General features: G+C 69.1%; 62 protein-coding genes and 1 tRNA gene (1 of these 63 only partly in view). 20 read left to right on the forward strand and 43 right to left on the reverse strand.

Going from position 1 to position 55053, the window contains the following annotated elements; translation table 11 throughout:
• Positions 1 to 82 precede the first annotated feature (82 nt).
• Complete coding sequence (locus BLQ73_RS19950) at positions 83 to 304, forward strand: hypothetical protein (protein ID WP_093172097.1); 222 nt, start codon at positions 83 to 85, stop codon at positions 302 to 304.
• A gap of 107 nt (positions 305 to 411) precedes the next feature.
• Here the strand turns inward: BLQ73_RS19950 and BLQ73_RS19955 are convergent, their stop codons facing one another.
• Both BLQ73_RS19955 and BLQ73_RS19960 read right to left on the reverse strand, forming a co-directional pair.
• Positions 412 to 747 (reverse strand): hypothetical protein, encoded by a 336-nt coding sequence (locus BLQ73_RS19955; protein ID WP_093172099.1) that lies wholly within the window; start codon positions 745 to 747, stop codon positions 412 to 414.
• A gap of 2 nt (positions 748 to 749) precedes the next feature.
• Complete coding sequence (locus tag BLQ73_RS19960) at positions 750 to 1052, reverse strand: hypothetical protein (protein WP_093172101.1); 303 nt, start codon at positions 1050 to 1052, stop codon at positions 750 to 752.
• A 163-nt stretch (positions 1053 to 1215) separates the two neighbouring features.
• On the opposite strand from BLQ73_RS19960, the gene BLQ73_RS19965 reads away from it, so the two are divergent.
• Both BLQ73_RS19965 and BLQ73_RS19970 read left to right on the forward strand, forming a co-directional pair.
• Positions 1216 to 1860 carry a hypothetical protein gene (locus tag BLQ73_RS19965; protein WP_093172103.1) on the forward strand — a complete coding sequence of 215 codons (645 nt, stop codon included), beginning with the start codon at positions 1216 to 1218 and terminating at the stop codon, positions 1858 to 1860.
• Positions 1853 to 2884 carry a tyrosine-type recombinase/integrase gene (locus BLQ73_RS19970; protein WP_245691218.1) on the forward strand — a complete coding sequence of 344 codons (1032 nt, stop codon included), beginning with the start codon at positions 1853 to 1855 and terminating at the stop codon, positions 2882 to 2884. The genes BLQ73_RS19965 and BLQ73_RS19970 overlap by 8 nt, the downstream gene beginning before the upstream one ends.
• Positions 2885 to 3144: 260 nt before the next feature.
• Here BLQ73_RS19970 and BLQ73_RS32550 read toward each other — a convergent pair whose 3' ends face one another.
• Positions 3145 to 3297 (reverse strand): hypothetical protein, encoded by a 153-nt coding sequence (locus BLQ73_RS32550; RefSeq protein WP_176955560.1) that lies wholly within the window; start codon positions 3295 to 3297, stop codon positions 3145 to 3147.
• A gap of 223 nt (positions 3298 to 3520) precedes the next feature.
• Here BLQ73_RS32550 and BLQ73_RS19975 point away from each other — a divergent pair, with 223 nt between their 5' ends.
• The gene (locus BLQ73_RS19975; protein ID WP_143020339.1) at positions 3521 to 3943 is read left to right on the forward strand and encodes a hypothetical protein; all 423 of its coding nucleotides are present in this window, start codon (positions 3521 to 3523) and stop codon (positions 3941 to 3943) included.
• A 340-nt stretch (positions 3944 to 4283) separates the two neighbouring features.
• Here BLQ73_RS19975 and BLQ73_RS19980 read toward each other — a convergent pair whose 3' ends face one another.
• Positions 4284 to 4754, reverse strand: coding sequence for a hypothetical protein (locus tag BLQ73_RS19980; protein ID WP_093172109.1), 471 nt, complete (start codon positions 4752 to 4754; stop codon positions 4284 to 4286).
• A 514-nt stretch (positions 4755 to 5268) separates the two neighbouring features.
• Here BLQ73_RS19980 and BLQ73_RS19985 point away from each other — a divergent pair.
• From BLQ73_RS19985 to BLQ73_RS20020, 7 genes are all read left to right on the forward strand, one after another.
• Positions 5269 to 5835 carry a hypothetical protein gene (locus tag BLQ73_RS19985; protein WP_093172111.1) on the forward strand — a complete coding sequence of 189 codons (567 nt, stop codon included), beginning with the start codon at positions 5269 to 5271 and terminating at the stop codon, positions 5833 to 5835.
• Positions 5836 to 5968: 133 nt separating this feature from the next.
• Complete coding sequence (locus BLQ73_RS19990) at positions 5969 to 6685, forward strand: hypothetical protein (RefSeq protein WP_093172113.1); 717 nt, start codon at positions 5969 to 5971, stop codon at positions 6683 to 6685.
• Positions 6685 to 7164 carry a hypothetical protein gene (locus BLQ73_RS19995; RefSeq protein ID WP_093172115.1) on the forward strand — a complete coding sequence of 160 codons (480 nt, stop codon included), beginning with the start codon at positions 6685 to 6687 and terminating at the stop codon, positions 7162 to 7164. The genes BLQ73_RS19990 and BLQ73_RS19995 overlap by 1 nt, the downstream gene beginning before the upstream one ends.
• On the forward strand, positions 7161 to 8018 hold the full coding sequence (locus BLQ73_RS20000) for a hypothetical protein (RefSeq protein WP_093172116.1): 858 nt from the start codon (positions 7161 to 7163) through the stop codon (positions 8016 to 8018). The genes BLQ73_RS19995 and BLQ73_RS20000 overlap by 4 nt, the downstream gene beginning before the upstream one ends.
• A gap of 303 nt (positions 8019 to 8321) precedes the next feature.
• Positions 8322 to 8684, forward strand: a complete 363-nt coding sequence (locus tag BLQ73_RS20010) for a hypothetical protein (protein WP_093172121.1) — start codon at positions 8322 to 8324, stop codon at positions 8682 to 8684.
• Positions 8668 to 9123 (forward strand): hypothetical protein, encoded by a 456-nt coding sequence (locus BLQ73_RS32555; protein ID WP_176955561.1) that lies wholly within the window; start codon positions 8668 to 8670, stop codon positions 9121 to 9123. The genes BLQ73_RS20010 and BLQ73_RS32555 overlap by 17 nt, the downstream gene beginning before the upstream one ends.
• Positions 9123 to 9521, forward strand: a complete 399-nt coding sequence (locus tag BLQ73_RS20020) for a hypothetical protein (protein ID WP_143020340.1) — start codon at positions 9123 to 9125, stop codon at positions 9519 to 9521. Before BLQ73_RS32555 ends, BLQ73_RS20020 begins: the two co-directional genes overlap by 1 nt.
• On the opposite strand, the gene BLQ73_RS20025 is transcribed toward BLQ73_RS20020, so the two are convergent.
• Positions 9518 to 10555, reverse strand: coding sequence for a hypothetical protein (locus BLQ73_RS20025; protein WP_093172125.1), 1038 nt, complete (start codon positions 10553 to 10555; stop codon positions 9518 to 9520). The genes BLQ73_RS20020 and BLQ73_RS20025 overlap by 4 nt on opposite strands.
• On the reverse strand, positions 10552 to 10893 hold the full coding sequence (locus BLQ73_RS20030; RefSeq protein WP_093172127.1) for a hypothetical protein: 342 nt from the start codon (positions 10891 to 10893) through the stop codon (positions 10552 to 10554). The genes BLQ73_RS20025 and BLQ73_RS20030 overlap by 4 nt, the downstream gene beginning before the upstream one ends.
• A gap of 150 nt (positions 10894 to 11043) precedes the next feature.
• Here BLQ73_RS20030 and BLQ73_RS20035 point away from each other — a divergent pair, with 150 nt between their 5' ends.
• A complete protein-coding gene (locus BLQ73_RS20035; RefSeq protein ID WP_093172129.1) occupies positions 11044 to 11226 on the forward strand; it encodes a hypothetical protein in 183 nt (60 codons plus the stop codon).
• A 14-nt stretch (positions 11227 to 11240) separates the two neighbouring features.
• On the opposite strand, the gene BLQ73_RS20040 is transcribed toward BLQ73_RS20035, so the two are convergent.
• The 3 genes from BLQ73_RS20040 to BLQ73_RS20050 form a co-directional block, all read right to left on the reverse strand.
• The gene (locus tag BLQ73_RS20040) at positions 11241 to 11588 is read right to left on the reverse strand and encodes a hypothetical protein (RefSeq protein WP_143020341.1); all 348 of its coding nucleotides are present in this window, start codon (positions 11586 to 11588) and stop codon (positions 11241 to 11243) included.
• Entirely contained in the window at positions 11561 to 12175 is a 615-nt protein-coding gene (locus BLQ73_RS20045) for a hypothetical protein (RefSeq protein ID WP_093172133.1), read from the reverse strand. Before BLQ73_RS20045 ends, BLQ73_RS20040 begins: the two co-directional genes overlap by 28 nt.
• 120 nt (positions 12176 to 12295) lie before the next feature.
• Positions 12296 to 12790: a hypothetical protein gene (locus BLQ73_RS20050; protein WP_093172135.1), complete on the reverse strand. Its 495-nt coding sequence runs from the start codon at positions 12788 to 12790 to the stop codon at positions 12296 to 12298.
• 200 nt (positions 12791 to 12990) lie between these two features.
• Here BLQ73_RS20050 and BLQ73_RS20055 point away from each other — a divergent pair, with 200 nt between their 5' ends.
• The 5 genes from BLQ73_RS20055 (at position 12991) to BLQ73_RS20075 (ending at position 18195) form a co-directional block, all read left to right on the forward strand.
• Positions 12991 to 14457 (forward strand): ATP-binding domain-containing protein, encoded by a 1467-nt coding sequence (locus BLQ73_RS20055; RefSeq protein WP_093172137.1) that lies wholly within the window; start codon positions 12991 to 12993, stop codon positions 14455 to 14457.
• Between the two features lie 181 nt (positions 14458 to 14638).
• Complete coding sequence (locus tag BLQ73_RS20060) at positions 14639 to 15259, forward strand: hypothetical protein (RefSeq protein WP_093172139.1); 621 nt, start codon at positions 14639 to 14641, stop codon at positions 15257 to 15259.
• Between the two features lie 585 nt (positions 15260 to 15844).
• Positions 15845 to 15990, forward strand: a tRNA-OTHER gene (locus tag BLQ73_RS32560).
• 278 nt (positions 15991 to 16268) lie between these two features.
• Positions 16269 to 17933, forward strand: coding sequence for a TROVE domain-containing protein (locus BLQ73_RS20070; RefSeq protein ID WP_093172141.1), 1665 nt, complete (start codon positions 16269 to 16271; stop codon positions 17931 to 17933).
• Between the two features lie 10 nt (positions 17934 to 17943).
• Positions 17944 to 18195, forward strand: a complete 252-nt coding sequence (locus BLQ73_RS20075; protein ID WP_093172143.1) for a hypothetical protein — start codon at positions 17944 to 17946, stop codon at positions 18193 to 18195.
• On the opposite strand, the gene BLQ73_RS20080 is transcribed toward BLQ73_RS20075, so the two are convergent.
• The 3 genes from BLQ73_RS20080 to BLQ73_RS20090 all read right to left on the reverse strand — a co-directional run bounded on the left by BLQ73_RS20080 (position 18192) and on the right by BLQ73_RS20090 (position 20659).
• Positions 18192 to 18656, reverse strand: a complete 465-nt coding sequence (locus tag BLQ73_RS20080) for a helix-turn-helix domain-containing protein (protein WP_093172145.1) — start codon at positions 18654 to 18656, stop codon at positions 18192 to 18194. The two genes, BLQ73_RS20075 and BLQ73_RS20080, sit on opposite strands and share 4 nt — an antisense overlap.
• A complete protein-coding gene (locus BLQ73_RS20085; protein WP_093172147.1) occupies positions 18643 to 19242 on the reverse strand; it encodes a thermonuclease family protein in 600 nt (199 codons plus the stop codon). The genes BLQ73_RS20080 and BLQ73_RS20085 overlap by 14 nt, the downstream gene beginning before the upstream one ends.
• Positions 19243 to 19327: 85 nt before the next feature.
• Complete coding sequence (locus BLQ73_RS20090) at positions 19328 to 20659, reverse strand: phage major capsid protein (RefSeq protein ID WP_093172149.1); 1332 nt, start codon at positions 20657 to 20659, stop codon at positions 19328 to 19330.
• A 257-nt stretch (positions 20660 to 20916) separates the two neighbouring features.
• Here BLQ73_RS20090 and BLQ73_RS20095 point away from each other — a divergent pair, with 257 nt between their 5' ends.
• Positions 20917 to 21528, forward strand: a complete 612-nt coding sequence (locus tag BLQ73_RS20095; RefSeq protein WP_143020343.1) for a hypothetical protein — start codon at positions 20917 to 20919, stop codon at positions 21526 to 21528.
• Between the two features lie 13 nt (positions 21529 to 21541).
• On the opposite strand, the gene BLQ73_RS20100 is transcribed toward BLQ73_RS20095, so the two are convergent.
• From BLQ73_RS20100 to BLQ73_RS20240, 30 genes are all read right to left on the reverse strand, one after another.
• Entirely contained in the window at positions 21542 to 22174 is a 633-nt protein-coding gene (locus BLQ73_RS20100; RefSeq protein ID WP_093172153.1) for a hypothetical protein, read from the reverse strand.
• Between the two features lie 139 nt (positions 22175 to 22313).
• The gene (locus tag BLQ73_RS20105; protein ID WP_093172155.1) at positions 22314 to 22520 is read right to left on the reverse strand and encodes a VCBS domain-containing protein; all 207 of its coding nucleotides are present in this window, start codon (positions 22518 to 22520) and stop codon (positions 22314 to 22316) included.
• Positions 22517 to 25012, reverse strand: coding sequence for a 2'-5' RNA ligase family protein (locus tag BLQ73_RS20110; RefSeq protein WP_093172157.1), 2496 nt, complete (start codon positions 25010 to 25012; stop codon positions 22517 to 22519). The genes BLQ73_RS20105 and BLQ73_RS20110 overlap by 4 nt, the downstream gene beginning before the upstream one ends.
• Before the next feature lie 103 nt (positions 25013 to 25115).
• Positions 25116 to 25310: a hypothetical protein gene (locus BLQ73_RS20115; RefSeq protein WP_093172159.1), complete on the reverse strand. Its 195-nt coding sequence runs from the start codon at positions 25308 to 25310 to the stop codon at positions 25116 to 25118.
• Positions 25311 to 25314: 4 nt separating this feature from the next.
• Positions 25315 to 26535 (reverse strand): hypothetical protein, encoded by a 1221-nt coding sequence (locus BLQ73_RS20120; protein WP_093172161.1) that lies wholly within the window; start codon positions 26533 to 26535, stop codon positions 25315 to 25317.
• A gap of 108 nt (positions 26536 to 26643) precedes the next feature.
• Positions 26644 to 26769 (reverse strand): hypothetical protein, encoded by a 126-nt coding sequence (locus tag BLQ73_RS34655; RefSeq protein ID WP_275936302.1) that lies wholly within the window; start codon positions 26767 to 26769, stop codon positions 26644 to 26646.
• 137 nt (positions 26770 to 26906) lie between these two features.
• On the reverse strand, positions 26907 to 27377 hold the full coding sequence (locus BLQ73_RS20125; protein ID WP_093172163.1) for an IPT/TIG domain-containing protein: 471 nt from the start codon (positions 27375 to 27377) through the stop codon (positions 26907 to 26909).
• A gap of 203 nt (positions 27378 to 27580) precedes the next feature.
• A complete protein-coding gene (locus BLQ73_RS20130) occupies positions 27581 to 27832 on the reverse strand; it encodes a hypothetical protein (protein ID WP_093172165.1) in 252 nt (83 codons plus the stop codon).
• 2 nt (positions 27833 to 27834) lie between these two features.
• Positions 27835 to 28023, reverse strand: a complete 189-nt coding sequence (locus tag BLQ73_RS20135; protein ID WP_093172167.1) for a hypothetical protein — start codon at positions 28021 to 28023, stop codon at positions 27835 to 27837.
• Complete coding sequence (locus BLQ73_RS20140; RefSeq protein WP_093172169.1) at positions 28023 to 36278, reverse strand: ADP-ribosyltransferase; 8256 nt, start codon at positions 36276 to 36278, stop codon at positions 28023 to 28025. The genes BLQ73_RS20135 and BLQ73_RS20140 overlap by 1 nt, the downstream gene beginning before the upstream one ends.
• 104 nt (positions 36279 to 36382) lie before the next feature.
• Complete coding sequence (locus tag BLQ73_RS20145) at positions 36383 to 36817, reverse strand: hypothetical protein (protein ID WP_093172171.1); 435 nt, start codon at positions 36815 to 36817, stop codon at positions 36383 to 36385.
• A gap of 64 nt (positions 36818 to 36881) precedes the next feature.
• Positions 36882 to 38789 carry a phage portal protein gene (locus tag BLQ73_RS20150; RefSeq protein WP_093172173.1) on the reverse strand — a complete coding sequence of 636 codons (1908 nt, stop codon included), beginning with the start codon at positions 38787 to 38789 and terminating at the stop codon, positions 36882 to 36884.
• 7 nt (positions 38790 to 38796) lie between these two features.
• On the reverse strand, positions 38797 to 38967 hold the full coding sequence (locus tag BLQ73_RS32565; protein ID WP_176955562.1) for a hypothetical protein: 171 nt from the start codon (positions 38965 to 38967) through the stop codon (positions 38797 to 38799).
• A gap of 71 nt (positions 38968 to 39038) precedes the next feature.
• The gene (locus BLQ73_RS20155) at positions 39039 to 39377 is read right to left on the reverse strand and encodes a hypothetical protein (RefSeq protein ID WP_093172175.1); all 339 of its coding nucleotides are present in this window, start codon (positions 39375 to 39377) and stop codon (positions 39039 to 39041) included.
• A 240-nt stretch (positions 39378 to 39617) separates the two neighbouring features.
• Positions 39618 to 41372: a hypothetical protein gene (locus BLQ73_RS20160; protein ID WP_093172177.1), complete on the reverse strand. Its 1755-nt coding sequence runs from the start codon at positions 41370 to 41372 to the stop codon at positions 39618 to 39620.
• 224 nt (positions 41373 to 41596) lie between these two features.
• The gene (locus tag BLQ73_RS20165; RefSeq protein WP_093172179.1) at positions 41597 to 42883 is read right to left on the reverse strand and encodes a hypothetical protein; all 1287 of its coding nucleotides are present in this window, start codon (positions 42881 to 42883) and stop codon (positions 41597 to 41599) included.
• A gap of 122 nt (positions 42884 to 43005) precedes the next feature.
• Entirely contained in the window at positions 43006 to 43611 is a 606-nt protein-coding gene (locus tag BLQ73_RS20170; protein ID WP_093172181.1) for a VRR-NUC domain-containing protein, read from the reverse strand.
• Complete coding sequence (locus BLQ73_RS20175; protein ID WP_093172183.1) at positions 43608 to 44363, reverse strand: DUF4326 domain-containing protein; 756 nt, start codon at positions 44361 to 44363, stop codon at positions 43608 to 43610. Before BLQ73_RS20175 ends, BLQ73_RS20170 begins: the two co-directional genes overlap by 4 nt.
• Positions 44360 to 45403, reverse strand: coding sequence for a DUF5131 family protein (locus BLQ73_RS20180; RefSeq protein WP_093172185.1), 1044 nt, complete (start codon positions 45401 to 45403; stop codon positions 44360 to 44362). Before BLQ73_RS20180 ends, BLQ73_RS20175 begins: the two co-directional genes overlap by 4 nt.
• Entirely contained in the window at positions 45400 to 46164 is a 765-nt protein-coding gene (locus BLQ73_RS34660) for a hypothetical protein (protein ID WP_093172187.1), read from the reverse strand. The genes BLQ73_RS20180 and BLQ73_RS34660 overlap by 4 nt, the downstream gene beginning before the upstream one ends.
• Complete coding sequence (locus BLQ73_RS20190; RefSeq protein ID WP_093172189.1) at positions 46161 to 46658, reverse strand: hypothetical protein; 498 nt, start codon at positions 46656 to 46658, stop codon at positions 46161 to 46163. The genes BLQ73_RS34660 and BLQ73_RS20190 overlap by 4 nt, the downstream gene beginning before the upstream one ends.
• Positions 46655 to 47014, reverse strand: a complete 360-nt coding sequence (locus BLQ73_RS20195; RefSeq protein WP_093172191.1) for a hypothetical protein — start codon at positions 47012 to 47014, stop codon at positions 46655 to 46657. Before BLQ73_RS20195 ends, BLQ73_RS20190 begins: the two co-directional genes overlap by 4 nt.
• Before the next feature lie 21 nt (positions 47015 to 47035).
• Entirely contained in the window at positions 47036 to 48175 is a 1140-nt protein-coding gene (locus BLQ73_RS20200) for a glutathionylspermidine synthase family protein (protein WP_093172193.1), read from the reverse strand.
• A complete protein-coding gene (locus BLQ73_RS20205; protein WP_093172195.1) occupies positions 48175 to 48522 on the reverse strand; it encodes a hypothetical protein in 348 nt (115 codons plus the stop codon). The genes BLQ73_RS20200 and BLQ73_RS20205 overlap by 1 nt, the downstream gene beginning before the upstream one ends.
• Positions 48523 to 48546: 24 nt before the next feature.
• A complete protein-coding gene (locus BLQ73_RS20210; protein ID WP_093172197.1) occupies positions 48547 to 48903 on the reverse strand; it encodes a hypothetical protein in 357 nt (118 codons plus the stop codon).
• Complete coding sequence (locus BLQ73_RS20215; RefSeq protein ID WP_093172199.1) at positions 48900 to 49316, reverse strand: hypothetical protein; 417 nt, start codon at positions 49314 to 49316, stop codon at positions 48900 to 48902. Before BLQ73_RS20215 ends, BLQ73_RS20210 begins: the two co-directional genes overlap by 4 nt.
• Positions 49309 to 49617 carry a hypothetical protein gene (locus BLQ73_RS20220; RefSeq protein WP_093172201.1) on the reverse strand — a complete coding sequence of 103 codons (309 nt, stop codon included), beginning with the start codon at positions 49615 to 49617 and terminating at the stop codon, positions 49309 to 49311. Before BLQ73_RS20220 ends, BLQ73_RS20215 begins: the two co-directional genes overlap by 8 nt.
• 439 nt (positions 49618 to 50056) lie before the next feature.
• Positions 50057 to 50317 (reverse strand): pentapeptide repeat-containing protein, encoded by a 261-nt coding sequence (locus tag BLQ73_RS34165; protein ID WP_245691219.1) that lies wholly within the window; start codon positions 50315 to 50317, stop codon positions 50057 to 50059.
• Positions 50318 to 50833: 516 nt separating this feature from the next.
• Complete coding sequence (locus BLQ73_RS20235) at positions 50834 to 52807, reverse strand: hypothetical protein (RefSeq protein ID WP_093172203.1); 1974 nt, start codon at positions 52805 to 52807, stop codon at positions 50834 to 50836.
• Positions 52808 to 53171: 364 nt separating this feature from the next.
• A complete protein-coding gene (locus BLQ73_RS20240) occupies positions 53172 to 53504 on the reverse strand; it encodes a hypothetical protein (protein WP_093172205.1) in 333 nt (110 codons plus the stop codon).
• Between the two features lie 335 nt (positions 53505 to 53839).
• On the opposite strand from BLQ73_RS20240, the gene BLQ73_RS20245 reads away from it, so the two are divergent.
• Both BLQ73_RS20245 and BLQ73_RS20250 read left to right on the forward strand, forming a co-directional pair.
• Complete coding sequence (locus BLQ73_RS20245; RefSeq protein WP_176955563.1) at positions 53840 to 54250, forward strand: colicin E3/pyocin S6 family cytotoxin; 411 nt, start codon at positions 53840 to 53842, stop codon at positions 54248 to 54250.
• Positions 54251 to 54259: 9 nt separating this feature from the next.
• Complete coding sequence (locus tag BLQ73_RS20250; RefSeq protein ID WP_143020345.1) at positions 54260 to 54949, forward strand: hypothetical protein; 690 nt, start codon at positions 54260 to 54262, stop codon at positions 54947 to 54949.
• 39 nt (positions 54950 to 54988) lie between these two features.
• Here the strand turns inward: BLQ73_RS20250 and BLQ73_RS20255 are convergent, their stop codons facing one another.
• Positions 54989 to 55053 carry the 3' end of a hypothetical protein gene (locus tag BLQ73_RS20255; protein ID WP_093172211.1) on the reverse strand. Its footprint extends 181 nt past the window's final position, so 65 of the gene's 246 nt are visible here — the last part of the coding sequence; its start codon lies beyond the right edge, outside the window; its stop codon occupies positions 54989 to 54991.

Consider the following 55053-nt stretch of genomic DNA (forward strand, 5'->3'; position numbering starts at 1 on the left):
CCGGCACAACCCACCACCGAACCCGCCGCCGCGTCGCCGACCCCGACCTCCGGATGGTGGTACTGAACGACAGGAAACCCCCATGGACCACCAAACGACCTACCGCTGGGCCCGATACCCCTTCACCAAGGAATGCCTCACCTGCCACACCTACGGCGCAACCCGCCGACCCGGCACCACCACAACCCAGGTATGCCACTACTGCCAAGGCGCCGGCTACGAGTACTTCACCGCCCCGCGCCGCTTCCCCGCAGACGCCGAGCTCCCCGCGGGCTGGCACTGGACACAACCCGGCAACCCCTGAAAACGCGTCAGGCGGACCGCTACCAGACGGCCCGCCCTTCCGCCACACACCGATTCGAACACCAGTCCCGACGTATATATATAGGGCCCACGAGCACGGTCGCCCGATCACGGGCGGAGCACCACGCGCCTCAGGAATTGCCGCTTGGCAGTGGTCGCCTGGTCGGCTCCTTTCCGGAGTCGGGCACCAGGAACAGCCACCTCTTCCAACGTGTGCAGGGAGGTGGCGTAGCCGCTCAGCTCCGCGCTGTACCGCTGCAAGAGACGGGCCATGTGTGCGGCGGAGCCGAAGCTGCCGCGCTCGACCTGTTCACGAAGTTCCCGCAGGGTCCGCTCGGCACGGCCGAGCGCCCGGGACAGCTCTGTGTGGTGGCTGTCCACGATGTTGCGGTAGCCGCGCGCGGCCAACTCGTCGGGAAGACGACCGCTGGGGGTCGTGGCCATGGTTACAGCCCCATCCGGTCGTAGATGCGGACAGCCATCTCACGGGCGAGCCGCCCGATCGCTTCCCCCGGGTAGAGGGCCGCAAGCTCGTCGAGCAGACCGCCGACGGTCTCCGCCTCGCCCGCGTTGAGGAGCGCGAGGCGCTCGCCGCCGGCGGTCTCCATCCGAGCGCGGAGGAACGTCTCGAAGTCGTTGAGGGAGATTGGCTGGCCGTTGGTCTGGCGCAGGGACGCGGACACAGGGGGTCCGGCAGGACGGGGCTTGTCCCATACGTTGATGTTCGGCTGAGAGTCGAGGTCGTGCACGACGTGCTCGTGTCGACGCTGAACCGGGCGGGAGGGGTCGCCTTACGGCGTGGGGGCGGTCATATCCCCACCCTATCAAAAAGATCTTGTGACAACGCGCATTGTCGTTAGTAATCAGATACGATCTTGAACATCCCGCCACACGACGAGATGAGAGCCACCGATGGGCCGAACCGTTCACGAAGACGCCGCCGCCACACTCCTTGACGACATTCTCACCACTCCTGAAGCCGCCGCGACGTTCGCCGAGATCCGGTCCCGACTCCGCACACAGTCGAACCACTGGTTCAACGACGGCTACATCGACGCCATCGGCCAGCTCCACGCCAAGGATCCGGCAGACTGGCCCGCCGAACAAGCGGCCGCCTTCACTCTGATCCACTCCCGCCTCATGGCCGGCACCTACATGCACCTACGTGCCAAGCTCGGCCAGCCCCCAGGCCCCGACGCCGACCGCACCGGCAACGCCGAAGCGCTGACCCGCCTCCCATGGCCACTCACCGCCCGCCTCGACCTCGCCCAGCAAGGCGCAGATCAAGACGGTACCCTCGCCTGGAGGTGCAGCGTCACCGCCGACGGCTGCTCCACCGGAACAGCCCTGCTGCCCGACTGCGCGAACGAGGCGCCCTCGCCCCTCACCACGGTCCGCAGCATCCCCCCAAGGACCGTGCCCCTAGAAGTCGGCTACACCATGCCGAGCCGTACCCTGCTCCACCTCCACCGAGACGGCGGCGTCGCCCGCTGGCCGCACAGATCGACCGATATCCACATCCTCGTGAACCTCGCATCCGGCTCGATCGATGACTGACATGCTTCCTGTCCCGGCCGCCACGGCGGCCGGGCGTGTAGTCCCGACCGCGCCCGGCGTCCCGCGTGACCGCAATCCCTACTGGGTGTACATCGACAGCCTCGAATCCGCCCACTCCCGCCGGAACATGCGCGCCAGCTTGGACCGGCTCGCCCGCATCATCGCAGGCCGCGACCCCGACGACCCAGCTACCGACGGCATCACCGGTGACGGCATCCACTGGCACCTATTCGACTACGCCCACACCATGCGTATCCGTGCCCGTCTCCAAGAACTCCATTGGAGCCCCGCCTACATCAACCTGCACTTAGTCGCCCTTCGCCGCGTCCTCCAAGAAGCATGGCGGCTGGGCATCATGCCCGCCGACGCCTACCAACGCGCCACAGATATCAAGAACGTGAAGGCCACCCGCCTTCCTACCGGGGAACACGTCCCTGACGAGGCCCTCGCCGCAGCCCTCGACATCTGTGACGCCAACGACACCCCCGCCGGGAAACGCGATGCCGCGCTGCTGGCCGTGCTCTACTCCACCGGGTGCCGCCGCGCCGAAGTCGCCGGGATGAACCTCGCCGACTACAACTCCGCCGAGCGTTCCCTGCGCGTCATCGGCAAACGCAACAAGGAACGCAAGGTCTATCTGGAAAGCGGCGCCGTCGCCCGCATGGAAGCCTGGCTCGCCGTCCGCGGAAAGAAACCCGGCCCCCTTTTCATCGGCTTCTACCGGGGTGGCCACCGCGCCCGCTTGGCGAAGGGCAGGTTTCTCCACCTGTCCGGGCAGGCCGTTGCCGACATCCTCACCCGCCGCCTCAAGCAGGCCGGCGCGTCGCGGAAGACCCCGCACGATCTTCGCCGGACGTTCATTGGCAACCTGCTGGACGCCGGGGTAGACCTGGCCACCGCCCAAGCATTGGCCGGGCACGACTCGCCCGTTACCACCGCCGCCTACGACCGGCGACCCGAACGGACCCGCCAGGAAGCGGTAGACCGGCTACGCCTCCCCGACCCCAAACCACTGAGACCCTGAACCCGGCATCAACATTCTCCATGTGTGACCCGAACCGGCGTGCCCGACTGTGACGGCTACCGCCGCGCCGTAGGCAACGCGCCACTGGTTCAGCCCCCGGAACGACCCTCTGACAGGCCGGTCGTGTGCGGATGCTGTGAACAACCCCTGTCATCATGCTCGACAGGGTGCCCGGCCCCGGCGGGGAGTGCTTCGAATGCCATCAGGGATGCGATGGCAGGATGCCCCCGCCGTGATGGCGGGGGCATCCCTTTCAGTGGCTAGAAGGCGGGTGAGGTCGGCAGGATGCTGCCGACGCAGCGCTTACCAGTGGTCGGGTCGTCATGGCGGATGATCGAGCCGACCGGGCGGCTGAACACGGTGCCGCACTGGCTGCATTCGCTCTTCTGCATCTTGGGGTTCTTGCTGGGCATGTTGTTTCTCTTTCTGGTCGTTGCTTGGTTGCTCCCTCCGGCTGGTTAGTCCGGAGGGGTCGTGTTCCTCCCGACACAAGAAACTATACCGCACTCATGCCCCTAAGTGAAGTGTCTCAGGCCATTTCTGCGGTGAAGTTTTTCGGCGCGCGACCCGCAACTTCCCACACAACCAGCGAACCATCCATCGAGAACAGGGCGGAAGTGTGGTATGGTTTTTCACATGATCCCCCACGGTAGCGATGCAGTAGACGGGCGAGGAGCCGCCGAGATCCTCGGCATCAGTTACAAGACCTGGCGCAACAAGGGCGGCGGCGCGGCATACGGCCTAGCCCCGCTCAACCCCGGCCGCAAGACGTTGCTCTACGACCGCACGCACGTCGAAGCCGCACGTGACGGCCAGCAGCCCCAGGCGCCGCCGCAGGGTTCCGACAAGCATCCGGCCGACCTTCTCGACGAGCAAGACGCCGCCGCGGAGTTGAGCGTGAAGTACGCAACCATTCGACACGACCGCGCTGCGGGGAGGCTGCCCGGCTGGACGGACGTGTGCGGCGTGGCCCACATCAAGCGGGCCACCCTCGATCGCGTGATCGCCGCCCGCCCTGGTCAAGGCGTCGGCGGCGGCCGGCCCCGCAAGCCCCGCTAGAAAGGATCAGCCGCAGGCGTCACCGGCGGATACGCCGGATCGGCATCGACAAGAAGGCCTCCGGCGCGGTGGGGGGTGTTCAGACTCCACGCGGCACACAGGGGTCTTTGCCTGCCACCGTACGGCTCGGCGCACCGTCCAGGGCAGAAGTCTGCCGACCCGGGGCACGTGGAGCTATGCCGCAGGTTCGCCGCCGAGGGGTGAAGTCGCCCGAGGCAGCACGCAGAAGCCCCCGCCGGCGCAAGGCCGGCGGGGGCTTTCACCGCTCTGCATATTCGGGTAACCAGCCCGCAGGGCGGTGGAGTATCCCAACCAAGCAAATGACCAGGACCCCTACAGTCTAGTCGGTGGACTGATTGATGATCTGGGAGATGCGTTGATGAGACAAGCCCAGCGCGCTGCCGGCGTCTCGGGTGCTCCAGCCATTGCCGATGAGGTGGTGCGCCGCGGTGCGCACGGCGTCGCGTTCGGCCTGCTCGGCGTAGGCGCGTGCGGTGCGTGCGGCACCGACTGCCTTGAGCGCCTTGTCCAATTTCGGGTCGGCCGGGGAAAGATGGACGCCGACGGTGCCAGACGTGGGGCCGAGCAGTTCGAGCACGCATTCGAGGGCGTTGTTTCGAGCCTCTTTCCAGGTCGAGCCTTGAGCTCGGACGACTTGGCCGTCCGGGAGGTCGTGCACGGTGGCGGTCCAATACTTGCCGGTTCGAGTGGCAGTTGCGCGGTAAACGGTGGCCTCGACTTCGGCTTCGGTCTGATCGAGGTTCTCGGGAATGTCCGCCTGGTCGAAAATGGCCTCGATGTATGAACTCATGATGACAGGCTATATGCATAGACAATTTTTGTCTATCGAACTAGGCAAGAGGTGGTGCAGCAAAGCGAAATCTGATCAGTCCTCGCAACCACGCCGACTACTTCAGTACTGCTGAAGGCAAGACTGAACCGCACCGCCCGACTTCCGCAGCACCAACCCCCGCCCCCTTCCCCGTGATGGAGCCCTCTATGAGCAACTCCGCCGCCCAGCCCGTCATCACCACCGAGGTAGCAGGTGGACGATCCGCCAACCCGCCGAACCCAACGCGAGGTTCGCCCCCACCGCTTGGGACGGCCAGATCGGCAAGAAGGTCCCGTTGACGTTCGACGAACGCCGCATCGGGGATGCCGTTCTGGTCGCCACCACCGTCTCACCGGACGGCAGTTCCGCTGAGCTCACCTACGAATGGAGGCCGCTCTTCAACTCTTGAAGGGCTCCCACTCGGTCTCCATGGCGTTCTCGCTCATCCCAGAGGCCGGGCTGGTCGCCCGCGCGACCGAAGAGGAATCCTGAAATGTTCGGGCCGTACGAAGACGAGCACGACACCTACGGCGAGCCCCTCAACCAGGAATGTCGCGCGCTCCACGCAGCAGGGCGGGTTGAGTCCGGCGACCCTGAGCGGCTGGTCTCCGGCACCCGAGCCCGCCACCTGCTGGCCGCGTGTGAGCAGGCCGGGGTCGATCTCGGCGCCTACGACCGGCAGGTCGTCGAATGGCTCGCGATGTGGGAGCCGTCGACCGTCCAGGTGATGATCGGGATCATCAGCCGCGCACACCAGGCCGGACGTGCCGGCATGCCGCGCACGGTCCCCACGACGGGCCCCCACCCGTGCCCGAGCTGTGGGGCCGCGCCTGGACAGCTTCACGGCTGGGGGTGTTCGACGGCGCGCTGCCCCGAATGCGGGCAGCAAGCCTTGAGCTGCGAGGACCACACCAACAGCCGGGCGGTGTGGTCCGGGCGGTTCCCTGGCGAGGTCGAGGTCGAGATTTACGGGCTGGAAGACCTCAACGACCTGGGGCGGCGCGCCGAGCGCGGCGAGTTCGTGTGGGACCGCGCAACGCAGCTTTGGCGGCGCGCATGACTCGTCCGGGGTAAACCCCACACAGCCGTCCCCCAGGGTGCCCAACCGGAGGGTGGCCCACTTCTATATCGGGCGCTGACGTTAAGCCGCAACCGCCCATACCGTGCCCATCCCCGCGCAGGAAGGCACACCCATGCCCCAACACCCCGCTCCCCCTGACGGCCCCGCGCTCTACTACATCGGCAGCAACGGCACCGCGTGGCGTCTCGACAAACTCGAAGAAAGCCCCGACCTCCTCGACGGCCGCGAACGCGCACTCGCCGAAGGACTGATGGACCACGCGCGCACCCAACTCGACAGACTCGACCTCCCCCTGACGCGTGCGCCCCAGCGAGAGCTGGCAGGAGAGGACAGCGTGGCCACCGACTGGATCACAGAGTTCAAGGCCAAGCTCGGCGAGGCTGAAACGCTCGCCAAGAACGTCCTCAAGAACCCCGGCTCCTGCTACGAGAGCCGCGACGCCGACATCTTCCTAGGCCGCGAACCCCACAGCGTGCTGCGCGCCGTCGCTGCCCAACGAACTGTCCTCGACGCCCTCGAAACCGCCTACCGTAAGCGCGGCACAGAACCCGACAGCCCCGACGCGCTGATGCTGCCCGGCCTCGAACACGCCGCCCGCGCACTCGCCGAGCAGTTCACCGACCCCGCCCCGGCCATTCGCGCGTGGCTGGAGCAGTTCGCGGACGACTACATGACCGGCCGCCCCCGCTCAGTGCCGTCCTGGGCCCCCGCCATCGTGGAGGAGATCTCCATCAGCGCCGCCTCCCACCTCAACGACCGGGGCGTGGTGTTGTCGGCCAAGCTGTACGACGGCACCACGATCGCGACCGAACCTCTGGACGTGCCCTGATGCGGTACGTACTCCACAACGACGGCTACCGGGACTACTACTGCACGTGGTGGACCAGCGACCCCATGGACCAGCTCCCGGTCGACCTCGACCCCCGCTACCCGGCCCCGGACTCGAACGGGCCGATCCCGGGCACCTGCCGAAACTGCGACCGACGCGGCGTCGCCGTCAAGGTGCCGCCCCTGCCCGCCGACAAGGAAGCCGCGGCGGCAGAGTTCGTCGAGTGGGTGCGGGCGGCGATCAGGGAGCAGGCGGGCAAGCCTGGCGTGTGGAACGGGCACCGGTGCGAGGCCGACGTCGCGCTCCTCGAATGGCACGCCCCGACCACGACGGTCGTCTCACGCGGCCCGTTTGAGCAGCCGAGGTGCGTGCAGAAGTGCCACGAGTGCGGCGGCGACCCCTACCCATGCCGCACCCTGCGGATGGTCGCCGCGCCCTACCGGTTCAGCTACTCGGGACACAAGAAGGAGTGGTTGTGAGCACCCAGCCCGACGAGCCGGTCTATACGGTGATCAGCGCGGCCGACGCGATAGAGGCCATCTCCCTGGAGCAGATGCGGATGAACAACCGGATCCAGGCCAAACTCCACAACCACCCCCTCGTGGCGGAGATCAGGCAGCGCCGCCACGACGCAATCCTCCCCCACGGTGCCTCCAGGGATGCGGTCGAACAGACCATCACCATGGAGCAGGCGCGCGACCTGGAGGCGTTCCTCAACCTGCTGAGAGGTCTCTACCCGACCGCGCTGGTGCCAAAGCTCGGGCCGCTCACCCCTGGCACGCACCTGTTCACCCTCTACGGGGTGCGGGTAAAACTGGAGCCGCTACCGCCCGTGGTCGCCGAACAACGCGGCGGGAACGGCGTGGTGGGGATGCTGGAGATCTGCGCCCCGCTGCTGCCGCCCGGCACATGTCCAGGCCCCGCCGCCTACCGGCTCGTGTCCAGCGAGCTGGACGACCAGGCGGTGGCCGAAATGAAGCAGGACCTCGCCCGGGAGCTGCGGGAACCTCATATCGTGCTGGACCTCGGCGCGGACGACCTGCCCCCGTGGATACACCCGGATCCCAGATACACCGGGCCCGGGTGGCGGTTCATCGTGGGCGTCACCGTCAAGGCCGTGCCCGGCAGGACCGAGTTCGTGGTGCTCCGGCCCGTACCGGGTTCACGGCCGATCGGGTCGTTGGACGGGGAGTGGATGCGCCGTCCGAGCATTCCGGTGCATGCCGTGCTGATCAACGACCACGTCGCCAGAGTGATCGGGGCGGAACCGACCGGCCATATCGAGGTCAACGACGCCGGTCAGATCGCCGAGGTGTACGAGGTGTCGGCGTGACGTGGCGTCGCCTCCTGAACATCCCCGGAGGCGTCTACCACGCGCGAGAGGCCGAGGAGGGCAGGGCGTGAAACACGACTTCTACCGCGACCATCACGGTCGGCTCATCCTCACTGACATCGACATCCACGAGTTCTGCGAGTGCAAGCGGTGCGGCGCGTTCTGGTGCATCTTGTGCCGGCGGGACCGGCTGGATGAGGAATGCCATGTTCGGGGCAGCCGTGCCGAGCGTCGCCGCGCGGCCAGAACCCTCAGGGTGGCCTATCGGGCGCGGACTCGCAGCAGGGCCAGGAGAGCGAAGCGGTGAACGAGAAATCCGTGAACGTCCCCGGGAACGTCTACCTCGCGTGGGGCAAGGAGTGCCTGCCCCTGACGCCGCACGGCCGTTACAGCTTCCTGGGGAAGACGCGGACGTACTCTCCGCGGTCGCGCCGCACGCTGCGCCGCATCATCCTGTGCGCCGGGCAGTGCGGCCTTGACGTCGCGGTCGAGCACGACGGCGGGCTGCTGCACCGCCTCACACTCGTCACGGTCACCGGGCCGGAGAAAGGGGTGGCGCGTTTCGTCCGGCATATGCGGCGTGTGATCCCCCGGGTCGGATACCAGCCGTGGAACCGGACAGCGCCCTGCAACGAGATGAGGAACGCTGATGGTGTCACGCCGTAACGAAATACGAGGCCCGCTCGACAACTCGGCAGATCTGCCTTTGGACGCGATCCGTGAAGAACTGATCCACTTGTGGAACGACATGTGCGAGGCGCGGCTCAACGCCTACGAAGGGTGCTGGTCCGGTACGTGCGAAAACCTTGAACGTCGGATCAAGCTCCTGACACCGCTCGTCGGGCCGATCTCGTGGAAAGAGGTGCAGGTCGAGCTGCTAGCGGAGGAGGTCTTCCAGCGGATCCACGCCGACATGGGTTACACGGTCGTCGTCGACATGGACGAGGTTGCGCACGTGCTGGCCGAGAATGATGAGCCCCTGATCAGGTTGACCGGCAGCCGACGCCACATCGAGCGGCTTGAGCGGGACCGTCAGACACGCCTTGCGGCGGTGCGCGAGCACTGGCGTACCCGGGCGGAAAAACAGTCATCGAAGGGAAGGTGATGGCGCGTCGGCCGCGCCGATGGGCGCCGCGGGGCGGTGGCTGGCGTTGCGTCTTCGACGGCGGCGGGGAGGCGGTGTGGATGCGCCGCGAACCGGACGGGACGGTGACCGCCTCCGTGTACGTCGACCTGAACCCGGGCGACCGCAGAAACGGGATCTGGACGTTCAACGCCCCCTGCGGCGCGGGGGTGCTGTGGTGGGTGTTCGAAAAGCCCTACCAGGTGCTGACCCTGGTGTTCCTGGAACCACCGTACGGACCAGGGTGCGGCCGTCCGGGCGGGTATCAGCCGCTCCCGCAAGGACCCCGCCGCCGCGCGCCACGGGTCCGGTCGGCGTCGCGGGCGGCGAAGGCGCTCGGCGCGGGGCAGCGGCTGCCCCGCAAGTTCAGCCGGCGCTAGCGGGAGGTGTGGCGTGCGAGGAGCCGGAGGAGCTTCCCGCCAGCGACCAGGCCCGCCATCGCGTCCGCGTAACCCGTCAGCGCGTCGCACTCCCGCATCAGATCCGACCCGACGGCCGGGGCGGTCTTGCGGCTGCGGCCGCGCTTGGCGGGTCGGCCTCCCGCCGCCGTCCAGGCGCGCGTCAGGCTGAAGTCGATCTCGATGTCGCCGGTGACCGGAGCATCCGGCAGCCGCGGCCACACCCGGACCGTGGCCGGGTCTACCTTGAGCGCGGCGACCGGGTCGCGGCCGGCGGCGGCGGCTTGGACCACCGCCGCAGCGGCCAGGGCGTAGCGGATGCACGCGGTGCGGTACGGCTCTTCCAGCGCGGCGGCGTGCGCGGCGAGCACCTCGCCGAGTTTGGCGGCCTGCCGGTCGACAGCCGCCTTGTATCGGGCGGCAGCCTGCTCGACCGCGCGGCGTGCCGCCGCCGCGGCCCGGTCCCGGCGACCGACAGCGCGTGCGATGTCAGGGGACAGCGGGACGTCGGTCGGCTTGGGAAGGGAGGGCCAGCCGACCTCGGGCAGCGCCTCGGCGAGGCCGGCCAGCCTGCCGGCAGCGGCATCCGAACCGGTGATTTCAGCGGACAGCGTCGAACTCACCGCGCCGAGCCGGGCGAGGGCGTCGTCGACGGCCGATGGCCACACCTCGACGCCGTCAGGGTGGGGCGCCGCCACACCCTGGTAGCAGACGGCGTAGGCGTCCCAGAAGACGCGGTAGTGGTCGCGGCCCGCGTCGGTCAGGTGCATCCGGTAGGAGTACCGGCCGTCGGGGTTGTCGCCGACCCGCATATAGGGGGCGGGTTCGCGGCCGGTGAACTGCTCCCAGGCCCCGCCGCTGTAGCGGACGGCAAGCCCGTCCTGACCAGCCTCCCACACCTGCACCATCATTCCCCAGAGGGTCTCCGACAGCATGCCCTTCCGGCGGGTGCCGGCGCGGCCGACGTCAAGCCCGCCCGCACGGCACGCCGCCCGGCCTTGCGGCGTCAGCTTCACGTCCAGGTAGTACTCCGCGAGGATCGCCGGCCGCGTGCGCAGCTGGACGAGGTTGTGGTCTGGAGCACCTTCAGGGTGGATCCGGTGCCCTGGCTGCGGACTCCGGCATCGGCGAGGGCCTGCTGCAGCTCCCCCAATGACGCACCTTTGAAGGTGCCTACCGGTCCGTACTCGATCCACCGCCACTCGGCGGCCGACACGGCCCGCTCGCCGCGCGACCACGCCCCCTTATGCCACCGTTCGGCTTCCTGGTCGGCTCGGTAGATGATGCGCATGTAGGTCTGCTGGCGCTCGTTGAGTGCTTGCCAGGCAGCCAGAGCTTTGTCTTGCGCGGCCATCTGTGCGTGTCCCTCACGATCGGAGAAGCAGGGGGGCGGCCCGAGGCACTACGGGGGTTTCCGTAGTGGCGAGCATAGATCAGCCGTATGCGGCGCGGGCGTGTTCAACGGTCCGGGGACACCCGGCGAGGCTGGACAATAGACGGCATTGTGCTCACAACGCCCACGCTTCCGTTCGCCGCGACGCGCATGCCGCTCGGCGACATCATGGTGTTCTACCTCGGCCCGTCGCCGCGGCTGACACCGGCGCAGGCGCGGGAGTTCTCCGACCAGCTCCGCAACCTCGCCGACAACGAACCGGAACGGCTCGGCGCGGCGTCAACGCCGAGTTGACGCCGGACGCCGCGTCACTGGAGTGACGCTTGGACGCGTATCCAGTCGACGGCGGGGTCGACGGCGTGGTCGCGCGCATCGGCGGTGGCCACGACCCATCGGCGGCCGGTCGACGGCTCCACGATGAGGTCACGGGCTCTCAGCGGCTGTTCGGCGGGGTCGACCGCGAGCACCCACATGCCGGGCCCGTCCCGCTCGCCGTCTTCGGCGGGTTCGGCGACGATGCGGCCCGGCCGCTCCCGCCCCGGTGCGCCCCAGCCTGACGGGGAGCGGGTTCCGTGCCCGTCGACCGTGACCGTCGCGCGGCGTACAGCGAACAGGGTGGTGGGCAGGATCACCGCCACGGTTCCTCCCGCAGCCACCAGCCTTCCATGGGGTGGGGCGCGATACCCGGCTGCTGGTAGGCGCCGCGGCGTTTCCACCGTTTCAGCGAGTCGACGGTAGGCGCCGCCCCCGCCCCCCCGCTGCCACTGCTGCTGGTGGGGGTGTCTTCGTAGGTGATTCCTTGCCCTTCGACGTTCACCTGCCGCACCAGGCGCGCGCCGGGCACGTTCTGCGCCAGGCGCCGCACCATCGGCGAGGCTGCGGCGGCGGCGGCGACGAACCGGGAGAGCGCCTGCCCGTACACGCGGTCGGTGGCGGGGTCGAGCCCGGCCCGGTAGGTGACCGTGTACAGGCCGGTCGGGTGCCCGTCCTGCCCGCTCTCCGGCGCGGCGGACTCCACGGCGATGACGGGGTCGTAGGAGAGCTGCCAGCCGCCGCGCGGGCCCGGCCGCACGCCGGTCTCGGTGATGGTCTCGGGTGTGGGGAGCTTGCCGAGTTCGGCGGCGGCCTGGGCGAGCGCGTCGGTGACGGCTTCCTCAATGGCGGCGCGTTGGGCGGGGGCGAGAGGAAGCGGCAGGCCCGCGCGGGCCGCTACTCGTTCTGGGATGACCGGCCAGTCCGCCAACGTGTGCGGCCCCTTCTCCTGCGTGTTCCTGTCCGGCGGCGCAGCCGCGCGGCGCGGGCACCGAGGATCCCCGTTTCCAGGTGCCGCGCCGCGCGGGAGCGCCGCCGGACGCCCCCGTGGTCAGGAGGGTGCCATGCGGGCGCGGATACGGTCTGCCTCCGCTCTCGGGATGCGGGCGCCGGCGTTGTACCGCAGCGATTGGCCGTAGGTCTGGGCGCCGTCGAGCAGGTACCGCTCCAGTACGCGGCGGGTGACCACCATGTAGCTGTATTGGGCGCCGGGGTCGGTGAACAGCTGGTCTGGGTCGGCGGGGGTGCCGTCTTCCCACCGCAGGTCGTAGGTGGGGGCCTGCCCGAACGGGGAGGTCGGGGGCGGGGTGAGCGGCGGTTCGTAGACAACCGGTTGGGGTTGCGGCGTTTCGGGTGGGGTGAGCGGCGCGGCTTGGCTGGTGTGGTCCTGGGACGGCGTCGGCGCGTCGTCGTCGGGGGGTGTGAGCGGCGCGGGGTCCGCGGTCGGCGGCGTGTCGGGGGGCGCGGGTGCCGGGTGGTCACCGGGGTCGGGTGCGAGCGGCGCGGGGTCGGCGTCGGTGGCGCGGCGTTTGCGAGGTGGTGCCATGTGTCGCTCCTGAGCTGGGCCGATAGGGGCGGATGCGTCGGAGCGGGACGGTAGACCGCCGGGTTTCCTACCGTCTGCTTCCGCACGCCCCCGCACCGCCGCAAACCAGATAGACACCACTCAAAATCAGCGCTATAGTTTGAGTGTAAATCGGGTCGCAAGCGGCGCACCCGGTTGCCCCCACCGGAAGGAACCCCCACATGAACCTGACCGACGAACAACACGCCATCGTCGAAGCCGTCGCATCCGGCAAACACACCGTGGTCGAGGCAGGCGCCGGTGCCGGCAAGAGCAGCACCGCCCGCGCCGTCGCCCACGCCCTGCCGGGCAAGCGCATCCTCTATACGGCCTTCAACAAAAGCGTGATCTTGGACGCTAAGGACAGGATGCCGCGCAACGTCACCTGCTCCACCGTCCACAAGCCCGCCTGGCACGCCATCCCCGAAAGCCACCGCCACCGCCTGGACATCCCCCAGCGCCAATCCGGCCAGCAGATCGCCCGCTTCCTCGGCATCACCCAGGCCGTGGTCATCGGCGACGCCAAGTTCAGCCCGGCCCAGATCGCACGCCTCGCCAAAGAAGCGGTCATGGCCTACTGCAAGTCAGACGCAGTCGAAGTGCTGGATGAGCACATCCGCATCCCGCACGGCATCGCGGGCGAAGCCCAGATCCGCGCCTACCAGCAGAAGATGCGGCCCCACATCGACGCCTACCGGGCCGACATCCGCGCCCGCGACGGCAAGCTCGCGTGGACCGGCGGCATCTACCTCAAGTCCTACCAGCTGCGCCTCATGCGGCAGAAAAACCCCAACCTGGGGTACGACATCGTCCTGTTCGACGAAGCCCAAGACATCAGCCCGGTGATGAGGTCGGCCTACATCGACCTCCAGCAGGCGTCCGGCAGCCAAATCGTCGCGGTCGGGGACAGCGCCCAGCAGATCAATGAATGGAACGGGGCGGTCAACGCCCTCCCCCAGATCCGCGCCGACGCCCGCCTGTACCTGACCCAGTCGTGGCGCTTCGGACAGGCCATCGCCCTGCTGGCGAACACATGGCTCGGCATGGCCGAAACCCCGCTCTGCCTCACCGGCAACCCCGCCATCAACTCCACCGTCGGCACCGCCCCCTCCCCCGACGCGATCCTCACCCGCACCAACGCCACCGCCATGGAAGAGGTCATGGCCGCCCACCATGCGGGCAAGGTGCCGCTGCTGCTGAAGGGCTACAAGGAGATCCGGGACATGGCCTACGCCGCCCGCGACCTCCAGGCGGGCCGCCCCGCCGACCACGTCGAACTCGCCGGATTCCAGTCCTGGGGCCAAGTGCAGGACTACGTAGACCAGGAGGTCGACGGCGGGGAACTCGCCACGTTCGTCAACCTCGTCGACACCCACGGCTGCGACGCCCTCATCGAGGTCGCCGACAAGTACCGGGAGGTCAAAGAGGGCGACGTCACCATCTCCACCATCCACTCCTCCAAGGGCGGCGAGTGGCCCACCGTCCGCGTCGCCGACGACGCCCGCACCCCCGACGACGACAAGCCCCTGTCCCCCGAGGAGATCCGCCTCAACTACGTCGCGGTCACCCGCGCCCAGCACCACCTCGACCCGGGGCCGCTCGGCAAGGTGTGCGCGCCTCCCGCCCTCCGCCACCTGCGCATCGCCTAACCCCCTCCCACAGTCCGGTGCCCGCTCGGGGGCGGGCACCGGCCCCTCTCCCCTCCCACTGCGAAAGGCCCACACCCCCTCTCGCTGACAGGCCGGACTCGCCCATGGTCGACGGGTGGCTCCGGCGAGTCCGCACCACTCACATGGAGTAGCAACATGACCAAGCTCAATCGCCGGCCTGGTGAAGAGCGCGCTCGCGCCCACCGGCGCCGAGCTGCACCACGACGTCGAAGCGCTGTACCAGGAGATCCTCACCGGCGGTCCGGACGCGGCCTACCGCGCGACCCGGGACCAGCTCGTCCACGAACTCGAACAGCTCCGCGAAGAGGTCGCAGGGCTCCGCGCATCTGCCCAGACACCGCCGAAGGTGTACCTCGCGATAGCAGGCGAGCACGGCGACCGGCAGATCCAGGTGTTCGCCCGGCAGGAGGACGCTGAAGCTTACGACCCGGCCCACACCGTGCAAGAGCGGGAGGTCAGCTTCGCGGCGATCGACGCCCGCACATGGCACAAAGCGACGTGGGTTATCAGTGTTCCCGGCGCTTTCGAGCAAATGTTCGACCTGGTCAACGCGTTCCCCACCCAGGTGAAGAGGGAGGTGCGTGATTTCGACGGCGAACCCGACGAGGTGGCCATCTCCTGGTGGAAGCACCCTGAAGGGTTGCGGCCGTGGGTGGTGGAGTTCGAATGCTGGAACCAGGGTTCGATCCGCGCGGCGTGGCAGGACCTGCGAGGCAGGATCATCGCGTCCGGCGGCGCGGTCGAATCGGTACTGAAGCAGCCGCCTTACACCCGCACGTGATGGCAATCGGTGTCGAAGCAAGGGACTACGTCGTCAAGGTGCGGCGCGACCTTCTAGCCCCCCGGGGGGTGCTCTATGGGTGTCACATGCCCGTCTTGTCATGGCCGCGGCGTGGTGCCGGAGCCGAAGGTGTGCGAGCTGCCCGGATGCGGCCGGGAGTTCCGGTGGCAGGACGACGGCCGTAACCGGGTCCGGCCGCGCGCCGATGCCCGCTACTGTTCGGCGTCGTGCCGGAGGGCCGCGGCGCAGCGCGCGTACCGCGCCCGCCAACGCGAGTGATCGCATAGCTCGGAAGGTATGCGATCACTTTTCCGGGGGTTCGGGAGAACCCCCGGAAATTCGGATGTGGGGTCTGGCGGAGGCCGGTAGCGTTCGGTGCAGTTCGCAAGGCCTGGAAAGGACACGGGTCGAACGGCATCGGTTACTGTGCAGAAAAAGAATTCCGGTGCCTGCGCCATATCCGTGTCTTTCCCCGGCTCTGCGACCTGGTCAGGTCTGGTGTCGGTGCGGGTCGAAGCCTTGTCGGTTACCACTGTTAATGGGGATGTCGCGGGTTCGAATCCCGCCGCACGCTGAAAGGCGTGCGTAGCTCAGCGGCTAGAGCGCCTAAACCCGGTGAGCGTACCCATATCCGCGCCGATTCCAGACCTGACCCCTATCTTCGTCAGCCCTGCCGGGGGCGCGGGTCGAATTCCGGCCGGTTATCGCAGGTTCGATTCCTGTCGGGACCAAACCCCTCTGCGGGGAACCCGACGCCCATTGGCGGGCACCCGGCTGAAAGCGCCACATCCGCGCCTCCGGCAGGGCTGACGAAGAACACGCGCCCGGAGGGGCGGGTCGAAGTCCATCGGTTACCGGGAACCGCAGGTCGCGGGTTCAAGTCCCGCCACCCCGCACGGGGTGTAGCTCAGAAGGTTAGAGCAGCAGTTGAAAACCCGGTGGACGCTCCCCATATCCGCCCTTCCCCACATCCGCCCCCTGCGGGGCGGGTCGAACCCAGGAGACCAGCATGGCCCGTGACCCCCTCGCCGCCGTGTCCACCCTCACCACCCCGCAGACCCAACTCATCCCCGGCCGCGCCGACCAGGTCCGCAACGCCGCCGACGGCTACGTGTTCGCCAAGGACACGTGGCAGCGCGTCGAGGACTTCATCCTGCTCGGAACATCCGGCGGCACCTACTACGTGGGTGAGGACAAGCTGACCGCCGACAACGCCGATGTGCTGTTCCAGGCGATCACCGAGGACGGTCCGCGTGTCGTCGCCCTCATCCACGACGTCTCCACGGCTCGGCCGCCGCGCGCACCGAAGCCGCGGCCGGCGTTGTTCGCGCTCGCCGCCTGTTTCGCCAAGGGCACCCCTGAAACTCGTCAGGCGGTCAAGGAGGTGTTCACCGCGATCGTGCGCACCACGGACCATCTCGCGATGTTCTTCGGCTACTACAAGAACCTCGGCGGCAAACCCAGCAGCAGGGGCATGGCGCCGCGCGTGGGCCGTTCGCTGCGCACCGCGCTCGGGTCGTGGTTCCTCCAGGGGACGCCGGACGATGTGGCGTACCGGGCGTGCAAGGCCGCGCAGCGCAAGACCCCGCAGGGTGAGGCGTTCTCGCTTCGGGACGTGCTGCGCATCGCCCACCCTGCCGCCGACGACGTGCAGCGCCGGGTCCTGTTCGGGTGGATCGCGGGCAACGTCTCAGACGATGAGGCGCGCGATGAGCTGGTCGCCGTCGACCGGTTTTTGACCGCGAAGGCCGTCACCACCGTAAAGGAGGCGGTGCGGGTCGTGACCGAGGAGCGGGTGCCGTGGGAGTTCCTCCCCGACGCCATGCTCAAAGAGCCGGCGGTGTGGGACGCGCTGGTGGACACGGTCGGCATGACCGCGCTCATCCGCAACCTGGCCCGCATGACCCGCATCGGCACCCTCAAGCCGCTCGGCGACGCCACCCGCCGCGCCGTAGCGCGCCTCACCGACGCGAACGCGCTCATCAAGGCGCGTATCCACCCGATGGACGCGTGGCTCGCGCTGCGCGTCTACGGCTCGGGCCGCTCCCAGCCGAACCCGCGCGCCGACGCCAACACGTGGCGGCCGGTGCCGGCGATCCTGGACGCGTTGGAGGGGACCTACGAGCTCGCGTTCGGCAGCGTGGAGCCGTCGGGGAGGCGGCTGCTGGTCGCGGTCGACTCCTCCGGGTCGATGTCCTGGAACCAGGTGGTGTCCGGCGGGTCGGCGATCGGCACCCCGTACGAGGTGGGGTGCGCGATGGCGGTCATGCTCGCCCGCATCGAACGCGGAGGCGTCCACGTCATCGATGTCGACACCAGCGTCCACACCTCGAAAGTGACCGCGCGGACCAACCTCCGCGAGATCGCCTCCTGGGACTCGTCCGGCGGCGGCACCGACCTGTCACTGCCGTTCACGTACGCGCTTGCGCACCACACGGTCACGGTGGACGGGTTCGTGGTGTTCACCGACAACGAGACGTGGGCCGGCCGCGCCCACCCCTCCCAGGCGCTCGCCCGCTACCGCAGCCTCGTGAACCCCGATGCCCGGGTCGTGGTCGCCTCGATGGCCGCCACGGGCCATACGATCGCCGACCCCCGCGACGTCGGCGTGCTGAACGTCGCCGACGTGGACGCCTCCCTTCCGCAGGTCGTCGCGGGGTTCATCCGCGGCTGACCTGCCGGCGATGGCGACGATGCTGGCGATCCTCCGGCCTGGCGGCCGTACGCAGCGCTGCGACGCCCGCTGCTACACCGCCAGGCCGGACACCGAATGCGACTGCCTGTGCCGGGGCGTCAACCACGGCCAAGGCGTGAGACGGGCCGTGGTGAACACGCGCCGCCTGGTCGAGGAGTGGGTGGCGGTGTCCCTCGCCAAGGACCCGCAGCATTTCCGCGTCGAGATCGACCTCGAAGCACAGACCGAACCTTTGTTCTAACCCGCCGCCGGTTGCCGGTCGAAGAACTCGCGGAGGATTTTGCGGACCTGGTGGACGCTGCCGCCCACCATGACGGCGATGGCGTCCGCAGGCCATCCCTGCCCGTCCAAGGAGACGATGGCGGCCCGGTCGAGCCGTTTCCGGGCGCCGGGTAGCCGCAGCGGTACCCCCGCGGCGGCGGCGATCTCCCGGATCGTCTGGTCGCTCAGCCGGTAGCGGGCGACCAGGTCGGCCATCGGCGTGCCGGCGGCGTAGCCGTCGGCGATGTCCTGCCGCACTTTGGGCGGGGTTTTCCCGCCCGGTGGGCCGCCGACCGGCCTCATCTGTACTCGGGCGCCGCGGAGCCTGCGGTGGATCACCACGGGGGACACCCCGTGGCGGCGGGCCAACGCCCGGATCGACGCGCCGGCCGTGTAGGCGGCGGCGAGCGCTGGGACGTCGAGGGGTTTACGAGCGGTCACGCGTACCTCCGTCGTAGGGCACGGCCATGCCTGCGCCGATCAGCAGCTCGTTCAGCGACGGCACGCCCGGCCTGCTGCCGTGCACGACGGCGAGCATCCGCCCGTATTTCTCCCGCCGGTCTTTGACCGTCTCCACGACGATCTGGTCGTCTTGGGCTGTGACCCAGGAGGAGACCCAGGCGGCGACGTTCACCCCGTCGGGGGTGGTCTTCTCGGCGACGTTGAGGCCGAGCAGCCGCAGCCGGGCGTCGATACGGACGCCGAACCCGAGGGCGAGGCTGGTGTCGAGGGTGTCGCCGTCGACGACGCGTACCACGGCCGCGCGGTAGAGGTCCGGCGGGTCTACGTCGACCAGGTCGGCCGAGGTTCTGACGGGCCCGGGTTTAGTGACGCGGATGGCGACGTCGGGGCCGTGTTCGTTGATCCAGGCGCGGACGTGTCGGATGCCGGGCTGTCCGGGGACCGCCAGGTTGAGGCGTGTGTTGACGCGGACGCCGAATCCGAGGTCGACGCGGGCGTGGGTGTTGCCGCCGTTGAGCGGCCCGATGACGGCGCGGTGGACGCCGAGCTCGGGTGTGGTGGTCATGTCCGGTCCCGGCTGACTCGTGCGAGAGGAGGGGGCGAGTATGGAAGGGGCGGGCCCGCGAAGGCCCGCCATCCATGCGGCGTGGTTACGGGGTGGGAGCGAACGTGCCGAGCACGATCGACTCCGGCCGGTCGACCACGAGCCCGATCCGCTCCGAGCCGCGCAGCACGACGTATCCGGCCTCAAAGGCTCGGCCCGCTTCGGTGGACGCCTGCACCGACACCGACTCGCGGTCGTAGAGTTTGGCGCCGTAGCCGAACGCGGCGGTCAGGAACGTGCCCTGGGTGATGGCGGTGGTGTCGACGACCTTCTGCCGCCACACCCGCTTCTCGCCACCCACCGCAACCGAGATCGCGATCGTGTACTGGCCGTCGGTGCCGCGCTCTGTTTCGATCTGCTCCCAGTCCAGCGGGTGCAGGACCACGCCTGTGGCCTCGTAGTAGGCGAGCATCGCCCGCGTGGCGGCGCGGCGAAGCTGAAGCGACTTGATCGCGGCGTCGGCGGTCTCGCCGGTGTAGGTCTGGACGCCAGGGGTGTTCCACAGGCCGGTGATGCGGTCGCCGTCGCCGGTGCCGTACAGGATTTCGACGTCTTCCCGCATCTTGATGCCGTCGACCATGTTGCGGTCGAGGATGCCCCGCAGCCGCGCCTCGTCGGCGAGGGTGTTCTTGTGGACGTACTGGAGGTGCGCGACCTCGACGATCGGCGCCTTGTACGGCTTGAACCGCGTCACGGACGTGTTCGGCATGCCGAACTCGTCGGTGACGTCGCCGAGTGCGGGGCCGCCGCCGGGCTGCTGCCGCTCCGGCACCACATCGGCGTTGGAGACGAACCCGAGCTCGCGGAGACCGATGAGGATGTTGCTGGTGGTCTTCTCGGACGGGAACAGGTCGCGGACGCGGCCGGGCCGCAGCTGCCGCTCGGTGAGGCCGACGTCCTCGGCGGTGCCGAACCCGTGCGTGGTGTGCGTCCCACCCGACAGGGTGAACACGTCTTTACGCTCGAACGAGTAGAGGCCCTGCTCGAAGTCGGCGACCTGGCCGAACTGGCGGAACCCGCCCGACTTCATCTCCAGATACGCCTCAGACTCCAAGAACGCGTCCGACAGGCTCTTGTGCTGGCGGCCGGAGGCGGCGGCGACAGCGTCGCGGGCGGCGTAGGAGGTGTCGGCGGGTTCGTCGAGGTACTGCTCGATGCCGAGGTGCTCACGCTGCGCGGCGATCAGGCTCTTGATGTCGCGGGCGTCTTTCAGCGTGCTCATGTAGGAGGCGTGGGCCTCGGGAGAGATGACGAGGTGGCCATCGCCGGTCTCGTCCTTGAAATGGGCGTTGGAGATCTTGTTGAGCTCGGCCGCTTTCGTTTCGAGTTGGCCTTCGAGCTCTTTGATCCGCTTTTCGATGTCTGCCGTCTTGGTCACGGCGATCCCCCCGGATGCTGACACGGTTTGGCGTTGCGGTCGCTCGCCCGGTCAGCACCGGGACGTCAGACGATCAACGGGGAGGAAACCCCCCAAGCGGGGTTTGCGTCAGCGTTGGAACGATGCGGGAACGATTCGCCCGTTCCGCTCCGGCCCGGCGGCAGGGTCGGCTATGGTCCCGACCGTGCGGCGGTTCGGGGGCCTGGACGCCGGCACGTTGTTCACCGTCCGCAGCCTCGTGTGAGGAGCCCCCTGTCTTGATGCGTGTTCCAGCCGCCGCGGCCCTGCTGGCAGCCGCCGTTCTCATATCCGGATGCAGCGGAGGCGGAGGTGCCGCCCCGCTGGACGTCGAGGCCGCCGAAGACGCGCTCGCGAGCCAAGCCGCAACATCTGAGGCGCCGCCTGCGGCGCCGCAGAAGCTCCAGATGGGGCAGCCTGCGGAAGCCGTCGGCCACGGCGGCTACCCGATGCGGATCACACCGACGGGCGTCTACTACTACAAAGGCCACCCGAACAACACGCCCGAGCAGGGCTGGTACGTCGCGGTCGCCTACAAGGCCGAGGCGCTGGCCCACGCGGACGCTGTGCCGTACAGCGGATGGACGTGGACCGCGCAGGGGCAGACGTTCGAAACGACGGGGAGTGACCCGTGGACCGGGCGGGTGAACCAGCCGGTCGCCGGACGGAACATACCGGCCGGCGAATACCAGACATATTTCGCGATCTTCGATGTGGCGGCGCGCGGGGGCACGGCCGTGTTCCAGGCGGGGGACGGCCGGGAGTTCCGGTGGCAGATCCCGCCAGAGAGCGGAGGGACCGGTTTGCGGCCGATCCAGGTCGCGATGCGGGCTCTGGGGCTGAAGTTCTAACCCCCCGCGGGGGTCAGGGTTGGAGTGTGAGGGCGTAAGCCATGATCTCCGCCCCCTCAGCGATCTCGGCAGCCGACAGCGTCTTCATCTCGACCGGCAGCGCGGAGGGCGCGGTCGAATCCGGGTGGGTCGTCGGCTCCTCAGGCAACCTCTCCGGCTGGCTCTCGGCGGGTTTGCCGGGGTCGGGGATGTCGATCCCGGCCCGGCGCATGACCGTGATCAGGTTGGCGACCGCTGCGGTGAGGTCTTTGGCATTCGCGGACGACAGGACACGGCCCGCTTTGGTCTCCACATCGGAGCCGAGGTGCTTGACGGCCGCCGCCGCCTCATTCAGCACGGCAACCAGGGGATCGCCGCCGGACGGGCGGGAGACGGTCAGGGTGGCGGGAGCCGGGTCGCCGATGGTGACGGCGCCCGCGTCGGTGACGGTGTAGGGCACCTGGTAGCTGGTCGCGTGAGCGTCTGTGTGGACGGACACCACGGCGAGGTCGGCGAAGGTGGCGTCGTTGGAGACCCACCCGGGTCCGCCTGTGTCCGCGGCCCAGGCTCCGACTGCTTCGCGGATCTTGTCGCGGACCTCTTCCAGCGACATCTGGACGGGGTCCCCCGCGGCGGCCGGGTTTGTCTCGGTCTGCGTCTGCTGCATCGGCCTTCGCTCCTTCTACTGGACATACCCGCCAGGCAGGATAGAAGTCGGCCGCGGTGAAGGTCACAGGCCGTGCCGCGGCTGGGCGGAATGCGAAAGGCCCGCGCGGGGCGCTGTGCGGGCCTTCAGAGATCGGTGATTATGCGGATGCGACTTTGATGTAGCCGTTGGACCATCCGTCGTACGACCGCCAGATACGGTCGTTCGACCAGCCGCGTTCTAGGCGGCTGGCCACCAGTTGATCAGCCTCCCCGGTGAACTGCCATTCACCGTCCTCGTCGAGGGTCATGGTGCCGATTTCGGCTCCTGATCGCACGTCCGTCACGCGCAAGGTCTTTCCCGTCATGACCTCAGCCTACGCTGGGTGCCTGCCGCCTCGTCCTTGACGGCTTCCAGCCGCTCCAGCATATCTGTGAACCAGCTTCCGCGTCCGAGGTGGTGAAACTGTTCCCTGAGCGACGTGAGACGGTCCCATATGATGTCGATGTCCTCGGGCGCCATATCGTTCGGGAGCCACACTTGCCTGGCCTTGTGCACGAAATGCTTCATGAAGTCGTTGACGACTTCTGGGATTTTGATCGTTCCGTCGGGGGAGCGTTCGAAAGGCTGCTCCCAGGCAGCGCCGTGGTCGATACCGGCGACGCTGCCGTCGTCCAGGACCAGCCAGTTGCCCGGGTTCCGATCATAGTTGTCGATCACAAGGTCGAGCAGGCCCAGTAGACGGCCGCTGTCAGTGTCGGCGTACCGAGCCCGCTCGTTCATGGGCACGGTGTAGGCGTTCGGCCAATCGAGGTATTCCAGGTAAAGCAGACGGTCGCCGGCCCTCAACACGCCGGGCACTTGGGCTCCCACAGCCCTGCCGACCAAGGAGCCGAGCATTTCCGCATCGGCCTGGTGTTCAGGCGATACGTACGGGTCGTCGTTGATGTACTTCTCGACGGCTTTGACACCGTTGCCGAACTCGACGAGCCGTGTCCGGGAGGCCGCTCCCTGGATAATCGGGTGCTCTGCGGCGATCCCTGATCTCAGCCCTTCCTCCAGGTGTTCTAAGCCGTCCAGGGTCGTGTGGTAGCGGCGTGGGCCGTCTCCGGGCTGTGGGTTGCCGGGCTCGTCCGATGGTGCGTTCTCTTCGCCCGCGGCTCGGCGTGGCCCGGGTGTGGTCCCCGCCCCGCCCGAACCGCTTCCAGCAGAACCGCTGCTGGTGGGGGAGAACCAGCCGCGGTTCTGCTGGAAGCCGCCGCGGCGGATGTAGCCGTAGTCGCGGGAGCCGCGAGATTTGGTTTCGGCCGGCGCGATCGTGAACACGGCACCGAACCGTGTCCACTGCCGTGCCGCAGCGGTGTGATCTCCTGCGTGGGGCCACTGCCCGGCTTTTGCCTCGGGGTTCTCTTCGGCGTCCTTCGCGTCGTCGTTGTCTGCGTCTTCGCTCTCGTGGGCGTCGGTGTCTCGCAGTAGGTCGTCCCACCCGTCGTCTTCCAGCTCCTCTCCTGCGGTGAGGGGGAAGGTGGCGACGTGCTGGTTGCCGCGGACCAGGGCCAGTTCGGTGAACTCGACCGGGTGGGCCGGGAGCGGGTCAGGCAGCGCGACCTGGTCGGGCTGCCGGTAGGTGAGGGTGACGTGCGGGGTGTAGCCGTGTTCAGCGCGTGCGGGCACGCCCGCCTCGGCGAGGTTGTCAACGACGTGTTGACGCAGCACTTCCAGGCCGGGCACGTCCACGGTCGCGAATACCGGCATGCCGTCCTCGCCCGGGGGGAAGGCGCCGATGCCGCCGATCCGGCCTGCGAGGGGGCCGGTGGTGGCGGCGGCCCGCTGGACGGCTTCGGCTGCGGCGGCCAGCGCGGTGTCGTCGAGGCCCTTGCCGAGGTAGCCGAGGGTCACGTGCAGCTGCTCGGCGGGCAACCCGTCGGGTATCGCGAGCTGGGAGGCGAGGTCGGGCGGCAGCATGAACGCCACCATCGTGCCGGGCCCGCTATCGCCGTCGGAGTCGGTGCCGGTGTCGGCTTTGGTCTCGACGTGCGGAGACGCGCCGGTCTGGCTGTCGGCGTCCACCCCTGCATCAGCAGAGCACTCATCCTGGTCACTGCCGGTGCGAGCGGTGGCGAGGTCTTCCAACGCCGACTTCGCGTCCATTCCCTCCAGCCACTCGGCGGGCAGCACACCGAGCGCGCCGCTCTCACGCGCCGCCCGGATCAGCTCACGCTTGGACTCGGCCGGGGATCCTGCACGGATGCACTCGGCGATCGAACCGGGCAGATCGACGGTGCCTCCCGCGGCGAAGACGGGACCGCCGGATAGGGGGTTGGACTTCACCGACAGGGTGAAGGTACGGCTGTTGGCGCCGAACAGCACCGGCGAGTACTCGAACAGGTGGAGCCGTTTGATGCGGCGTACCCCGCGCGGGTCGCGGGTCGCGCCGCCCTTGGGAACCTTGTAGCCGATCGACCACTCCTGCTCGCGGCCGAAAAACTTGACGTTGGAGAACGCCTCGCGGCCTGCGGTGGTCTCCAGGTTGAAACGCGCCTTGACGTACAGGCCGCCCGCGTCCACCGGCCAGTCCTTGATGTGCGCGGTCATCGCCAGCAGCCGCGGATCACCGGGCATGAGCTCTTCGATGTGCTCGGTGCGGGCCACCCACACCTTCTCATCGTGGGAGAACAGGCCCTTGGGGGTGCGCACGGCGAGGGTTTCGGCGTACGCGCCCGGCACGATCAGATCGCCGACGTTGTCGATCACATTGGTGACCGATACGAGTGCTTCCACGGTGCCTTCGTCGGCTGTGGTCACCGTGCCGGCGGCGGCGCTCCCTGCGGCCTTGCGTTCGAGTTGCAGCGTCCCCACGTGTCTCTCCCCCTGTCCATATGCCTGGTCAGGGTGGAGGCCCGCCGCGGTTAGTGTCCGGTCGCGGTGACGCTGTCCTCAGATAGGCGGGTTCGGACCAAGGTCACTCTTCGAGGATCTCGGGTATGCACGGGCCGTCGCGGTCCCACGGCGAGCGCGTTTCGACTTCGGTGCCCAGGTCGTCCTGCAAGCGTGTGGCGAGTTCCGACATCAGGCGATCCCATTCCTGCTGCCCGACCCTTCGCGACAGGTCCGGCCATTCGCTGATGGGGAACTTGAGCAGTTCGTCCAGTGTCATCGAGTCACCTCAAGAGGCCGAGGGCAATGAAGAAATCTTCTAGTTCGTCGGCGATCTGCGTAAAGTCTGGCAGGTCCCAGAACTGGTTGTAGCTCGTGACAAGGCCGTCGATGTTCGTTCCCGCCACGATCGGGTGGTCGCCGTAACGGTCAATGGCGCGATCCAGATCGGCCAGCATCTTGGGGTCCTGTGTTCGCAGGGCGATCCACTGGGCGTAGGAGCGAGCGAGCATCTCGCGGTGGCTGAGTATGTAGTCGATGTAGTCGTGGTCGACTGTGAGCGCATAGTCGCCCGTGGGGCTCTGCCGCCTGACGAAAGGCATGCCGTCGGGAAGGTTTCTGAGGTCTCGCAGGGCCTGGGCCATGCGGCTGTTGCCGGCCGCGACCCACCAGGAGTGCAGAATGCCGCCGGGCGCGATGTCGCGGTCGCTGAGGAACTCGCCCTTCCCGTACCCGATCCGGTGGTCGAGATAGTGCATAAGTTCGTGGGCGACGGTGAGGTGTGGGTATTCCCCGTGGGGGTTGAGCAAGAGGCGGCGTCCCGTGTAGGAGCCTTGATAGCCGGGACGGGTCTCCTCCGCGAGGGTGATCTCGGGCATTCCGGGGGGCATCTTGTGCACGGTGTCGATGAGCGGCAGGACGTGCTGGACGATCTGGCCGATGGGCTGGGTCGGATGGATTCCCGTGACGAGGCCGACGATGCGGTCGGGCTGGTCGGTGCGGGGACGCCGCCGCGGCAACGGCGACGCAGGAACAGCAGTAGTGGGGGGTGGGGCTTCGCGTAGTCCCATCGCGTCGACTTGGCTGCGCCACGCCGGGTCGTTGAACACCTCGCGGTAGCGGACGGTGGTGGAGGGGTCGTCGCGGTCGAGGCGGATCCACCCGTCCAGGTCGCCGGTTTCGTCGTATCTGACCCACGCGTCGCCTGGTTGCCCCGTGCGGGTGAAGTAGGCATCGGCCCCGTGGGGGGTGGCGGCGGGGTCTGGTTCCTCCGGCTGCCGCGACGCCGGGGCGGCCGGTTCAGAGGAGGGGGCTCGCAGGAGCCTGTGGGGGGCGACATGGGTGGTGCCGCCGTCGTCCCACTGGACGGTGACGCCGCGTTGTTTGTCGGCGCTTTTGACGGTGCCGGCCCGGCCGGCTCCGACGAGGCGTACCCGGTCGCCGATTTTGATCCAGCGTCCTCGCCAGTCTCGCGGCTGCCACGTGCCGCCCGCTTCCCGACCCATGCACGGGAGGGTGCGGGGGCGGGGCTGTTAGCGTCAGTTCCCGTTGAGGCCGTAGTCGGCGGGGCGGCCGTCGATCACGTTGGCCGCTTTGACGAATTCGGGGTCTTGTCACATGGCGTCGTCGTCGGCGCCCGGGTGGGCGTCGATCCAGTCGTCGCGGAGCTTGTTGTAGGCGCGGTTGCGTTCCTGCACTTTCGGGTGGGGCCGCTGCGGGCGGCCTCCGGTGCTGCTCACGGCGTTCATGCTATCGGCGGACACCGAAACGGCTCCTTACGGCGTGTTTTGTTGGGGAATGAGAACAGGGGCCGGATAACTCCGGCCCCTGGCATCTATTTTACCCGCGTTTCTCCGCGCGCTGATCAGCGCCTTTTCTATGCGGTGTAGGTGAAGGCGTTCGCGGCGGTCGCCGTCGCCGAGTCGTTGGTGACGGCCACGGCTACCGCGCCGGCCGTCTTGGCCGGGTTGAGGCAGGTGATGGTGGTGTCGTCGACGACGGTGACGCTGGTGGCGGCGGTGCCGCCGAACGCGACGGTGGTGCCGGGGGTGGCGTTGGTGACCTTGATGGTGACGAGGGTGCCGCCGGCGGCCGGGCCGGTCACCGGGGTGACCGACTCGATGGTGGGGGCGGGGAAGTAGGCGTCCAGCTCCGATTGGCGGATGATCTGCCCCTCGTGGAAGCGCAGGATGCGGCGCGGCGACGGGAACTTGGTGCCGTCGGCCTTGCCCGCCTCGTACAGGCGTTCCTCCACCTGGACGAGAGGGTCGGTTTCGGGCTGTTCGGTGACCAGGGTCTGGGCGGTGGACTTGGTGATCTGGGTGCCGTTGGCACGGTACATCGTCATGGCGTGGCCCTCTCCGACGGTGGCGGCTTGGGGTGGAGCGGGGCCTGCTCAAGCGGCTGCGGCTCGGGTTCGCAGGACCGCGTCAGGGCCGACCCCCCGATCAGCCCAGCGGTCACACGTGCGGCGAACCCGAGCCGCTGCCTTATCCCCCGCACTACGCCACGATGCAGCACCGCGGCGGGTACCGTCTCGCCCCGGCCTGGTCACCCTGGCGGGGTTTGTTCGACGCGTCTGACGTCGGTCAGCTCGTGGAGCGCGGCGAGCACCGTTTCGGGGTCTGTCACGTCGAGGACCTGCCCTGATACGGGGAGCGGGAGGCCCTTGCGGAGTTCCAGCAGCAGGCACGCTCGGCGCGATCCGGACACCACGCCGATGGTGGCGGTCGCTTCGGGGCGGGGTTCGCCGACGGTGACGGCGTAGTAAACCCCGTCGATGTATCCGTGGACGGTCACCATGGTCAGACCTCCCCATCGGGGGTGGTGTCTGCGTAGGTGGCCGTCCACACCTGCGACAGCAACGCCTGCTCCGGATCAGCCGCATACGGGTTGACGCCTACGGGGAATCCGCGGGTGGCGGCGAGCCGGGCGGAGCGGCGCGCGTCGGCGAGTTCCGTCTCCGTCGGTGTGCGCCTGGGGGTGCTGGTCATCAGCCGAGGTCCCTTCCGTTGCCGCTGGTGATGCGTCGTTCCCGCGCCGCGCGTGCCTCGCTCGCGGTGCCGAGCCACTGGGCGCGCCACTCTGCGTAGGTCATCCTGCCGCCGTTCGGCTGCTCCGCCCACCACCTCTTCAGCTCTTCGGAGGCGTAGGCGCGGGCGTGGACCGGGTTTCCGCCCCACAGCTTCCTCGGGTCGACGCCTGCTTTGACGCCGAGCCGCGACAGCAGATATCCGCGTGTCGCCTGCTCGGCGGCCAGCCACTGCTCGTGGACCCATTGGCGGTACATGCGGCGCACCGTGTCTTCGCGCTGCTTGTCCTCGGGGGCGCGCTGGGCGTCGATGAGCGCCCGGCGCTCCTGGCGTTCCATCTCCACTGCGTCGAGGCCGTGGGCTTCGGCGTACGCCTCCCGCGGGTCCCACCCCTGGGCGATGAGCTCGTCGGTCCGCTGCTCTTCGGGGGTGCGGTCGTCGGGCGGGTTCTGGTCGCGGTGGCGGGCGTCGAGCTCGGCGAAGACGCGGGAGATGAGCGCCGCGGAGTGGGGGTCTGAGTGGTAGCTCGGCATGTGCCGCGCCTTGAGATCCTCCAGCTCCCCGTCCGGCATCGCCTGCACGTTGTAATGGGCGTAGGGGTCGTCGGCGGCGCGGCGGGCCCGGTCCCGGTCCTCGAGTTCGGCGGAGATCCGGTCCAGCAGGGCGGTGACGGACGGGTCGATGCCGTAGCGGCCGAGGTTGGCGGCGAACAGCCCGGCGAGGTCGTCGGTCTCCATGGACAGCAGGTCCGACGACGCGAGATCTTCCAACCCGCCGCTTCGGTCCTGGTTCCGCGCGGCTTCGCGTGCTTCGGTTTCGGCGATGAGCCGGTCCTGGCGGGCGGTGCGGACGGGGTCTTGCCCGTAGTCCTCCCACCCGGCGATCATCAGCTCGATCAGCTCGTCGTCGGGGAGGTCGCCGATGGTGTCGTCGTCGAGGGTGTCGAACCGGTGGCGCCGCCGCGAATGGCGTGCTTCGGTTTCGACGACGAGACGGTCCTGCAGCGCGGTGCGGTCCGGGTCCCGCCCGTAGGTGTCCCATCCGTCGGCGATCAGCTGCGCGAGTTCGTCGTCGTCGAGCTGCTCCACGTCCACCCGCGGCGAGGCGCTGGTGGGGGCGGGTTCTGCGGGTGGGTTGGTGCGGCGGTCGAGCTCGGCGCGGAGCCTCGCCGCGGCGGCCGGGTCGTCGATGCGCGCCAGCAGTCCGCGCAGCTGCTCATCCGACAGCGCCGGCAGGTCCACCCCTTCCAGCGGATCGCGCCGCACCCGCTCGGCGGGCTGTGCGCCTGCGCGGGGGCCCCGCTGGTCTGTCGCCAGCAGCGCCATCACCCCGAGCCCCCACTGCCGCAGGTCGTCGTCGAGGTAGTCGCCGTTGCCCGCCAGCGATTCCAGCACGGTCGCGAAAACTTCTTGGGAGCCGTCGTGGTTGACGCGGCCGGTGCGGGCGTCGGGGAGGTCACCGGGGTAGATGGAGAAGGCGCGGCCTCGGTCCTGCCCGGTCAGCGGCTCGTCGCGGGTGCGTTCGCCGACGGGGCCGCGGCTGGTGCGGTCCCATAGCAGCGCGTGCCCGGCTTCGCGGAGGCCGGGGATGACGGCTTCCATGTGGTGGCCGAGCTCGTGCGCCGCGACCGTCGCCTTCGGCACACCGCCGGGCTGGGCCGTCGGCATCGGCACCGGCGCCGCGGTGCCGGCGGGCGGTGCGGCGGTGTTGTCGTCGGCGGGGAGGCTGATCCTGGTGGTGCCGTCGCGGCGGGTGTGGAGGTGGCGGCCGGGTCCGGACACCACTTCCACCGGCCCTACCTGGCGGGCGACCGCGAGCCAGTCGGACGGCAGGAGCTGTTCGGCGTAGCGGAGGGCTGCGGCGTTGGAGCCGGCGCGGCCGGTGAGGGCGCGGCCGGTCCGGTCGGTGTAGGTGACGCCTTCGCCGCCGATGGGCCGTACCTCTGCGAGGGTGGCTGCCAGGGCGTCGCGGCGGGCTTCGGAGAGCATGCTGCGCAGCTCCGCCTCCCGGGCTGCCGTCTGGCGCCACCGCTCCAGCGCCTGGGCGCGGCGGGCCTCCCCATCTGCCGGGGTGGGGGCGCCTGTGACGCGGGCGCTGGTGATGGCCGTATCGAGGTCGTCAGCGGTTTTCCACGCCTCGCCCCGCGCCTTGGTCACCGCATCCAGTTCCGCTCGCAGAACGGTTTCCCGGCCTGCGAGGTGCTGCTGGTAGCGGGCGTCGAGGTCGCGGCCGGCGGTGCGCAGCACGGCGAGCTGCCGCATCGCGTCCTCGCCGGGGCCGTCGTCGTCGGCGACGTCGGCGTCCCACAGGGTGGTTTCCCGCACAGGGGGGACGCGGCCCGCTTCCAGGTCTTCCAGGCTTGTGGGGTCGAATAGGGCGCGGGTGACGGGGCGGCGGCCGAGGTCGGCCAGGTCGTCGGGCAGCTGCGCCCGGTAGCCCGCCATCCGCCCAGCAACACCGCTGGTGGTTTGCGTGTCCGGCTGCAGCCGGGGGGACGGCGTTTCACGGGTGGTGATGCGGTCGCGGAGCCTGGCCAGCGAAACCCCCGCAGGGGCCACGCCGGGGGCGGGCGGGTGGTCGCGGTAGGAGGCGGCGACCCTGCCGAGCGTCTGCGGCCAGGTTTCGCCGGGCAGCGGGTCGGCGTCGAGGAGAGCACGGCGGATCCGGTCGGTCGCGCGGCGTTTCACCGCGTCAACAGCCGGCGTGACCGCTTGCGCCATGGCGGCGGCTTGGGTGTCGTCGCGGGCGCCGAGCCGGTACGCCAACGCGCGGCCGGCCTGGTCGTCTGCGGCTTCGACCCGGTCGAGTTGCGCCGCCGCGGCGGCGAATGCCGTATTCCGGTCTGCGCCGGCGGGGAGACCGCGGAGCGCTTCGGCGATGTCGGTGGCGGCCCACCGCGACCGGCTGGTCTCCACCCCGGCGAGGAACGCGCTGAACTCCCGCTCCCGGGTGATGCGGGCGTGTTCCCGCTGCGTCTCGTCGATACGGCCGGCGGCGTTGCCGTCGGCGCCGATCAGCCGCATCACCGACACGTCGACGTGGTCTTCGGGCTGGTCGGGGTCGTCGGCAACGGGGACGGCGCGGTGCTCGCCGTTGTCGGACAGCACCATCACCGTCGCCCGGTCCCCGTCGCGGCCGGTGTGGATGCCGGTGACGGTGCCGGTCACCAGGCTCACGGTGGCGCGGTCCCCGACCCGCAGATCCCGCCACCCCACCGGCTCGGGGTTTTCGGGCGGCATCACGCCGGTGTAGGGCTGGCCGGCGGATGCGGCGCCGCGGTCGTAGCGGACCAGCGACGGCCAGCCGCGGTCGTTGACGGTGACGGTGTGGCTGCGGCCGTCGCCGTCGCGGATCGTGGCCTCGTAGCGGCGCACCTCCTGGTATTCGCCGCCGCGCAGGGTGATGGTTTCGATTCGGCCGATGACGGGGTCGCGAATCTGGTCGCCGTCCCAGCGGACGGTGTCGCCGACGTTGACACGGTCAGCGGTGACATGTTCGCGGGTGAACCCTTCGGGCCGGGTGGGCTTGTCGGGCGGCAGGTCGGGCAGGAGCCACAGGTCGGTGCTGTCGGGGAGGACGAGCTGGTCGACGGTGCCGTCATTGCGGCGTACGGCGACGCTGATCAGCCCGAATCCCTTGATGCGGCGGACGAACGTGACGGTGCCCGCGTGGGCCTGCCCGTCGGGGCCGGGGACGGCGATGACGTCGCCCATTGACAGGTTCCGCGTGAACGTTTTTTGTGGGGTGGGGCGGCCGGGGTCGTGCGGCGGCGGTGGGAACCCTTCCAGGCGGGCGTGGGCGGCGTCGACCCAGGCGGCGGTGCGGGTGAGGGCGCGGCGCCGCGCGGCCGGGGTCTGCTCGTCTGCTGCGAGGCGGCGCAAGTGCGCGGCGAGGGCGCGCATCTGGTCGCCGGAGAGGGTTTGGCGGGCGCGGAGCCGGGCTGCGGCCTGCCGCACCAGGTCAGGGGCGGGGCTGTCGGCGGTGTCGAGGCCGAGGTCGAGGACGCGGTTGCGCTGGTCGGTGCGTAGCCGGACCCTGCCGGACGGCTGCTGATCGTCCAGGGGAAGCGGCTCGACGCGGCGGGCGCCGGCGATCCGCCACGCCGTCTCGCGCAGCGGCGTGTAGGTCTGCTCGCCGCCGCTGCGGACCACCGCGCCGCCGGCCCGGACCTCGACCACCTCGGCGAGCGCCGCGCCCTCACCTTCGCTGGCCACCGCGATCCGGTCGCCGATCTGGACCTCGGCGGGGGTGACCGGTTCGAGGCGGCTGCCGGCGGGGACGGCCACCAGGCGGTCGGCTTGGTCGTCGAGGCCGTAGGTGACGCTGATGGTGGTGCCGTCGCGGTCGGTCGCCTGGACGTCGACGGCGTTGTCTGACCTGATGACTCTGGCGACGTAGCGGGGGGTGCCGCCGTCAGCGACGACATCGCCGGGGAACAGCTCCCAGCCGGGGACGCGGATGGCCGCGAATTCGTGGCCGTCCGGCGGGGTCAGGCGGGCCCGGCGCGTCGGCTCCCACGGGTCCGGGGCGGTACCAGGGAACGCCTGAAGCCTCACCGGGCGGCTGAAGTCGTGTTCGATCGTGGCTTGGCGGCCGTCTTCGAACCGGACACGCAGCAGCGCTTCGCTGCCGCCCGGCCGACTGTCGAGGTACACGCCGGTCACTTGGGCGGGTGCTTTTTCACCGTCGGGGACGATCCACGTTCCCGGGACAGCGGACAGGCCCAGTCTTTCGAGCTCGACAGACCCCCTTACGGCAGTGCTGGCGGAAGTGATATGCAGCAGTTGCTCACCGGGCTCGTACTCCACATGCCTGACGCCCCCGTCCTGGACGTCGGCTATTTGGACGTGGACGTGCCCGTCTGCTGTCACGGGGGCTGACACGACACGGCTGGGGATGCCGTTGTTGTTGAGCACCCAGTCACCGACGGCCAAGCCTTCGACCCTGATGGGGGTGGCGCTGCTGGCGGCCGGAAGGGCAGAGGCCAGCGGCACAGTCGCCTGCGGCAAGATCAGGTGCCGGTGCCGGCCGTCCTGGTCGTCTCTGGTCGTGGCGGCCGTGATCCCCGTGCTTTCGTCGTGGTGTACGGATTCGACGGTGACTTCGGCTCCGCCGGGGGCGAGGATGCGGTCCCCAGCGACCAGGTCGGCGCCGGAGACATGGCGCGGCGTGGGCGAGGGCGGGTGGCCCGCGAGTCGGATAACGTGCTCCTGGACGGTGACCGGTAGCTGGCTGGGCGCGTCGACGGCGGTGCCGTCGTCCCTGCGGATGGTGATCTCGTCCAGCACGACGGTGCTGGTGCCTCCGCGGAGGCGGCGCGCGACACGGCCCTCGACGGTGACGCGGTCGGGGTCGGCGATGCCGAGCGTGTCCGGGTCAAGACCGCGGGGCAGTTCAGAGCCGCGGTAGGTGAGGCGGATTCGTTCCCCGGGTCGGATGACGCCGCCGAGCATCCAATCGCCCACGTGGGTCCCGCCGTCGAACACTTCGACGGGCCTGCCTCGGGTGAGGCGATGGTTGCCCGCGTAGGTTCGAGTGGTGCCGTCGTCGAACACAAGCGTGACGTTGGGCTGCGGGTCGTCGGAACGGTACGCTTCGGTGCCAGGCCTTACCTCGACGACAGTGCGTGATCGGTGCTGCGTGGGCGGCTGGTAGGCAGACGGCACCTGGTAGATGGACCTGCCGGGCCGTAGCGGAGTGTGGGGGCCGGGCGCGCCGAGGTGGCCCCGCGGAGCGACTGGAACCTTGACGGTGTCGCCAGGCTGCACCTGGTCGGCGTATACCTCGCCCTCGGGCGCGTCAGGCCGGGGCGCCGGTTCCGCCGGCGGCTGCGGCGGCGGAACCGCGGGGCGGTTTTGCTCGTCCTGTTCGCGGTCGCGGCGGATCCACTCGTCCCACAGCTCTTTCGCGAGGCGGGTGATGCGTTCCTGCTCGGCTTTGGCTGCCGTTTTCTTGGGGGCCGACCGTGCGGCCTGCTTGACGGCGGCGGCGAGGTCGAGGTGGGAGAGGCCGACGTCGGAGAAACGCTGGTGGCTCGGTTCCCGCTCCGTGTCGGCGAGCTGGGCCGCGAACTCGCGGGCCGCGGCTTCCACCTTCGCGGTTTCGGCGGGGGAGAACACGCCCGGAGCGGGGTTGAGGCGGCTGTGCCGCTCGTCACCGGGGGGCGTCTGTTCGGGGATGTCTGCGGCGGCCTGCGGCGACGTGTCTGGGCTGGTGGTGTTCCCGTCGTCGCGCTGCTGGGGCGAGCCGGTGTCGGGGGTTTCGGGGCGGGCCTTGCGGATGACGTCGCGGACTTTGCCCCAGTCCCGCAAGGTCGCGTCCTGCTGCTCGGCCTGGTCGATCAGCGTGAGCGCGGCGTCGTGGTCGCCGCCGTCGAAGTGTTCCCGGGCCTGCTTGGACAGTGCGGCGGCTTGTTTGCGGCGTTCTTCCCGCCCCTGCAGGCGTTCCGGCTCCGGGCCGGGGATGATCTCCAGGTCGAGGCGGTGTATGCCGTCGGTGACGCCGTGGTCGGCCGCCACCCGGTAGCGCAGCCCGCGGTCGAGGAGTACTTCGCCGGCGACGTGCATGTCGGTGAGTTGGAGGGATCGTGTTCCGGCGGGGGCGAGGATGCGGAACAGGGTGGGGTTGGTGGCCTGGTCGCTTTGGTGGGCGGCGACGTCTCGGCCCCACGGGTCGCGGGCGTCGGCGAAGCGGCGGGCGATGTTCTCGTCGGCCGAGACGCTGGTGAAAGCATGTCCGGTGAACTCGATGCCCTGGTTGCCGCCTTGCGGGTTCCACTGCGAGGGGTTGTCGAGGAGGAGTTGCGGTTCGCGGAGTCCCCGGTGGTAGACGGCGTCGCGGTTGCTGGGGGAGATACTCAGCAGCAGATCGAGGTCGGCGATCTGGTCGCGGACATCGCTGGGGGTGTCTTCGGGCAGGTCGCCGCCGCGGGCGGCGTAGAGGGCCTGGTTGATCGGCGCGTAGCGTTTCTCGGTGTAGGCGGCGACCGAGTCGGTGTGGCGGCGCATCTCGCGTTGGCGGATGCGCCGGTCGATGACGGCCCGCATGATGATCTGCTGGAAGTTCAGCGTGGAATGCAGGGCGGCTTCGCCGTGGCTGGCCGCTTCGAGGCGGGCCTCGTAGCTGTCGGCGGTGTCTTCGCCTGTTCCGGCGGTGTCTTCGCCTGTTCCGGCGGTGTCTTCGCCTGTTCCGGCGGTGTCTTCGCCTGTTCCGGCGGTGTCTTCGCCTGTTCCGGCGGCGGCGCGGGTGTCCTGCTGTGGCCGGGTCTGGGGGGCGGCGGGGGCGCCGTCGGCGCGGTGGTTGCGCGGCTCGTCGACCGGCTGCCATTCGGCGAGGTCGGCCTCGGCGAGGGTGCGGCGGTCGCCGCGGATGGTGGTGACCTCGATCTCGGCGCCGGTGAGGGTGTCTTGGACCTGTTCGACGCGGACGGGGTCGTTGAAGGCGGGGGTGTTGATCCACTGTCCGGCGCGTGGGATGCCCTGTCCGGTGCCCGTCTCAGGTGCGTCATCCGCTCTGACGTCGGGGTCTGCGGCGGGAGCGCCCTCATCTTGGAGGGTGGCGTAGATCTGGGCGGCGATGCGGTCGGCGGTGTCCCAGTCGCCGGTCTGCTCGGCCGTTACTAGGCGGGTGAACTGCGCTTCGGGCACGATGCGGGCGTCTGCGTCGCTGGTGGCGCGGATCGTGGTGCGCTCGTTGTCGTCGACGAAGACGACGTCGACACCGCCGCCGGGGCTGGCGGTGACCTGGTGGATGCGGCCGAAGCGGGCGGTCTGCTGGCCGTCGTCGCCGGTTCCCCGGACCAGGGCGATCTGGCCGGGTTTGAGGGCGGCGGCAGTGGTGGGCGTGTCTCCGGTGGGGGTGTGGTCCTCGACGTCGGCGGAGGGTTTCGCTACCTGCTGAGGGCGGGGTTTGTCTTCGTCGCGGGTGGAGGGGGCGGAGCCGGCAGGGGTTTTGGTGACGGTGAGGTAGCTGCGGTGGACGGCGATTTTCCGGCCGCCTGTGGTGTGGACTTCCAGGCGGCCGTTGCCGAGGTTTTTGGCGACGGTGCCGGTGCCGCCGCCCCAGATGGAGACGGTTGCGCCGGTTTCGATCCAGCGGCCTTTGCGGTCGCGGGGCTGGTCGACGTCGAAGTTTCGGGCGCGGGCTTTGGTTTCCAGCAGCGCCGTCGCCGTGCCTGCCCCGCTGCTGGTGGTGGTGTGGTTGTGGTCTGCGGACACTAACCGGCCCCTCCCTGTTCCCCCGGTGTGTTCGGGCCGAGGGAACAGGGAGGAGCCGGTTAGTGTCCGTCCCCGCTCCGTCGGAGGGCGGGGGCGGGGTCAGGTCAGGTGGTGAGGGGGATCTCGTCGATGGCGACCTTCGGCGACCACACCGCGAGGTCGTAGGCATCCAGCCATGCTTTGGCCTGGCCGGGGTCGGAGGGCGTGTGGGGGTGGTTGATGAGGAACGCCCGGTACCCGGCTTCGTCGTCGATCGATCCGTCTTCGGCGAGGGCGCGGAGCCGCGACACCGCCTGCATGTGGGCGGTGTCGCGGCTGGCGGCCGCGATGACGGCGGGCGGGCGGCTGCCCAGCGGCCAGGTGATGACGGCGATGTGGACACTGCCGGGGGTGGCCTTCGGGAGGGCTGCGGTGGGCAGGTGGACGGTTGCGAGGAGGACGTCGAGCGGGATGGGGATTTGCAGGTTGAGGCGGATCGCGTCGCCGTCGGTGGGGGTGATGGTGGCGGTGACGCCGTTTTCGTCGATGAAGGTTTTCACGGGGGGCTCCTTCCACAGCAGCGCCGCTTGCTGCCGTATTTACACTCGAAATATAACCATAATTTCAACTGGCGTCTATGGGGTTTCGGCGGGCTGTCGCGGTAGCCCAGGCGTGGGTGTCGACAGCGCGGACCGCGGCGATGATGCCGCTGATGGACTCCCCTCCCGCGTCCAGCCGCGCCACCGTCTCCGCCACCCCGCCCGCCAGACCCGCGAACTCCTCCGCCACCTGCGCGGCAGCCTTCGCGGCGGCCTGGTGGTCATCGACGCTCCCGCCCGGCACCGCGGAGACCAGAGACGGGAGCGCGGTGAGCTCGGCCTCGCCGCGCCACGCCTCCACCGGCACGATCCGGCCCGTATCCAGCGGCTGCTCACCCACACGGGTGTCGATCTTGTACTCGGCCGCGAAATGCCGCGTGTGCTTGCGCAGTTTGGGAGACTCCAACCGCTTGACGGTGCGTTCGACGAAGCGTGTGCCGAGCTGCGTGAGCGCCACCGCGAGCTGCTCCTGCGCCCCCCCTTCGGTCTTGGTCTCGCTGCGCTCCGGCGGAGCGTTCTCCTCCTCCTGTTCGGCGTCGCCGTCCTGCCCGGTCTGGTCGAACAGGTCTTGGAGCCTGGCTATCGCCCCTCGCTCCCCCGGCCGGCCTTCCCCGCCCGCCGCGCCGCCCTCCTCGCTGCCGGCTGTCGCCTTGGCGCTGTCGGGGTCGGTGCCTTCGGGCGGGGCGATCCCGAGCGCCACCGCGTCCTCCTCGCGGGTCGGGATCGCGTTCTTGCCCTGCGGCAGCCACAGCGCCCGCGTGTGCGGCAACTCCACCGGGTCGTACCCGGCGATGGCGCGGTACTCGTCCGCCGAGATCAGCCCCGCCTCGAACTCCTCCCGCGCCTCGACCCTGCGCGCGGCCTTCGCCCGCTGCAGCACCTCCACACCGTCGGTGTCGAACTCGTACTCGGTGCCGTCGTCGTGGTCTGAGTCCCACCCCGTCACCAGCAGCGACAGATGCGGCAGCATCGTGATGGTCCAGAAGTTGTGCAGCTCGGCGGCGGCGTTGTCGAACGTACGGCCAGACGCGTTGCCGATCACGCTCTCTGGGACGCCGAACGCGGCGAGGATCTCCTCTTTGGAGATGCGGGCCAGGTCCGCGTACGCCATGTCACGCGGCTTGGACGCCAGATCGACATACGACAGGTCGCCCTGCAGCACGGTCAGCTTCCCGGCCTCGTGGGCGCCTTTGCCGAACACGTCGTTGAGGCGGCGCATCTCGTGGTCGTCGACCTCGCCGTCGATGCCGATCACACCGCCCGGGCGGCCGTCGTTACGCAGGAACGTCGCGTTGTACAGGCGGGCGAGGAAGTCCAGGTCCACGCTGAGGCCGGCGGCCTCCATCGGGGTGATTCCGCGGTACGGATCAAGCGGGTGGGGGTCGCGGAACCACAGCACCCGTTCGGGGTCGATCGCGTACTTCAGCCCGTCCGGGCCGGTCGTTTCGAAATGCGACAGCAGGTCGCCGCCGCGGCCGGGGACGGGGCGGGTCCGGCCGGGCGGCAGCAGGTCCAGCCCGATCGGCTGCCCCCGCCGGTTCAGCGTCTGCTCGACGAACGTCCCGCGCGAGGACAGCAGTACCTGCCCCGACAGGCGTTTGCGGAACTGGGGGCCTTTCTCCAGCCGGTTCAGACGAGCCTTGTTCAGCAGGCGGGCGAGCGGGTCGTCCTCGACGACCTCGCGCTCCCCGTCCGGTTTCACCTTGACGCGGCGGATCTTCAGCGCGGAGGCGTGCCCGGCGATGGCGTCGACGCTTTTGAAAACCCATACGACGCGTTCCATGCCTTCGGCGACGGCGCGTTCGACGGGCCATGCCCGGCGCGGGTCACGCAGCCGGGCGATGATCCCTGACCAGGCGGACGGTTCCGCCTCCCAGCTCTTGGTCTCCAGCCGGCCACCGGTACGGTCGCGGCGCAGGGAGGGAAGGAACACGGCCGCCTCACTGCCCGCTGCCGAGCAGCAGCCCGCCCACCAGGGCCAAGGCCGAGACCCCGGCCCAGCCGAGCAGCGGGTGCGCCTGGTAGGCGACGATCAGCAGGCCCGTTGCTCCGAGGGCGATGAGCGCGATGGCGGCCAGGTCGCGCCGCCGGCGTGCGTCGAGTGGTGTCAAAGCCTGCTCCTGCCTGCCTGGTTACGGTGGGGCAGGCTAGGAGGCAGGACAGCATTGCGTCTGGCTTGGACCTACCCGTAGAGGTTGCCCAGGGTGGTGCGCTGCCGGTAGGCGATCTCAGCGGCGGTCGTCCCGAGGGCGGGCTGCTTGCGCTTGGCGCGGACCTTGGGGCCGTTGCCGCCGATGAGGTGCTCGCTGTGCCGGCCCGGGCAGGGGATCCCGGTCGTCTCCTCCCAGCCGAGCCGGCACCACTCGCAGTACACCTCGTGGGCTATGCACCACGTCTTCTCCGCGACCATGAACGAACGGCGGGTCACCGCGATCTGGCGGGCCTGCCTATCGGTGACCGGCAGAGTCGCCGCGGCCACATATTCATGCACTCCGGGGATATCGGTCTTCGTCGTCGTCAACTGCACTCCCTTCGGGAGAGGGGAAAGGACACCGCATGCGGGCGCGGACACAAAACGGTGACACGTCCTTGAGGTGCTCTTAAGGCCCGTAAGCCGTGCCGATCAGCTAACCACCACAAAGACAGGCAGTAAACGGCGGCGACGATCTTCAGCTTGTTTGTTTTTCCGCCACCCCGGACAGAAAGTTTGTAACGATCCAAAACCAGAGTCAACCAGCGTGGCCTGCTCTGCGTCGCCCGGTCATCCGACCAGCAGACGCCCCCGCTTCTTCGGCTTCCTCGGCGCCGGCTCGTACGGACAGTGCAGAAGGGCTTCAGCGCGGTCGGGGCTGGGCAGCCCCCGCTTCCGCATCGCTTTCTTCGGCTCGACCTGCGTGTGCCCGGTAGAGCGGTCGAGTTTCTTCGGGCCGCTGAGCTGAGCCTTGGTCTTGTCGTCTACCCGCAGTCTGAGCCGTGTCCGCCCCTCTCGGTCCGGCTGGAGCAGGGTGCGGCCGGCGATCCACATCTCGTCGCGTTTGATGTAGGGGCGTAGCAGCTCCGAGTCGGCGGACCGGCCGGGCTCCTCGGCGACGTTGACCGGCACGATCTCCGCGTCGTGCATTCCTTCCTGCCGCCACCGCTGCAAGAGGCTGACCACGCCCCAGCCGACGCCGATGGTGTCGATCTTCACCCTCACCTGCGCCTTGGTGCGGAGGCGCAGGCGCAGTCTTTCGGCACGGTGGATCTCCCGCAGGACCTGGTTGGCTACGGTGACCGCGTCAGCGTTGTCGGCGCCGGCGCTGAAGTGCTCGATCGTCGCCAGGTCCCCCACCAGGCGGGCGATGACGAACTCGTCGCCGCCGTCGGAGGCGACGTCGACCCCGAGCCGGATCCACGCGCCGTAACCCACCACCCACTCGTCCTGCTCCTCGGGCAGATCCAGGTCGCATAGCCGCACCCATTCGTCGCCTTCGGGTTCCTCTTGGTCGGCGGCGGCGTCCACCCAGTCAGAGGGGATCATCTGGTCCTTGGTGCCGCGGGGGAAGCGGGCGTGGACCTTGGCGATGACGTACGGCGAGGTGGGGCCGTGGTCGCGGATCGCCCCGTCGATCCACTCCTGATCCACCAGATGCGAGGACACAAGGTGGCCCTGCTCGCCGGCGGGGCAGCCGCACACCTGGTCGCTGATGCGTTCGCCGGTCACGGAGGGCGAGTCGGTGGCCGCCAGGGGGATGGTGGTCACCTGGGGGTAGCGGTAATCGTCTCCGTCCCCGCACAGCTTCTCAAACCACGATCGTTCCTGGTCGGTCGGCGGGTTCCCGATCGCCAGCATGCGAGCGTTGCTGCCGGTGAGCAGGTTGCGGGTGGAGCGTCCGATCACCGGGCCGATACCGCCCGCCTCGTCCACGATCAGCAGCAGATTGCTCTCGTGGATCCCCTGCATACCGGACTCGTCGTGCTCGACCGCGGTGAATCCGTAGGCGACCACCACGTCGACGCCGTGCCGGTCGGTCATCTTGTACTGCACCTGGTCGCACGAGCCCGGCAGGTTCGCCCGCGCGACCGCGCGCCGGATGTGCGGCCACATCTGCCGGTACACCTGCCGCATGCGGGTCGCCGTGGTGATCGCCAGCGCCGTCCCCACCGGATACACACTCGTCCAGTACAGAACCGCACGCGCCGCGAGGTGAGTTTTCCCGAGGCCGAACCCGGCGGGGACGGCGACGGTCTTGTGGGTGGTGATGGCATGCAGGATCTGCTGCTGCTTGGACCAGAGCCGCTCCCCGAGTACCTGCTCGACGAACCCGACCGGGTCTCCCAACCACAGACTGTAGGGGGTGCCGAGTTCCCGGCCGGCGACGGCGAGGATCTGGACGAGATCTCCGGCGGCGAGGAGTCCGAGGGTGCGACGGCGGACCTCGGGCGGGTAACCCATCAGGTCCGACAGCATCCGGGAGGCGATCTGGGAGTCGCCGCGTGGGAGGGTGTGCGGCTGCGGCACGAGCAGGGCCGTCACGTGCGGCCCGCCGATGGTGTGTGGACCTGGTCCGCGGGCCTGGGTGAGCTGTGGCGGGATGCGGATGGGAGGGCGGCCCGCGTGTGTCGCGGGCGCGCCGTCCACCTGCCCCCCGCCGCGTGCGCCATGATCGGCAGCGTGGCGGACGGTGAGGGGTTATGTCCCGGTTCGGCGATTGGGCCGCGCCTGCTGGGTTGATCGGCTCCGCAGGGACGGTCCGGGTTTTAGGTGTCGAGGGTGTTCCACCAGGCGCGGGCGGCTTTCAGGTCGAGCCGGCCGTTGTCGAGGCGGACACCTGCCGGCAGGCCCGTGCCCTCGCGGGTGCCGAGGCGCCCTTCGGCTTTGCGGAGCTGGTAGCGCAGCCGTTCGGGGGTGGTGCCCAGTTCGCCTGCGGCGTCGACCAGGGACACGCCGCGGGTCCGGTCCGCCCACCAGGCGAGGACTTTCGGCCCGTCGTACAGGTCGCCTCCGCCGGGCCGCGCCTCCGCCGGGAAGGTGCCGTCGGTTTCGGCGGCGCGGATCGCGAGCCGGAACGCCTTGATGCCGGTCCCGACCTGAGCGCAGAGTTTCGGCAGGGTCGTCAGTCCTTTGCGTCGGCTCCACCAGGCCGTGAACTTGGCGGGGTTGACGGAGCCGTCGGCGGCGATCACCTCAGAGGTGAGTTCTCCCTTGTCGACGGCTTGCTGCACGGCGCTACGCACGGACTCGTAGGGTTCTCCGACCTGTTCGGCGGCGCGGCGCAGGGAGATGCCTGCCGGGGCGGCTGCGACGACGGGCATCTGCTGCCACCACTGCCGGACGGGGCCGGGCCGGTAGTGGCCGTCGTCGGTGCGGCCGTCGGCGGGGAACGCCTGCTCGTGGCGTGCGCGTTCGGGGGCGCTCCAGTAGCGGATGCGTTCTTTGAGGACGAGGCGCGGCACGCCGAGCATGCGGGCGATCTCGCCGAGGGTGGCGGAAGCGTCGCCGGGGGTGGCGGTGCGGAACCGATGGACCGGCCGGAGCGGGACGTCGGCGGCTTTCAGGTCGCCGCGGATCGTCGACGCCTCGATGTCGAGGTCGGCGCTGATGTCGGTGATCTCGTGCTGGCGGCCGTCGAGCTGGCCGGTGTAGAGGTGTGCGATGTCGGTGCGGCGGACTTCGCGGGCGCCGTCTTCCAGCAGTTTGAGGGTGTGCAGGAGGGCGGCTGCGGTGTCGCGGCGGCGGGTCGCCTCGTCGTGGTCCCAGTCGGGCAGTTGCGCGACGATCTCGGCCTCCTGCTCGGCGTCGGCCGGCGCTGAGGGGGGCGGGAACACGGTGTAGACCTGGACCCCGCTGCCTGCGACGGCGCGGCGTTTGGAGATGCCGTGCCGGTGGTGCAGTACCCAGGCTGCGGTCGCGAGCGCTTTCCGCTGTTCTCTGCCGGCGCCGAGGGCGTCGGTGACGGCGCGGTGGGCGTCACGGACGCGGTCGGTGCTGGACGGCTTGCCGCGCAGCTCGGTGAGGATGCGGTCGGCGTCTTGCGGGGTGGTCACGGCGGTTCCTCGCAGGGGGTGCGGTCGGTCGGGGTGCCCTCCTCCACTGTTCTTCTCGGCGGGCACGTGGGGCGGCGTTCTACCCCACCTGATGAGGGTACACGGTATGGCTTGAGTGACTTCTAGGGCGACGGCGGCGTGAGGGGGTTGGCGCCGGTGGCGAGTTCGCGGTGGATCCGGCCTGAATACCAGTCGGCCGGAGTCCAGACGGCGGTGTCGACTCCGGCGAGTGTGAGCGCGTCGAGCCATTTCTGCTGGTCGACGGTGGGGCTGTACCGCTTCTGGTTCCCGGCTTTCTTCAGCTCGCGGACCAGGAGCTTGCCAGTGACCGGATGGAGCAGCACCAGGTCGGGGAACCCCTTCGGGGAGTGCTTGCTATTCCATGTCCAATACAGGAGCCAGCCGTGGTAGCGGGCGCGGGGCTTGATGTAGTTGTCGCGCAGGGTGGCCTCGGTCATCGCCTTGGCGAGTTTGGCCTGCTTGTCGGCCGGCAGGTGGTTGAAAGGGATGTTCAACGCGGTGAGCAGATCCACAGGGCGTCTCGCCTTCCTGGGGTAGGTGTGCCCCGGGGCGGCGGGGTTTTCCGCGCCGCCCCGGGGCGGGTCTACGGGGTGAGGGTGAGCGGCTCCCACATCGCCGCCTCTGTGGACGTCCTTGCTGAAGTAGTTGCCCTCGTGCGCCATCGCGCAGTAGAAGGGGTGGTCTACCTCCCACAGGTGCGCCGTCACGACTGCTCACCGTCCCGGTTGGCGAGGTCGAGCAGCGCATCGCCGCAGCATGGCTTGTCCGCGTCGCAGGTGCAGGCCAGGGGGCGGCCCTTCAGATCAGGTAGGCGGGCGAGGATGTGCGCTCGCCGTTCGGCCAGGTGCGGCCATTTGGTGTCGGCGTCGGTGAGGGTGAGCCACTTGCGGTACAGGTCGACGACGTGGATGCGGGCGTCGTCTTCTTGGAGGGCGAGCTGGTTGCCTATCGCCCATTCGACGGTGAACGGGTTGGCGAACGGGGTGGTGTCGTCGACGAGCCGGGCCCCGTCCGGGAGCCTCGCCCCGGCCGCGACCTGTTCGGGCCTCGCCACGCCGACCCGCATCGGCGTGGCCCCGTCGGGGGTGGTGTCGCTGAGGGGGCGGATCCGCTGCCAGTCGTCGTGGAACTCCTGGCGGCACAGCGCGCACACCGCCCCATCGTGAGTGGTCTGCATCTCGCAGAACCGGCAAGCGGCAACCTGGCCGCCGCGGCGCGGCGGCGGGCAGTCCTTCACCGCGTCCACACACGTGGGACACAGGCCCGCGGGCAGGGCGGACGGGTCGGCGTCGATCAGAGGCTCGGCGGGGACGACGGCGAGCTGCTCGCACGCGGCCAGGGCGAGCACGTTCGGCTGCGGGGCGATACCGAACAGCGCGGGGAACACGTGCCGTGTGGCGGGGTCGGCGGTGGCGTACGGGCTGTAGGGGTTGGGTGCGAGCGCCTGCGAGGTCGTCACTGCTGCTCCTGCGAGGGATGAGGGTTGGGGTACTGGTCGTAGGTGCGGCCGTCGAGCTGGCGGCCGGCGTTCTTCTTCCCGACGCGCGCCATCAGCCACGTGCGCGGATCGGACGGCTGGTGGCCGACGGCGATGTAGCCGTCGGATTCGAGCTGGATCACTTCGCGGCGTCCGTGGACTTCGAGGGCGACGGCTTCCATGTGGGCGTTGTCGGCTTCTTCGGTGTCGCCGTACAGGGGGCCGACGGGTGCCCATTCGCCCCACTGTTTGAAGTGGAATGGCACGTCTGCGTCGGCGCATTGGTCACGCAGGCTGCGGAACCAGTCGGGGTGGGCTGGTCGTGCGCCGGGGCCTGACTCGCCTCCCGCGACTATCCAGTTGATCCGCTGGATCGGTCGCGGGCAGGGGCGGAGCGGAGAGCAGTTGTGCGGCAGGGTCTTGGTGAGGTCGATCGGCCCTAGCAGCGGCTCTGCGGAGATCCAGCGCACCGCGGCCGGGGTCTGGAGCAGGGCGGGGATTCGGGTATCGGCCCACTGCTGGTTCTCCACGCTCACGCCGATATGGACGTTGGGGAGTGGCCACCAGTCGTCGGGGCGGTCATAGGGGTCGTACTTTCCGTCCTGGTCGTACGCCCATGCGTGCTCGTACACCTCCTTCTGGAACTCGCGGTCGTTGAGTAGTGACCGCATACGGGCGTGCTGTTTGGTGAGCACCTGAAAGACATGCCGCTCGGTGGCCGCCATACGTCCGAACGCTTGAGCGATGTGCTCGCCGGGGATGTCCTCATTGAACAGATCTGCGAGTGAGTTGACGAACACGCGGCGGGGCTTGCGCCACTTGAGCGGAGCGTCGAGCCGCTCCGGGTGCAGGACCAGTCCGGTCGACGCGCCGATCTCGGGTGAGTTGAAGTGTCTCTCGGCCATGCGGAACGGCGGGGTCCGCTCGATGTAGCAGTGGCGGCACCCCTCCGAGACGCGGGTGCAGCCTGAGGCGACGTTCCACGTGGTGTCGGTCCACTCGATCTGTGTGCGGGTGCTCATGGTGCCTCACCCTCGCGGCGGGCTCGTGCTGCCTCGGCGCATGTCCGGCAGACGTGGCGGTGGTCGACGGAGAAGGCGTCGATGATGAAGCTCTCGGAGAGTGGCGTCAGGGTGTCGCACACTTTGCAGTAGTCGCTGAGCATGTCCCGCAATCGGGTGAGCTGTTCAGCGAACGTCACGCGCTCGGAGGGGGACATGTCGGTGATGAGCCGTCTTGCCTCGCTGGGGTCGTCGCTGAGGATGGCGAGGAGGGCGCCGGTCTCGGTGAAGGCGTTTATTGGGGTGGGCATGGGGGTGCGGCTCCGATTTGTGGTGGGGCGGGGATGGTGGAGGTGAGGACGGGCAGGAGCAGCGCGGAGCCGCGGCGGGTCTCGTCGTGTGCCCATACCAGGGCGCCGCTGCGGCCGCCGGTCTGCCATGGGGGCGTGTGGAAGGCGTTCTGCCACGGGGCCAGCAGCGATTCGGAGGCGGCTGCGGTCGGCTGTGTGGTCGAGGAGGGGCAGCATGCGGGCGGCGGCGTCCACGGTGAACCCTTCGGAGGCCCGCCGGGGGGTGAGGGCGGTGTTGGGGAGGATGCTCCAGGCGCCGTCGTGGGGGCGGCCCAGGGCTTCCCACGCGGGTGGGGAGATGAGGGCGCAGCCGTAGGGCCATGCGGCGTACCGGTTGCCGCCGCCGTTGGTGGTGATGGTGACGGCGGCCGGGTTGCCGGGGGTGGTGGCGGCGCGGGCGAGCCGGTACACCGTGGTGGAGAGGGTGATCACTGGGTGTTCTTGTCGGTGAGGTTGAAGCGGCGCAGCAGCTCGGTGGCGAGTTCCTCGTCGCGGACGGGCGCGTCGTGGGCGAGGTGGATGTCTCGCATGGCCTGGACGAGTTTGTCGACGTGGGCGGGGTCGGGGTGTGAGGCGGCGTGGGCGGCCATCCGCGCGAGGTGCGTGGCGATTTGGGCGGCGATGTGGGCGGGCGCGCTTCGGACGCCGGGCTTACCGCAGTCGCAGACGGTGTGCAGTTCGACGGACCGGCCGTTGGGGACGAGCCTGCCGTAGCTGCTGCTGGTGGGGCGGGACGGCGTGCGGTCGTCTCTGGTCAGCAGGACGAGCGCCAGTTTGTCGGCGAGTTCGAGGGTGTCCAAGCAGACTGCGCTGCGGACTCCGTCCTCGGAAAGGACGCGGATGATTGTTTGGTCCCCGTGCCGGGTGACTTCGAGCTGGTCGTTGTCGCCGTCGGTGTGGGTGAAGATGGTGATGAGGCTGGTCACGGGGCGATCACCTTTCTGATGGCGCGCAGGGAGCGTTCGGCGGCCAGGGCTCGGGCTTTCCACGAGTCGCGCTGCTGCTCCAGGCGGGCGACCGCGCGGGCGGCGTCCGCGATCAGGTGCGACATCGGATCCGGCGTCTTCGGCTTGGCCGTGTGCGATGACGACAGGTGGGTGCGGACCTTGCCGACCATCGGGTCGGTGTAGTCGCATTCCGTGCAGCCGTACACCTTGCTGGCGTCGGCGAGGACGAGGGTGCGGATGCGGGTGAAGTACACCGTCCGGATAGGGCCGTTGAGTGGGCTTGGGGTGGGCTCGTCGGACACCACTTCGATGCCGTCGACGTGGGTGGCGGTCACGCGCAGGACCCCTCCTTTCTTTCAGGTGATGAGGTGGGGGACGAACGATGAGGTGTTGTCGGTGATCAGGCCGCGGGTTTCGCGGATGCCGAGGCCGGCGGGCTGGTGGCCGACGACCCACGCGCCGAGCACGGGGTGGTGGCCGTCGAAGTCGGGCAGCGGCCAGAACTCCTGGTACACGTGGCCTTCGGCGCCGTAGTCGCCGCTCTGGTGGGTGGTTCCGGCGGGGGTGACGATCTTGATGGAGGCGCCTTCTCGGCCGAGTAGCGGTTTGGCGACGTAGGACTGCATGTCGCGGGGGCCGTCGAGGTAGGCGGGCAGCAGGTTGAGGTGGCCGGGGAACAGCTCCCACAGCAGGGCGAGGAGTGCCTTGTTCGACAGGAGCATCTTCCACAGCGGCTCCACCCACGGCGTGTCGGGTTGGGCTTCGACGGCGGCCGGGCCGAACTCGTCGGCCACCGCCCATTCCCACGGGTACAGCTTGAAGAGCGCGTCGATGGGGCGGCGCTCGTTGTCGACGAACCGCAGCTGGCCGGTGTCGAAGCCGATCTGCTCGACGGTGAGCATGTGGGTGTCGATGCCGGCGAGGGTGGCGGTTTCGGCCATGTAGGCGGTGTTGAGGGCGTCCTCACCTGAGGTTTCCTCGCCGGTGTAGGCGAGATGCAGGAGGGTGCGGCCGGTTCTTCGCCATTGGTCGACGAGGCGTTCGTGGATGCTGTTCCACTGGTCGGCCTGCGAGTGGGTGTCGGTCATCCAGTGCCACTGGATGGCGGCGGATTCGACGAGGCTGGTGGGGGTGTCGGCGTTGTACTCCAGCAGCTTGGGATGGGCGCGGCCGTCGTAGCAGAAGTCGAACCTGCCGTACACGTGCGGGTCGCGCCGCTTCCAGGAGGCGGCGATCGGCTTGTGGAGCCAGTCGGGGATGCCGAACTCGTCGAACCGGTTGTGGCGGATGACGTGGTCGACGACGTCCATGCACATGGCATGCAGTTCTTCGACCACGTCTTCGAGGTCTTCGACTTCGGCGAGGGAGAAGGTGTAGTGGACTGATTCGTCCCAGTACGGGCGGGCGGTGGCGGAGAGGTCGGTGTGGAACGCCAGGCCCTGGGATTCGACGATGTGCTGCCAGCCGGGACGGGCGCGGCCTTGGATGCGCTGCATCAGGAGCCGCTTCCGGACTTGCCGCTGCCGCCGAACCCGCCGGTGATGACCTTCCCGGAGCGGGTGGAGATGTTGCTGTTCGACGGCTTGGTCATGGTGCCGCCCGTGATCCGGCGGGTGGAGCTGTTGTGGGTGCCGCCGTAGATCCACACGAACGACGACGAGCTGCTGCCGCCGCGGTCGCATTTGTCGTCGTCGACGACCTTGTAGGTGCCGTCGGCCTGCCGGATGACGCAGTCGGCGGTGACCGTGGACTCGTCGGCGCAGCCGGTGAGGAGGAGGGACAGGGCGGCGACGGCGGCGGCGGGGACCGACGCGGACGATTTGCGGCGGGTGGGGGCTGCCATGGGGTGGGCCTTTCTTCCGGGGTGTCAGGGGTTGCGGTGCCAGCGCATGTGCGTGATGTGGCCTCCGGCGGTGGTCGTGACGGTGGGCTGCATGGCGTCGGCTTCGTCGGCGCAGGCGTCGGCGAGGAGCTGCCGGTCTTCGGTTTCCTGCCGGGCGGCCTGCTCGTCGTCGAGTCGGCGGAGTCCGTCGGCGAACCAGCGGCTGTAGGGCTTGCCGGGTTCGGCGTCGGTGGTGTCGAGGTCGGCGAGCTGGCGGCCGTGGGTGAGGCCGAGCTGGTATGCGCAGGCGGTGTGCATGCGTTCGCAGCCGGGCCAGTGCCGTCCGCCGGGGTCGAGGCCGGGCGCGGCGGGCAGCGTGTACTGGGTGGGGTGGCCGCTCATCCCGCCTTCTTCCTGCTGGCCCGTTTGCGGGTGCGCTGGTAGACGCGTTCGGCGATCTCGCATGCTTCGCATGGGGGTTCGTTTCGGGCTTTGTGCCGGTTGAAGGCGGCGTGGCTGCCGCATTCGGCGAGGGGACGGCGGCGGGTCTTGCGGTCGAGTCGGCGGACCTTGGCGAGCCGCTGGGCCGGACCGGTTTCGGGGTGGGTGTGCCAGGCGAGCAGGTCGAGGGTGGGGACGTCGACGGGGATCATCGCCGCGAGGACGACCGGCAGCGCGTCACGTTCCTCGCTGGTGAGGTCGGTGAGGATCTGGGCGGCGGCGTCGGGTCCGTCGTCGCGGACGGTGCAGGCGAGCATCGAGGCGACGCCGACGAGGTGGAGGGCGAGGGCGTCGCGGTCGTTGCGGTCACTCATCGGTGGTGGTCCGGTTGCGGGCGAGCAGGCGGCGGACGTGGTCGGCGTAGGCGCTCCGCTGCGTGTCGGTGACCGGGACCCGCTGCGACGGGGTCTTGATGAGCGCGTCGGCGACACCGCGGAGCCGGTCGTCGTCCTCGCGGGTGGCGCGTACGGCGGTGAAGATGAGCTGTTCGTTCCAGGGGCAGCCGACGATCTCGTCGGTGATCTGGTCGGCGTCCCAGTCGGGCCGCATCTGGGCGATGAGCGCGATGAGTCCCGCGTAGGCGGGTTTCGCTCTGGGGTTCCCGCTGCTGGTCATGGGTGGTGTTCCTTCCGTGCACAAAACCCCGACACGCCGCTTACGGCCGGAAATTCACTCAGAATATATCTCTAATTTTGAGTGTCGTCCATTCGGTGTTGCGGCGTGCTTGTGAGGCACGTGAAGGAAGCTAGGAAGAAAGGAGTGCTTGCGTCTCACTCCGATTGAGCGGGCAGCGCAAATCCGCGCACGTTGCGTTCGATTACGAGCACGCGGGCAACCTCATGGCAGGGCCGGCCTCCGGGGAGGATGAGTGCAGAAATTAGCGGTAGCACTCTCCGTGGCAGAGATGACTGAGAGTGCAGGCGCACGATCCGGTATGGCCCCCGCCACCGAAGATGTCCCCAGCCCCAAAGTAGGTTCAGGGCAATAGCTCGCCACCTGCGAAAATATGGCGGCCGAACCGGACTGAATCGCCGGTCTGTCGGGTCCGGCTCCATCAGCGGAACTTCGTGTCCTGATCCACTTTGGCCACCGCCCGCACTTCTTGCTCAGTCACGCCACTGATTCCGCGTAGGTCTGCGCCGCGCAGGTCCACGTCATTCAGGTTCGCGTCGCGCAGGTCCAGGCCGCGCAGGTCCAGGCCGCGCAGGTCCGCGCCGCTCAGATTCGCGGCGTCGACGAGCAGGGGCAGGTTCCGGTTACACCGATCCGCGGCGGACGTCTGGGCGAGGAACGGCGGTGCGAGCAGCCGCGACACGATCGCATCTCGGCTCAGCCGGGTGGCCTGCCAGCTGTGTGGGCTCCGCGCGAGGAAGGAACCTCGTCCACAAAGCCAACACCTCAACGCTGAGTGCCAAGGCCGGGGAACCGCGCTCCGGTTGCCGTCGTCACCGGTCCGCCTTCCCGAGCAGGACGTCCAGGCTCGCCGGCCGCTAACGCAACGTCGGCTGGTCTCGGGCGGCTTGGTCACCGCCTCGATGCACCACTCACATCGCGGACCGTGTCCTCATCGACCTGCACGAGACTGGAGATAACGGGCACCATGTTGCTACCGGCCAAGGCGAGCAGGAGCATCGCCCCCGGTGGCGCACCGTGCTGGTCGTGCCGCGCCGGGACGACCCGCTGCAGCTTCTGCCCTTCCTGGTTCGTGAGCCTACGGACCTGTCCTGTTTCGTCACCTGGCCTCCCGAGCGCCGATCGAACGTGATCTGCCCACCCAATCGGCACATGTACGCCAACAATGATCGTTTCCGTGGCAGGTGGCGCTGCCTCTCTAGAACCAGGCAGTGGGCACACAGTTCGGCGGGCCGTGGGGCTCGTCTTCCATCCATGGCGGCGGGCCCGCGTCTGCGACCTGCTGCAAGGGGATCGGATGGTCGCCAAGGTCCCCGCCGGCGTTGTTCAGGCCCCAATGGTTCGCTTCGGCGATCTGGAGCCATTTGCGCCATTCGACGCGCTGTTGCCGGTACTTCTCGACGAGCTGGGCGAGGCGTTCGGGGATGTCGAGCTGCTCGGCCACCCTGTCGGGGTCGCTGGGGCCGCGGACCCAGCCGCCGTCGCGCTTGACGGCCAGGCCGTACTCACCGAGGGTGCGCAGCGCCGTGGTGGTGCCGGTGGCCGACAGGCCGGTCTCGGTCTGGATGTCGATGGTGCGCAGCGGCACCGCGGCGTCGAGCCGGTCGTACACGAGCGCGGCCGGCCCGCCGAGCTCGCGGAATACCGGATGCAGCCCGCCGAGTTTACCGGGCCGCCATGTGCGCCACGCCGCGGTCTCGGCGTACGCCTGCGGAACGATGAGCCGGTAGTAGTCAGGCCACTCTCCGTGGTGGGCGGCGACGTGGTCCACGAACGCGTCGGGCTCGTCACGCAGGTCGCGCAAGGCCTTGGCGACGGTGGACTCGTCCAGGCACGCCGCGAGGGCGAGGCTGCGGACTCCGAACCCGATGACCGTGTTCGCCGACAGCTGCCCTGCCTTGAGCATCGCGCTGAGCACCCGCCAGTAGGTGATGGCCTTCTTCCCCCTCCATCGTCCCGCCCTGATCGCCGCAGCGAGAGCCGAGTCCCACGCGCGGAGCTTCCGGTACTCCCCCAGTTTTTCGGTATCGGGTGTGATGCGGCGGATGTCCCATTCGACGCCGCCCGCGAGCACGACCTGGTAACCCCCCCGGTGGGCAGGCCCCCTTGTGTGGATATCGCGGTCGAACTCACGTTCGGATAGCCAGGTGACGGCTTTTTGCCAGTCGCGATCGATGGCGTCCAGGCGCTGCCGCTCGGTGCGGTACCGGGCGTAGAAAGCGGCTTGTCCTGGCCAGGCGCCGCTGTTGAGGCGCGCGGTGTAGTGCTCCTTGCGCCAGCCGCACGCCACCGCGCCGGAGACGACCGCCTGGCGGGCCTCGGAGTCCGACCGGTAGACCCCGGCGCCGGTGACGCCTTGCGGGTAGCGGCCGGTGCGGGCGATGTCCTCCAGGCGCGGGGACAAGGCCGGTAGGGGGCCGTCGGCGCGGGGCAGCCACGAGTCGTCGTTGTCGTCGACGCGCACCAGGTGCGGCGTTCCCCTGGCGCGTGTGGTGTCTGCAGGGCCCCTGTCACCGGGAGCGGGTGCGTACGGGAGGGCGCTGGGGGATGCCGCGGTGGCGCGAGCGGGCAGGTCGGCCTCGGCGGCCTCGATCTCGGGCGCGAGGGCGGCCCACAGGTCGTCCCACACGCCGGACCCGTTGGGGTGGTCCAGCACATGCTCGACGTGGGCGAGGGGGGTGGTGAGGTGGCGGTGGCCGCCGCGTTTGGTCAGCGCCCCGGGGACGGTGATGAGGCCCTCGTTGGACAGCATCGGTTTGGGGTCGAACGTGACGTATCGGCGGGCCAGCGCGAGGACGATCCACCGCATCTCCCCCAGGTGGATCGTCTCGGTGAACGGAACGTAGGCGTGGCGTCCGCCGGTCGGTGCGACGTCGGCGAATCCGTGGCCACCGCAGATCTGGATCAACCCGGCGAAGTCCGCGGCCTCGGCGGCGACCAGCGCGGCCGGGTCGGTGGCGCCGGCGGCGACGGCCGCCTTCACATCGAAGTCACCCGCGAGTAGGCGGGTCTTGCCGTACTCGTAGATGTAGACGGCGGCGGCGTACGGGGGCAGGCTGATGGTGAGGGCGCGTTCGCCGTCGCGGTATTCGTGGCCGTTGCGGGCGATGCGGACACGGCCGCGTGCCCCGATGCGGGGTGCGATCGCTGCCCATTCGCGGGCAGCCGTCACGACGCCGGGTGCTGGTTCCGCGGTGCGGGGCTGGGGTATGGGGTTGTCGGAGGATACGGCAATGCCGGGCCAACCCGATTGCGACACGCCGAAATCGGGCACGAGTGGCAGAGCCGCGGAGCAATGCATTATTGTTGACTCCGAGACTTCTGGACACCGGCACGTCGAAGGCCCCAGCGTCCACTCACACGAAAGTGCGGGTGCCGCTAGGACCGGCGCCGGGCCGGATGTTCCTGTGAGAGGGCCTCTGCGTTTCTGCTTGGCGGTAGAAGGGCGCAGGGGCTCTCTGCTTTTTGTGTGGGGTCCGCCAGGGCGGCGGTGTCATGTGAGAGTTTCTGGCTCCTTTCGCGTTGCCGTGGGACGGCTACGCGGCGGCGTGCGAGTCGATGACCGGCAGGGCCTCTTGGGCGGAATGCGGGGCGCGCAGCCGCGCGGCCCGCTGAGGGGTCCGGCGCTTCGGCGTCACCTTGCCGGAGCGGCGAAGGTGCGGCGGAGGCAGGACGACCTGCCCGCGCATGAGCGAGGTCAAGTAATCGGCGGCCTCTTCGGCGTCGGCGAATCCGAAGGTGTCCCACCTCCCGTGGGCCAGTGAGACGGTGAAACCAAAGTAGTCGCTGAGGGATTCGAACCCCAGCGTCTTCCAGACCTCTTTGGCCTCGTCGTAGACGTCCTGCCCGACGCGGAGGCTGCCACGCACTCCGTCCTTCTTCGGTCGTCCACCCTTCGAATTCGTACTCATGGTGGCCGACCCTACAGGTTCCTGATGCAGAAACGGCTTGATTTGGTGGGCGTGTCGCGATCGTTGCACGATGTTGATCTAGCTGGTGTCCCCGCATTGATCAACCGCGTGAGGAGGGTGTCGGACGGCTAGGGTCTGAATTGTGACCGCCGTCCCGGCCGCCCGCTCCGGTAGAGCAATGATCCCTTCTGGACACTTTCAGACTCCACACGATCAGCAGTTCAATGCGGAGTTGATCCAGCACACACAGTAACCGCTGTGTGGTCGCTGACATGTGTCCGAAGGAGACTCCCATGCGCAAGAGCATCCGCGCCGTCCTCTCCTCCACCGCGTGCCTGGCCTCGCTCCTGCTCGCCCCCGCCGGCTTCCACCCTCCCGCCGCAGACGCCAGCGCGAGCAGCGTCATCGCCCCGGCGAAGCCGAAACCGCCGAGGAACCAGCCCCCGGCTGCCCCCCAGCCGGCACCCAGCGGCAGGACCGTGAACTCCAAGTCGCCGGCGACCTCCCCGTTCTGGAACAGGCTCCGGAATTTCAAAGCAGGGGCAAGGCACGACGACAAATATGTGTACGAGTGGGACTACCTGCACGGAGACATCGAGAGGTTCAACAAGAAGACCAGGAAGCACGCGGGTAGCCTTGAGCCCGTGAACGGCACGCCCTACAAGCCTGCTGTCCCGACGCACCGCCCGAAGACTAAATGGTAGGGATAGTAGATGACATTCGTTCAAGACGTTCTAGATGGACGCAGATCGATAGACGACTACGAGAACTTCAAAACTGCCTGGGAGGAATTCCCGCCAGAAGATGAAGAATTCCATAATGCGGTCGGGATGCTGTGGGCAGAGAACATCATGTGGTACAGGGAGCCCGAGGTGCTCCCATATGTCGTCGCCGCACGCCGACAAGGCCAGAACCTGCTCCAATACGTGACGGAGCGCAAGGACGCCGACCTCACGGCCTGGAGGCTGTGGGACCTGGCCCAGCGACGGTTCCAGAAGGAATGGCTCAACCCGGACGTCGACCTCAACATGCCGACCGGTGAAGAGCCTGAGCCCGTCCACCGAACCAGACCCATAGGCGAAAACTTCATCCAAGATGTCCTCGACGGGCAGGCCACGTCCGAGGATTTCGAGGACTACGTCACCGAGTGGCACAACACGGCGGGGAGTGTCCCGCTGCATGAGTGGCTTGGCCTGCTGTGGCCGGAATATGCCATAGCCAGCACCGATGAAAAGGCCCTCGACTACATTATCGCCGCGCGCCGCCGGGGCCAGAACCTCCTTGAACACCTCAAGGAGACCGTGGATAGAACGGCGCTGGAGGTCTGGGCGGAAACAGTGAAATACGCCGAGCAATGGCGCACCCCGGAGCGGTCTCCCTCCCCCAAGGCATATTGGGGCTGAGGCATCGGCGCGGGCCTGCGGCCCACGCCGTACTGAGCATCAGGTGTGGCGGCGGGGCACGCGGCTGTAGTCCTGGCCGTCCACGCGGGCGACCTCTTCTGCGG

This window comes from Sinosporangium album, assembly GCF_900100605.1.
Lineage (GTDB): Bacteria > Actinomycetota > Actinomycetes > Streptosporangiales > Streptosporangiaceae > Sinosporangium > Sinosporangium album.

Excerpts from the sequence above, each read along its gene's own strand:
- BLQ73_RS20030 (WP_093172127.1), bottom strand. The coding sequence starts at position 10,893 with ATGGCCGCGCAAGACAAAGCTCTGGCTGCCTGGCAAGCACTCAACGAG.
- BLQ73_RS32555 (WP_176955561.1), top strand. The coding sequence starts at position 8,668 with ATGGTGTCACGCCGTAACGAAATACGAGGCCCGCTCGACAACTCGGCA.
- BLQ73_RS20085 (WP_093172147.1), bottom strand. The coding sequence starts at position 19,242 with ATGACCACCACACCCGAGCTCGGCGTCCACCGCGCCGTCATCGGGCCG.
- BLQ73_RS20115 (WP_093172159.1), bottom strand. The coding sequence starts at position 25,310 with ATGACACTGGACGAACTGCTCAAGTTCCCCATCAGCGAATGGCCGGAC.
- BLQ73_RS20050 (WP_093172135.1), bottom strand. The coding sequence starts at position 12,790 with ATGGCACCACCTCGCAAACGCCGCGCCACCGACGCCGACCCCGCGCCG.
- BLQ73_RS32550 (WP_176955560.1), bottom strand. The coding sequence starts at position 3,297 with ATGCCCAGCAAGAACCCCAAGATGCAGAAGAGCGAATGCAGCCAGTGC.
- BLQ73_RS20020 (WP_143020340.1), top strand. The coding sequence starts at position 9,123 with ATGGCGCGTCGGCCGCGCCGATGGGCGCCGCGGGGCGGTGGCTGGCGT.
- BLQ73_RS19950 (WP_093172097.1), top strand. The coding sequence starts at position 83 with ATGGACCACCAAACGACCTACCGCTGGGCCCGATACCCCTTCACCAAG.
- BLQ73_RS19990 (WP_093172113.1), top strand. The coding sequence starts at position 5,969 with ATGCCCCAACACCCCGCTCCCCCTGACGGCCCCGCGCTCTACTACATC.
- BLQ73_RS20220 (WP_093172201.1), bottom strand. The coding sequence starts at position 49,617 with ATGACCAGCAGCGGGAACCCCAGAGCGAAACCCGCCTACGCGGGACTC.
- BLQ73_RS19985 (WP_093172111.1), top strand. The coding sequence starts at position 5,269 with ATGTTCGGGCCGTACGAAGACGAGCACGACACCTACGGCGAGCCCCTC.
- BLQ73_RS20130 (WP_093172165.1), bottom strand. The coding sequence starts at position 27,832 with ATGGTGACCGTCCACGGATACATCGACGGGGTTTACTACGCCGTCACC.
- BLQ73_RS20075 (WP_093172143.1), top strand. The coding sequence starts at position 17,944 with ATGGCGACGATGCTGGCGATCCTCCGGCCTGGCGGCCGTACGCAGCGC.
- BLQ73_RS20070 (WP_093172141.1), top strand. The coding sequence starts at position 16,269 with ATGGCCCGTGACCCCCTCGCCGCCGTGTCCACCCTCACCACCCCGCAG.
- BLQ73_RS20200 (WP_093172193.1), bottom strand. The coding sequence starts at position 48,175 with ATGCAGCGCATCCAAGGCCGCGCCCGTCCCGGCTGGCAGCACATCGTC.
- BLQ73_RS20210 (WP_093172197.1), bottom strand. The coding sequence starts at position 48,903 with ATGAGCGGCCACCCCACCCAGTACACGCTGCCCGCCGCGCCCGGCCTC.
- BLQ73_RS19995 (WP_093172115.1), top strand. The coding sequence starts at position 6,685 with ATGCGGTACGTACTCCACAACGACGGCTACCGGGACTACTACTGCACG.
- BLQ73_RS20125 (WP_093172163.1), bottom strand. The coding sequence starts at position 27,377 with ATGACGATGTACCGTGCCAACGGCACCCAGATCACCAAGTCCACCGCC.
- BLQ73_RS20120 (WP_093172161.1), bottom strand. The coding sequence starts at position 26,535 with ATGGGTCGGGAAGCGGGCGGCACGTGGCAGCCGCGAGACTGGCGAGGA.
- BLQ73_RS20205 (WP_093172195.1), bottom strand. The coding sequence starts at position 48,522 with ATGGCAGCCCCCACCCGCCGCAAATCGTCCGCGTCGGTCCCCGCCGCC.
- BLQ73_RS20100 (WP_093172153.1), bottom strand. The coding sequence starts at position 22,174 with ATGCAGCAGACGCAGACCGAGACAAACCCGGCCGCCGCGGGGGACCCC.
- BLQ73_RS19980 (WP_093172109.1), bottom strand. The coding sequence starts at position 4,754 with ATGAGTTCATACATCGAGGCCATTTTCGACCAGGCGGACATTCCCGAG.
- BLQ73_RS20245 (WP_176955563.1), top strand. The coding sequence starts at position 53,840 with ATGCGCAAGAGCATCCGCGCCGTCCTCTCCTCCACCGCGTGCCTGGCC.
- BLQ73_RS20250 (WP_143020345.1), top strand. The coding sequence starts at position 54,260 with ATGACATTCGTTCAAGACGTTCTAGATGGACGCAGATCGATAGACGAC.
- BLQ73_RS20135 (WP_093172167.1), bottom strand. The coding sequence starts at position 28,023 with ATGACCAGCACCCCCAGGCGCACACCGACGGAGACGGAACTCGCCGAC.
- BLQ73_RS20105 (WP_093172155.1), bottom strand. The coding sequence starts at position 22,520 with ATGACGGGAAAGACCTTGCGCGTGACGGACGTGCGATCAGGAGCCGAA.
- BLQ73_RS19965 (WP_093172103.1), top strand. The coding sequence starts at position 1,216 with ATGGGCCGAACCGTTCACGAAGACGCCGCCGCCACACTCCTTGACGAC.
- BLQ73_RS20215 (WP_093172199.1), bottom strand. The coding sequence starts at position 49,316 with ATGAGTGACCGCAACGACCGCGACGCCCTCGCCCTCCACCTCGTCGGC.
- BLQ73_RS19955 (WP_093172099.1), bottom strand. The coding sequence starts at position 747 with ATGGCCACGACCCCCAGCGGTCGTCTTCCCGACGAGTTGGCCGCGCGC.
- BLQ73_RS20180 (WP_093172185.1), bottom strand. The coding sequence starts at position 45,403 with ATGAGCACCCGCACACAGATCGAGTGGACCGACACCACGTGGAACGTC.
- BLQ73_RS19975 (WP_143020339.1), top strand. The coding sequence starts at position 3,521 with ATGATCCCCCACGGTAGCGATGCAGTAGACGGGCGAGGAGCCGCCGAG.
- BLQ73_RS19970 (WP_245691218.1), top strand. The coding sequence starts at position 1,853 with ATGACTGACATGCTTCCTGTCCCGGCCGCCACGGCGGCCGGGCGTGTA.
- BLQ73_RS20055 (WP_093172137.1), top strand. The coding sequence starts at position 12,991 with ATGAACCTGACCGACGAACAACACGCCATCGTCGAAGCCGTCGCATCC.